Source organism: Mucilaginibacter pocheonensis (assembly GCF_031456535.1).
GTDB classification, from domain to species: domain Bacteria; phylum Bacteroidota; class Bacteroidia; order Sphingobacteriales; family Sphingobacteriaceae; genus Mucilaginibacter; species Mucilaginibacter pocheonensis.
In genome coordinates this window covers 1-57671 of sequence record NZ_JAVDUU010000005.1, presented here as the reverse complement: position 1 = coordinate 57671, position 57671 = coordinate 1, and the positions used below count along the sequence as shown (strand labels likewise).

Genomic DNA, 57671 nt, shown 5'->3' with positions numbered 1-57671 from the left:
ACTGGCTAAAAAATATGCTGTTGTCCGCATCCGGAGTGAAGGTTTTTTGAATGCCTGGTTCCTTTAGTTCAATATAGCTGGTATCGGCTACGCCAGCCAAATAATTGAGGATAGCATAGTCATTTTTATATTGCATGCGCGATTGTAGCAACTGTAATTGTTGTTGCTTTAAAGTCACAATAAATGTAAGATAATCGCTTTGGCGGTAAACGTTGGCACGGGTAAGTTTTTTAAGCAGGTCTTCTTCCCCGCTAAGTAGGGTAACAACTTCCTGGTTAAATTTTAACTGTAACAAGCTACCATAAGCGGTAATATATTGTGCGGTAACAGCTTTTTTAAGGTCCTGCTCAGATATCCTGGCGGTGTTACCCACTGATTGCGACAGCAGGGAAATGGCATCAACCTGTGCTGCTATGTTCTTTTTACTATCTAAAGATTGATTTATGCCAAGCAAAGCGTTTAACGTGTGTTCATTAGTAATGGCTACGGAGTAGCCATAGCCATTTTTAACAGGAGCGTAAAGACCGGCGCTGGTAGCATTTACCTGTGGTTTGTAACCTGCCCTGATGCGTAAACTATCCAGTTGATTGGAAGCTATTTGATTTTTAAGATCCTTAAGCAGCGGACTGTTACTTTTGGCAAGTTCAAGGTAATGATCAAGCGTATAAGTTTGGGCCCTTACAACGGCGTTAGTAAGCGTAAATAGTATAAGGCAGAAAAACCACTTCATTAATTGACATTTAAAAGAAAAGCTATTAAACATAACTAAACTATAGCATAAATCTGGATAAATTTAGTACGTGTGTTAAGCAGTTAAAAAGTTACAATAAATGTATGATAAGGGGAATTGAACTGATAACTGAGTGAAAAGTTAAAATTATCACAGATCTGTTTGCTGATGGTAAGCCCGAGGCCACTGCCATCGGACCCGGACGATTTATGAAAGCGGGTGAAAATTTGTTCTTCTGGCAGGGGGGTGCTGCCACCGGTGTTTTTGATGATCAGGTTGTCGGCAGTTAAATCTATAACAATTTGCCCGCCTGCGTAGTTATGTCTTACCGCGTTAATGATCAGGTTGTTCAATAATATTTCAATCAAATAGTTATTGGCAACTATCTCTTTATTATTAAGCTGAGCAGTTATGGTAATTTGTTTATCCAGGAAAATATCTTCCAGATGGGCCAGCATTTCCTCTATCAACAGGTGTAAATTGATATTTTGCTGATCGGTAAGCAATCTGTTCTCAATTTTAACCAAAAGCAATAGTGATTGGTTGAGCTTGCTTAATTTTGATACGGCAGTATACAGGTCGGTGAGCAGTTTACTTTGCTTTTCGCTAAAATTTTCGGTTTGAATTAGTGAGTCAAGTTTGGAGTTAATTACAGCGATGGGCGTCAGCAATTCGTGCGACGCGTTTTCGGTAAAGGTTTTAAGATCTTTGTAATCATGCTTGGCACGGGACGTCATGATCGTTGCCGCCTGGTTAAGCTCACTAAACTCTTCAATATTAGTAGCTATTTGTGGAATTTCCTGGTTGTCGGTAATATTAAACAGCTTTAGCTCTTTCAAAATAACATAAAAAGGCTGCCATAAGCGGTTTAAAATTAAACGATTGGCAATAAGCAGTACCAGTAATAAAAACAAAATAACGCCAATGGTAATACTAAAAATAATCTGGATCAGATCTTCCGTTTCTACTTTTGATTCAACGATGAGTATTTTATAGTATTTGCCGTTAACGGTAACCGAACTAACCAATCCGCGGCCAGGCTCGTAATCATTTTTATCCTTCCGGTACCGGGTGTTGATAAACCCGCGTTTTACCGAATTAGCAGGCGCCTCTGTAAAACTGATCTGCTGGTCTTTTGAGTCGAATACCTGGGGCAGCTGATGGTTCAATTTTACATAATCAAATATCTCATCCTCCTCTACCTTCAGCGCCTTGTCATTCTGGCCGTTCAGTATCCAACTAATGGCAACATAATACAAAATGCCTGTTATCAACATTACAATGATGGTAGTAATGACATTTACTCGATTGTACAGGGCCAGCAGTTTCATTTATCGGTAAATTTATAACCCATACCATAGGCTGCCTGTATGTAGTCGTTCCCGCCGGCTTCCATTAGTTTTTTACGGATATTTTTGATGTGCGAATAAATAAAATCGAAGTTATCGGCCATATCAATGCCATCGCCCCACAAATGCTCGGCAATGGCGTTTTTCGAAATTACCTTACCCTTGTTGGCAATAAAATAAATGAGCAAGGCAAATTCCTTTCGGGTAAATTTAACAGGTTTATCAAATATCACCACTGTTTTTGCCTGCAGGTCAATATTGATCTCATTAAAAAGCAGCAGGTTGCTGCCGTTATACATTTTACGCCTGATAATTGCCGATACCCTGGCTTTAAGTTCTGACAGGTGAAAAGGCTTTACCAGATAATCATCAGCTCCAAGGTCAAGGCCTTCAAGCCTGTCGTCAAGCGAGTTCCTGGCAGATATGATGAGCACACCGTCGGTGTAATTATTTTCTTTCAACTTTTTAAGTATGCTGATGCCATTGCCGCCAGGCAGGGTAATATCCAGCAGGATACAATCATAACGGTATAGTTCAATCTTTGCTATGGCAGCCTGGTAGGTGGCAGCAGTTTCGCAAATATTACCGGCTTCGGTAAAGTACTCTTCAATACTTTCACGCAGGCCTTCTTCGTCTTCAATGATCAGTAGCTTCATTTTGGGCTGAACGTTTTACGTTTTAAGATACGCTGAGGCAGGTTAGTGCAATTTCATATACTACTCAAAGCTAAAAAATCAATTTGTACAGATTCTGTATTTCTAAGTTATAAGTAGTGCGTTTTAAACGATGGCCTAATATTTAATATAAAACAGAATTTATACAGACTGGTGATTGTATTTTAGTAAAATAATAGGTTCTTGGTGCCTTAAAGGTACACCCAGAACTTATTAATTACAACTCAAAACAAAGCTATGTGGTGGATATACGCTTTACTTTCGGCACTATTTGCCGCGCTTACCGCAATTTTTGCCAAAATAGGCATAAAAGGGGTAGATACCGACCTGGCAACTGCCGTACGTACTGTGGTTATATTGATGCTGGCTTGGGCTATTGTATTATTTAAAGGGAGTAGTCAGGGAATAAGCAGCCTAACCAAAGTGAACTGGATATTCCTCGTATTTTCGGGCTGTGCTACCGGGCTTTCCTGGATCTGCTATTTTAAGGCCCTGCAATTAGGCAGGGTATCTCAAGTAGCGCCTGTAGATAAATTAAGCGTAGCTTTAGCCATTATTTTGTCGGTAATATTTTTAGGCGAACCGCTAACCTGGAAAACGGCATCAGGCGCTTTACTAATCATAGCGGGAACTTTAGTACTTATATTTTAGGCTTTGTAACAAGTATATATACACAGTTAACGTTATTGTAACAAAGACACAACATTCAGTTTTAATCCAATCTTTCTTATCAAATTCGTGGCTTAATCATCTGTTTATTGTAATGAGGGCCCTTTTTATACCGTTTTTGTTTATTGTTTTTTTTGCTAACGCACAAGCTCAGGTCAGCTCAGTTGTTAAAGGTAAAATAAGTGGTAAAGTTACCGATGCCACTAATAAACAACCGGTTGACTATGCAACCATATCTGTTTATAAACAGGGTGTGGCATCGCCCTTTAATGGCATAAGTACCGATCCCAAAGGCAATTTTACGGTTGATCATATTCCCCCCGGCGAATACAAAATTACCGCCGATTTTTTGGGTTACCAGCGGGCCACCATTGAACATGTGATTGTTAAAGATGGCGATAATGTGTCAGTAGGCGAAATTAAACTGGCTCCTGTGCCACATCAGTTGCAGGGCGTAACCATAACTGCCAAAACTCCTACTGTTGAAAGCAAAATAGATAAGCTGGTTTATAATCCGCAAAATGACCTGAGCGCCCAGGGTGGTGTGGCTATTGATATTTTAAAGAAAGTGCCGCAAATTACGGTTGATATTGATGGCAATGTTGAACTGCAGGGAAATGCTAATATCCGTTTTTTGATAAACGGAAAGCCATCGAGTATTTTTGGCGCCAGCCTTACAGATGCACTGGCAAGTATCCCGGCCAGCCAGATAAAAAGCATTGAAGTGATAACCAGCCCCGGTGCAAAATATGATGCCGCCGGAACAGGTGGTATAGTAAACATCATTTTGAAAGATAGCAGGGTAGAGGGGATCAACGGCAGCGTAAATCTTTCGGCTGGTACCCGCCGTGAAAACGGATCATTTAACCTTAATATGCGCAAAGGTAACTTTGGTGTAAATGCTTTTTTTAGCGGTAACAAACAATTGAACAGTAACTCGCCAAATATGCGCACCAATACTTCGGTTGATAAGTTTAGCAATACAACAACGTTATTTCAGGAAGGTAGCAATAACTTTACGCGCAATGGGTACCAGTCGGGTTTAAACCTTACCTGGAACATCAGTAAACATGATGACCTTACCGGATCAATAGGGTTTAATCATTTTGGCAATCACAGTAAAGGCATCAGCAACCAGCGTCAAAGTAAGATCGATTCACTTGGCAACCTCATTACTGATTTTGAAAGCATCCGTAACTCAAGCAGTAAATTTAATGGCACCTCAACGGATGTTAGTTTAAATTATAAAAAAACGTTTGAAAAAGAAGGCCAGGAATTGGAAGTGTTGTATACCGAGAGCTTCGGTAACAATACATTCAGCTCGTTTCAGCAGCAGGATTATTTAAACGCCTTAATACCATCATCAGGCATATCAAACAATAATCCTGGTAAAGACAGGGAAACCAATATTTCTGTTGATTACGCACACCCGATAAGTAAAAACTTTACCCTTGAAACCGGGGCCAAGCTTGATTTTAACCATATCAACAATAACATTATTACCGATACCTTACAAGGCGGTGTGTTTGTACCCAATCCGAACCAAACTTACGGCTTTATTTATGACCGTAAGATATATGCCTATTACCTGTCAGCTTCGGCATCAATATTCCATAATTTTTTGGATGTAAAAGCAGGGTTGCGCGATGAGTACACAACCACTAAAGCCGATTTTGAGGGGACCAACATTCCAAATTATAATATATTGGTACCATCATTGGTATTATCGCATAAGCTCGGTGGCGGTCAGTCTGTTAAAATCAGTTATACCCGGCGTGTTCAGCGTCCGGACTATGGCGACCTGAACCCGTTTTTAAACATCAGCGATCCGCACAATATCAGCACTGGTAACCCCGCCCTGAAACCCGAGCGCGGAGATAATTTTGAACTGGGTTATAATAAATCATTTGATAAAGGCGCAAATATCAATATAGCAGCATTTTATCGCCGTAACACAAATGATATACAGCAGTTTACCACCTTTTACTCTGAGCTCGAAATAAATGGCATTACTTATAACGATGTATCATTAAGTCAGCAATATAATTTAGGCTCGCAAATACGAAAAGGGATAAACATATATGCTTCGGTGCCTGTTACAGATAAATTTAGCCTTCGCTCCAATATGCTGTTCTCTCAACGCACCAGCAATAACCCCGGCAGCGCCAGTGTAACGGGCTTTGCCTATCGTATCAATATGAATGCACAATATAGCTTTGGGCATGACCTCAGCGCTGAATTCTTTGCTAATTACCGGTCTTCACAAAAGGATATCCAGGGAACTAATCCCAAATTTGTGTTCTATAATTTTGCCGTACGCAAAATGATCCTGAACAAAAAGTTCAGTTTCGGGCTTACTGCTTCAAATCCGTTTGCCAATTTTGTAGGTCAGCGTTCAACAACTTTTGGCAGCAACTTTAGCCAGGTAAACATAAGGCAGGTGCCTGTACGCTCGTTTGGCATAAGCTTGAGCTATAAATTTGGCAAGCTTGACTTTAAGAAAGAAAACAAGGAAAAGGAAAAAGATGATGATATGGTAACACCTGATGCCACCCCGGCCGAAAAGGATAAAGGCAAATAACCCTTATCCGTTTTTTATCAGGATGCTTTCAATAACAAGTGTTGCATCTTCGCAGCTATCGGTTGCGGTTTCCATCGCCATAAATACATCAGTATATTTGATGAGCTGTATAGCGTCAGTTTCATTGGCCAGCAAATCGGCAAAAGCTTCGTTATAAACGGTATCTGCCTGGTATTCCATCTTTTTGATACTTGCGCAAAGGGCAAATATTTGTTCCGAATTGCCCAGGTTGCTCATGGCATTAATGGCCTTTTCTAATTCGGTACTTGTTTTAAATATTAAGGATGCCAGGCTGATGATGGGAGGTGTTAGTTTGGGCACATCATACAAATGTATCCTGCGCGATGCCATAGCAATACTGTCAGCCACATCGTCAACGGCCGCGGCCAGATCACACATGTCTTTGCGCTGAAATGGCGATACCAACTGTTTGCCTGATTCTGAAAATATCTGATGGGTAAGCTCGTAGCTTTTTATTTTTAACTTATCAATGTGGGTAAAATTAAACTTCTGCTCATAAATGTCCGCAGAGTTTACAGCTGTGTTAAGTAAGGTCGCCATTTCAGCAACATTGGCAGCGAGTTTATTAAACAAACCATAAAATATCTGATTTGAACTTGGAAAAATTGCCATAGAGTTAAACTTTATGATGTTGTTTAAATAGTAGTAAAAATCAAATGTCTGTACGTTAGTTAATTAACCAATTAAAGTTGTAAATAATAACGCTGCTAAATGTAGAGATTAATTTGTTCCCCAAGGTCACATTATTGTTAATGTAATGTTAATTTAATGTTACACACGCTTCGCTTTGTAACATTTGCTGCCGGGTAAAACAATATGCCCGCACTATTTATTATATTTACATAAGCTCCATCGCCATGAAACCTGCTGATAAACACTACAAATTTATAAACAGCCGCACTGGTAATGTGATCTATTATCATTCCATAAGCGGCAACCGCTCTGTTGAAGAGATTAAGGCCGAGCTGCAGGAAGTAAAAAACAGGGTGGCTATTCAGAATAATATCTATTGCGAAACAGTTTATTGGGAAGAGATGAAGGAAGATATTGATGTATAACAACATATATCAAAAAAAGCCCCTGCCTTGCGGCAAGAGCTAAAAAAAACCACAACAATTGTTTAACCTTATGGCTATGAAACCCTAAGGTCAATTCCTAACTGCAGTGTGGCTTTCCTTAAAATGGAACAATGCTGTATACCTTTTGGTTTTAGTTATTTGTATATTTATCATATGAAATAATTTGACTTATTTTATTTACAAAAGAATAATCAAACAAATTTCATCCTATATTTATACCAATTAAAATATGAAAAATATGAGAAGAGTATTTAAACTTAAAGCAGTGTTACTGTTTGCGGTCACGCTGTTTGTAACCAGCATGGCATTTGCCCAGAAAAAGCCTGCAAGTCCGCATGATAGTACAACAGCAGTAGTAGCTGGTTCAACCATTAAAATTAAGTACGGCAGCCCTTATGTAAAAGGCCGTAAAATATTAGGCGGTTTAGTGCCTTATGATAAGGTATGGCGTGCCGGTGCTGATTCGGCTACCAGCATTACTACCAGCAAAGCTATAAAGGTTGAAGGCAAAACGCTTCCGGCCGGCAGATATGCTTTTTTTGTGATTCCATCAGAAAAAGGTACCTGGACCGTCATTTTTGATAAAAATCCAAAACAATGGGGCGCGTACACCTATAAAGAAAGTAACGATCAGTTACGGGTAACCGTTAAAGGAAAAACCATTCCTAAACAAGAAAGCCTTACTTATAAAATTGATAAAGGCGGTTTTAGCCTTAAATGGGATACATTTGAAGTCCCCGTTTCTGTTAAATAAATTTTTTTCTACAACCTTATCACATTAAAGCCCCGCTAAGGGGCTTTTTTTTTACGCAAAGGTTTATTATACAGCGCCAACCTGTAAAATATTGTTAAAACAAATTACTATTAGCGCTATATTTACAAACCTAATGCGTTATAATCCCAATAATAAACCATTATTTAAAAGAATAGCCGCCATATTATTATTGGCCCTGGTTATTTTTTTGTTAATGACGCTGGCTGCTTATCCAGCGTTGGTCGAGCGTTATTATTCCCAGGGCTTTTATATTTTTATTTGCCGCGTATTTCATCCCGTTTTAAACTTATTGCCTTTTAGCATGGGCGATATACTATACATAGCTGTTATTGGGTATTTAATTTATAAAACAATACAACTGTTTAAGCTGCTCTTTAAAAAGCAATTTAAACAGGTAAGTATGCAATTGCTGGGATTGGTTATAGGCGTACAAGTGGGCATACTCGCTTTTTATCTTTTTTGGGGGATGAATTATTTCAGGCCATCGGCAGCAGCGCGTCTTGGCCTGCAGGATACTTCTTTTACAACCGCTGATCTGCAGGCTGTAACCAAATTACTGATTGACAGTGCCAACATCTCCCGGGCACGGGTTACTACTTCTGATATGAGGCAAACAAACAGTTCCATTTATAAAACCGCGGTAACCGCTATAAACTCATTCTCTGCCAGCTCAGCAAATTTCCGCTCTTACCATCCAGGTATTAAGCCGTCATTATTAACACCGTTGCTTAATTTTATCGGTACGTCAGGATATTATAATCCTTTTACGTCAGAGGCACAGATCAATTATCAGATGCCTGTTTTTAACCGGCCTTTTGTAGCATGCCATGAAATGTCGCACCAAATGGGCTATGGCGCCGAAGATGAGGCTGATTTTGCCGGATTTGTAGTGGCTGTAAACTCCCATGACCGGCTTTTACGTTATTCGGCCTATCACCTGGCTGTGAGCGAATTTATGTATTCGTTGGGTCAGCGCGATACAGTAGCTTATAAATCTTTAAAAGCAAGGTTATCAAAAGCGGTACATCAGGATTATGTAATTGAAAGAAACTATTGGCTATCATACGAAAACAAGCTAAATGCCATTAGCAGCTTTATTTATGATAATTTTTTAAAAGCTAATAACCAACCCCGGGGCCTTGAAACATATAACCGAATGGTGTTGCTGGTAATGGCCAGTGAGCGCAGCCATTGGGTTCATTAAAAAATGCGTTCCGTATCTCACCCCGGAACGCACTGCAATATCATTTCAAACGATATTGTATCAACTAAATCTCAGATATCATGCTTAATGATTACCCAAGCTCTTTATATTTACCAGTGCAAACAGTCAGGTAAACAAAATTTTATTCTTTGTAATGATGCTGTTAGCGCAATGATTTGATCAGTTAAATATTCAATTATGGATAATTGAATGAAAACGCCCGTATATTATAATATATTGCACGTTTGAGCGCCAAATTTACGGTTATTAACTACATCATTTAAATTTTATTGTTAAAAGGTCATTTTGACAGGTAAAAATATTGTTACTATGAAACTTTATATAATCTTTACTTTAACATTTTTACCTGTAATAGCTTTTGCCCAAACATTTACCCGGCCCGAAATTGAACGTGCCGAAGCGATGGCAAAAACAGTGACCATTATACGTGATAAATGGGGGGTACCTCACATTTATGCAAAAACAGACGCTGCGGTGGTTTTTGGATTGATGTATTCGCAATGTGAGGATAACTTTAAGGGTATTGAACGCAATTACCTGGATCAACTGGGTAGGCAAGCCGAGGTTGATGGCGAAAATAGTTTATATACTGATGTACAGCTGCAACTGATAGCTGATAGCACTGATGCCATTAAGGATTATAAAGCCAGTGATCCAGGGTTTAAAAAGCTCATGGATGCATTTGCGGACGGTATTAATTATTACCTGTATAAACATCCTCAGGTAAAACCCCTGGTGTTTAAACGGTTTGAACCCTGGTACGCTTTAATGTTTACCGATGGAAGCGTAGCCGCAACGGAAACGGGCGGCATAAACCTCGCCGAGACAAAAGATTTTTACGCAGGTGAAGGCGAAAAACTGGGAACCATAATAAACAAACCTGCTAACCTCTATGACGCGGTAAATGAACGCGAAACCGGATCGAACGGTTTTGCCATCTCGCCGTCGAGGTCAGCTTCGGGGCATGCCTTATTGTATATTAATCCGCATGTTCCATTTTATTTCCGTAGCGAGGTTGAACTGGTAAGCAACGAGGGGCTTCATGCCTACGGAGCAGTTACATGGGGTCAGTTTTTTATATATCAGGGCTTTAATGAACATTGCGGCTGGATGCATACCAGCAGCTACGCTGATGTAGGCGATCTGTACGCCGAAAAGATGGTTAAAAAAGAGGGTAAATGGTATTATGAGTACGATGGCTCGCTTAAACCGGTAACAGCCCGCAAACTTATGCTGCATGTTAAAAAAGATAACCGGCTTGAACAAAAGAACATCATTGGTTATTATACCCATCATGGTCCTGTGCTGGGCAGCCGCAACGGCAACTGGCTTTCGTTAAGAGCCAATAATCGTTCATATAATGCACTGCTTGAGTCATGGTTGATCACTAAAGCCAATACGCTGGCCGACTATAAAAAGGCGATGGAACTGGTATCAAACACCTCAAATAGCACGGTATATGCTGATGATAAGGGAAATATTATATTTTGGTATGGCAATTATATCCCAAAACGTAATCCCTCTTTTGACTGGAGCTTACCTGTTGATGGCAGCACTTCGGCAACGGAGTGGTTGGGCGTACATCAGCTTAAAGATATCATCACGGATATGAACCCTGCAACCGGCTGGATACAAAACTGCAACTCAACACCCTACACGGCATCAGGGGTAAGCAGCCCGGATAAAAAGAAATACCCGGTTTATATGGCTCCTGACGGAGAAAACTACCGGGCACTCACCGCTATTAAATTATTAAAGAATGCAAATCATATAACGCTCGATGACCTGATAGCAAAGGGGTACGACCATTATCTGGCTGTTTTTGATGATTTGCTGCCTCCGTTGTTTAAGGCTTATAACAACGCTCCCGACTCTGTGAAACAATCTCTTGCCGAACCTGTGGAGTTGTTGCGGCAATGGGACAGGCGCAGCGCGGCAAACTCTGTGGCTACTACCCTGGCCATTGAGTGGGGAACCCTGATGATGAGAATCATGCCGCCGCCACAAACAAGTGAGCAAAGCACTTTTATTACCCAACGTGTGAAAAAACTTTCACAAACTGATGGGCGGCAGCAGCTTGATTTTTTAGCTGAGGTTTTAAAAAGCCTGCAAAGCCGCTTTGGTTCATGGAAAATTGAGTGGGGTACTATTAACCGGTACCAGCGCCCTGCTGATGGCACTACGTTTGATGATAAGTTGCCAAGTATTCCTGTAGGTGCAACCGGATCGGGCTTTGGGCAGTTACCATCGTTTCAGAGCCGCACGGCAAATACACAAAAGCGCTATGGTTATTCGGGGAATAGTTTTGTAGCCGCCGTTGAGTTTGGACCTCGCATAAAGGCTAAAAGCATTATTACAGGTGGGCAATCTTTTGATCCGGCATCAAAAAACTTTACCGACCAGGCGCAGGGGTTTATTGATGGTAAGTTTAAAGATGTATTGTTCTATAAAAGTGATGTGCTTAAACATGTTCAAAAGATCTATCATCCGGGTGATTGATCTGCTTGCTAAAAGTTCATCCGGATTTTATAAAAAATGAAAAAATACCTGTTGATTGTCTTGCTGGCGTGTTGCTGCATTAATGTGTTTGGTCAAAGTATCACACTTAATGATCTTATTAACATTTCAAACCTTCCCAATAGTGAAGCCCATAATTATTTGGTACTGAATAAAGGTTTTAAAAATGAATACCTGCAGGAGGTAAATGGTAACACCATGGAGCATTTACATAAAGTTGCGGCCAATAAAAAACAGGAAACTGTAATTATAGGCGAATATACTAAGTTAGGGAATGGCTCCTTATTACGTACTGTTGTTTATAACTCACAAACCACACAGCATTTGTTCAATTTAATTACCCAGGCAAAAAGCGCTGGTTTAAAAATGAACATACAAGGAGCCGATGCGATGAATAACATCTATTTGTTTGATAATAATTTTTACCACATTTCAATATTCATTAACCGGAATAATGCATTCGGTTCTATTGTATTGAAACAAAAGGAGTTTTTGGGGTTTGATTAAGTTATACTCCAGATAAACTCATTCTCTCTTCCGAATTCATGGAGCAACAGAAAACTTATGTAATAAAGTGAGTTTCTTTTACGCCGGGGCTTTGCTATATTGCATAACCAATTACAGTTCCTATGAAATCCATAAGCCGGAAAAGGTTTATAACTGCCGCCGCACTGGCCACCGCTGGTATCCCTTTTGGTTTAAATGCATTTGCGAAAACCGCATTTACCCCGTTAGCCTTAAATGATAGTGAAATTGGCGGTAGCTCTTCTGCCGAAAAGATAAGGGTAAGTATATTTTCAAAGCATCTGCACTGGCTAAATTACACCGATATGGCGAACCTGGCTGCGCAGATGGGCTTTGATGGCGTTGACCTAACTGTTAGGCCCGATGGTCATGTACTGCCCGAAAATGTTGCTATTGATTTGCCCAGGGCGGTTGCAGCTGTTGAAAAAGCAGGTTTAAAGGTTTACTCCATTGTCACCAACATTGAGCAGCCCGATGAGAAATTTGCACAGGATATTTTAAAAACGGCGTCGGAATTGGGTATTAAATATTACCGTACAGCCTGGTTCAATTATAACAAAGCTATCAGCATTCCTGAAAACTTACAGGTAATTACCCGGCAACTGGCCGGCCTCGCTGAGTTAAACAAACAATACCATATGCATGGGGCCTATCAAAATCACTCGGGCGATTTGTTTGGCGCATCCGTTTGGGATCTTTGGCTCGCCCTTAAAGACCTTGATCCGGCCTGGATAGGTTGTCAATACGATATAAGACATGCTACTACTGAAGGGGCCGATACCTGGGCTACATCTATACAGCCACTGGTGCCTCATATTAAAACTACTAACATCAAGGATTTTTACTGGGAGAAAAAAGACGGTCGCTGGCAGGTGAAAAGTGTTCCGCTGGGTGATGGCATGGTGGATTTTAAAAAGTATTTTGAAGTAGTTAAGCAATATGGCTTAAATGGTCCGCTTTGTTTACATTGTGAGTATGAACTTGGTGGCGCGCAGGACGGCGCGAAACAACTAACCATAAGTAAAAAGGATTTCACCGCCGCTGTGCAAAAAGATTTGGCCATGTTGAGGACATGGTTAAAGGAGAATGATATGTAATGATTTGTTACAAGCCACACCGCGGATTATTCCGGGATTGCCTGCTATAATTATTTGCTGTAGTGTTGTAATAAAACAATTTGCATTTATAACAAGTTTGTTACTATATTTAGTAAAGTAATACATACCGTTTTAACTCCATAGAACCGTTGTTTACTATAACCAATTTGACCATAAAAAAACAGGAGGCTGCCATGAACTTGGTTCATAAAATTGAAAACTGGGGCGATACTCATCATCCTAAAATTCTTGATCTGGTACGTATTGCATTGGGTATATTTTTACTTTTAAAAGGTATAGCATTCATGGAAAATACTGCTTACCTGAAAAGCTTAATTGACAGTCAGGATGTGATTGACCTATCGCCGACCGTTTTAATGATACTGGTTTATTATGTAACTTTTGCTCATATGGTTGGCGGGGTGCTGATAGCCTTAGGCATATTAACCAGGTTGGCATCCATTATTCAGATACCGATAGTTGTAGGTGCGGTATTTTTAACAGGCATTTTTCAGGAACCTATAAATGCAATGATGTGGCCGTCTGTTACGGCCCTGATATTACTGGTATTGTTCACTATTATAGGCTCAGGGCCTATATCATTAGATAAATATCTTTCAGAATAGGTCGAATTTTAATATCTAATATCCAATAACCAGTTCATCAGCATAACACCATAACCAGCGTTCGCCCGGTTCGGCTGATATGACCACCGGATGAGCAGTTGCCTCAAAATGCTTGGTCATATGCGTATTTGGTGAACTATCACAGCATAAGGTAACACCACAGGTTTGGCAGGTACGCAGGTGCATCCACGAGGAATGTGTTTTTACACACTCCTCGCAAACATACTCCTTTGGTTGTTTTATATCGGTAATAGCAGCCAGGTGCTGGCATACTTCCTCTTTTTCCATTCTTAAATCTCCGCTAAATATTTATGTACAAAGCTAATAGCCATGGAGCCTTCGCCAACGGCCGATGCCACACGATTCATCGCTCCGGCACGTACATCGCCTGCTGCAAATATGCCCGAACAGCTGGTTTCCAGCAAAAACGGATCACGTTTAAGCTTCCATATTTTACCAAAGCCTTCATAACTGCGCAGCTCGCGACCGGTTTCAATAAAATCTTTGGTATTTTTTATAATGTCAAGCTTTATCCAGTCAGTATAAGGTTTGGCACCAATAAAAATGTATAAGGCATTGGCTACCCTTTTTACCGTTTCCTGGGTTTTACAGTTTAACAGGGTAAGTTCTTCAAGGCAATTGGTGCCATTTGCTTCAACTATTTCTGTGTAAGGTATAACCTCAATATTAGGCGTATCTGCAATCTGATGGATCAAATAGGCCGACATGGTAGCTGAGAGGTCTTCCCTGCGGATAATGATGTATACATTTTTAGCAAATTTGGACAGGTGCATAGCCGCCTGGCCTGCAGAGTTACCTCCGCCAATTACATATACTTCTTTGCCGGTACAAGCAGTTGCTTCGGTAGTAGCGGCGCCATAATAAATGCCTGCCCCGGTATAATTTTCAACCCCTTTAACCTCCAGCTTGCGATAGTCAACACCGGTGGTAATAACTACCGTACGGCTAATAATTTCGGGGCCATCATCAAGTATTATGGTTTTATAACCATCTTTTTGCCTGATGTCGCTTACTGATTGGGGCGATAAGAACTCCGCACCTAAACGCATAGCCTGACTTATAGCACGCCTGGTAAGATCGGCCCCGCTTAAACCGGCTGGAAAACCCAGATAGTTTTCAATGCGCGAGCTGGTACCGGCCTGCCCGCCGGGCGCTTTCCGTTCTATTAATAAGGTTTTGAGGCCTTCTGATGCGCCATAAACAGCCGCTGCCAGGCCTGCCGGTCCGGCTCCTATGATCACCACATCATAAACATCCGTAAGCGTTTGCGGGCTTTTTTCCAGCTTTTCGGCTATGGCCCTTATAGTTGGCTTGGCAATGCAGCTGCCGTCTTCAAAAATAATAAGCGGAAGGTCATCCGTAGTTAAATTATTTAGTGACAAAAGGTTGCCTGCATCTACATTCTTTTCCACATCAAACCAGCGGTAGGGGATCAGGTTGCCAGCCAAAAAATCCTTCACCTGGTGCGATTGAGGCGAAAACTGGTAACCTAATAATTTAATGCCCACAAACTCGGGTACGTAGTTATTTTGCCAGTCTTCAAGCAGATCATTTATTACCGGAAAAAGTTTTTCCTCTGGCGGATCCCAGGGTTTCATGAGGTAATAATCAAGCTGCACGTCATTAATAGCTTTTATAGCAGCTTCGGTATCAGAATAAGCGGTGAGTAACACGCGCTTAGCATCGGGAAATATTTTTTTGGCTTTTTCAAGGAATTTAACCCCTTCCATTTCGGGCATGCGTTGGTCGCATAAAAATAAAGCCACCACATCCGAGCTGTTTTTAAGCTCGGTAAGGCTTTCAAAGGCTTCGTTTGCCGATGTTGTACTCAATATTTTGTACTCTTTACCATACTGCGACCTGAGGTCGCGGCTTATGGACCGCAGTACCTGCGGGTCATCATCAATGGAAAATATTATAGGACGGCTCATAGGGGTGTTCTTCTAAACGTAAAATTATTAATATTTTATTAAGTATCCGAGTAGCTGGTATCAAGTATCAGGATTTTTGAAGGTTAAATTAAAAACGCAGATTGTCTTGATATTTGATACTAACTACCTGATACCAGCACGCTATCCGTCAATTAAAAAACAAACGCTGAATACTGTGTGGCCGGGTTCCGACTTTACTTTGATTGAGCCGCGGTGCTGTTTAACAATTCGTTGTACAACCTCAAGCCCCATACCGGTACCTTTGCCCATTTCTTTAGTGGTAAAGAACGGATCAAATATCATTGTTTGAATTTCGGCCGGAACGCCCGGTCCGTCGTCGACAATAAAAACCTCCACAAACTCACGGTCACGGCGGGTCTTAATAGTTAAAGTACCCTTTCCGGCGGGTTCCATCGCGTCAATGGCATTATCTATCAGGTTGGTCCATACCTGGTTAAGTTCGCCTATAAGGGCTTTTACTTCGGGTAATGTTTCATCAAAATCTTCAACAACGGTAATGTTGCCTTTTCTGATCTTGTACCCCAGCATGGTTAGCGTATTGCGGATGCCTATATGTATATCGGCATATTGCTTGTCCTTTGCACGGTCCATGTGCGTAAAGGTTTTAACAGAGCTTACAAGCTCAGCTATACGCCTTGCCGATTCCTGAATATCACGAACCATTTTTTCAGTTATCAGCATATCGCTTATCCAGGTCAATACATGGGGTAAGCTATTGTCCGAAACATTTTTTTTAAAAGTTTCCAGGGTTTCAATGCTGCAATTAAAATCAACAAAGCTTTCGGCCATGTCATATCCGTTTTCAACCCCGTGTTCCTCAAACCATTCAATTATTTCATCTTCCCGATGGGTGCGTTGTTTAAGGCTTAACCGGGTTGTGTTTTTATCGTCAAGAAGATTGAACAGGGTTTCGCTGATGGCATCAACCTGCGCAGGTTCCATTTTAATGGAGAATATCATTTTAACATTTTCCGGCTCCTGTTCCAGGTGCTTTTTTAATGTCAGGGAATCGCGCACGATGGCTGATGCCGGGTTGTTTAATTCATGTGCAAGTCCGGCTGATAATTTACCGAGCGCCATCATTTTTTCATTTTGCTGCTGCAGGGCAGTAAAATCACGTACACGGGTGGTCATGATATTTACCAGGGCCTGTGTAAGTTCGTAATGATTTTTTATCATCTCGGGTATCAGCTCAGTATTGAAGCTGCGCAATTGCAGCTTGCCAACGGCCTGCGCATATCCTTTGGATATTTTACCTCTTGAAAATGGAAGGTAGCCGCTAATATTACCGGGGCCCACAACCGTAAATTCGCGCCGGAAACCACTTTGCATCATGAAAAAACGCAGGCTGCCTTCAACCGTGATATGAGGGCCGCTCATGGGTTCGCCGGGTTCCATAAAAAGCTCACCATCTTCAAAAATATTGTCAACACTATTATCCAACAGCCATTGCAGTTGGTCTTCGGGTACGTTATTTAATGCTTCGAGCGATTTTAGCCAGGATACAGTTACTGTTTGCATGTATTAAAATTAGCTATTATTATTTAACGGTTTTGTGGGCACATATAAAAATAGCGCACATATTAAACCCAGCAAAATTGCTTTTGCTAAAATACGGATGATTTTTAAATTGGATAGTCAAACAGGTTAAAGTTACAATAGCCTGTAAATTATATCCACTTGCTCAGGAACTGGCCAAAAGTTTCTTTATACTGATCGCCAACGTTAATATTTACTTTGCCAATTTGCAGGGCGTTGCGAGTGATGGAGTTTATTTTATCAAGTGATACAATGAAAGAGCGGTGTACACGCATAAAACGTTTGGCGGGTAGTTTTTCTTCCAGCGCTTTTAAGCTTGTGAGCGACAGTAAGGGTTTTTCAGTATCCTGCAAATATACTTTTACATAATCTTTAAGGCCCTCTATATATAATATGTCTTTAAGGGCAACGCGCACCAATTGATACTCTATCTTCAAGAACAAATATTCATCCTCCGGATGCTGTCCGCTTTCTAAAGGTGCAACTGTATTGGAGCGTTGCAGCAGTTCAACATAGGTTAGTGCCTTATTAGCGGCATGTAAAAACTCTTCATAATTAAAAGGTTTAAGCAGGTAATCAAGTGCATCAACCTTGTAGCCTTCCAGGGCAAACTGGTTATAAGCGGTGGTGAAAATAACACGCGGCTTATTAGGGCTCCGGCTATCCAGCACACGTGCCAGTTCAATACCGTTTAAATTTGGCATTTGTATGTCCAGAAAAACAAGGTCAATCTTATTGTCCTGCAGGCCCACCAATGCTTCGACCGCGCTTAAATAACGACCTGTAAGTTTTAAGAACGGGGTTTGTTCAATAAAACTGCAGACCAGGCCAAGCGCCAAAGGTTCGTCATCAACCGCTATGCAATTTAACATCATGACAGATTGAGGGTTAGGTGAACAGAATAAGTGTTAGTAGCAGTATCTTCATTAATAAGCAAATCGTACCTGTCGGCATAAAGCAGGTCGAGCCTGCGAATTGTATTGGTAAGACCTATGCCTTTGTTTTCTTCCAGGCTGGTGTTTTCTTTAAATATACTGTTCTTCACTATAAGTTCCAGCTTGCCGGCATGTTGCTCAATACTAATAAAGATACTGCTGGGCAGGGTGGCGCTTATACCATGTTTAAAAGCATTCTCTACAAAAGGTAGAAATATCATAGGTGCAACGGCAGTGTCATTTATTTGAACAGGTAAATTAAATATTACGGAAACCTTATCGGTAAGGCGCAGTTCCATGAGGCTGATGTAATCTTTTATAAATGCTATTTCCTGGTTAAGTTGTGCCGTACCATGCTGCGTGTCGTACAGTACATAACGCATCATACGCGACAGCTGGTGCAGGGCCTTGCGTGACGTATCGGCATTAACCAATGTTAGCGCATAAATGTTATTGAGGGTATTAAAAAAGAAATGCGGGTTAATTTGTGCCTTCAGGAATGAAAGTTCTGAACTTATTTTGTCCTGTTCTAAAACCGCCCGCAGCCGTATATCGCTTTGCCATTTTTGTATTGCGGTAATACTGGTGCTTATACCAAGTACCAATGCAATGATAGCGATCATGGCAATATCAAAATCATGGCCGCGTCGCTGTTTTGGCGGGCCATGCTTATGAAATGCCGTCTCCATTAACTGATGCATATTCAGCCATCTGTCGGTAAAGTTATTTAATAAATAAATGACAGTTATCAATACTACTACAAACAGGAAATATGCTCCGGTGCGTTGCTTTAATAAAAAATTAGGCACCAATATGATGGAGTTAATGTAAAATGCTACTATCAGCGTGCTTAATACAAGCACCTGTTTTATCCAGAATTGATAAGGTAACTGGATATTCCATGATAGCGGCTGGTACAGGAACAATACAACACCCAGCACAATCCACGTAAGTACATGGATAAGTATAGTTATAAAGTTACTTTTTGATTTTAAGCTCATTGGCCGTAATTAAACGTTGTATTGGATGTTAAATTTAAAGTATAATTCCTCAATATTACTAATAGATAGAGGTTCCTGTCAATCATAATAGCTCAACAGGCAAAATTTACCGATGGACGGTTGATGCCACTCTTTTAAACTGAAATTTATATAGGCCCGCCCGAACCAGGTGCTTTTATAGGGTAAAATCGCGCCTTTATCTATGTTTTTGTCTTGTAGGTCTATTCTGTTTTTTATAATAATACAGGCGGTGTTTTTTTGTGGCGTTAATCATACCACACCATGAAACTTTTATACTTATTTATACCCTTGGCATTTTTACTTAGCCTTAATACCTATGCCCAGGACGGCCGGGAGATTAGCGGAACCGTGCAGGATTCAACAGGGGCCACATTACCTGGCACAACTGTGCAACTGCTAACAGGTGCTGATAGTACCACCGTCATTACCAATGCTAAAGGTGGTTTTGTTTTTAATCCTGTAAAGGTTAACCAATTTAGTTTGGTTGTACGATCAATAGGTTACCAGGCCATAAAACGAAGATTTATTTTAAATGCGGATAATAAGGCGGTAACGCTGGCTCCTATTGTACTGAAAACGGAAACATATATGTTAAATACGGTTACCATTGCCGATGTAAATCCGGTAAAGTTAAAGGAAGATACCGTGGAGTTTAATGCCGATGCCTATAAGGTGCGCGATAATGCCCCTGTTGAAGATGTACTGAAAAAGTTGCCTGGTGTTGATGTGGATAAGGATGGGAACGTAACTGCACAGGGTAAAAATGTAACTAAAGTAAGGGTGAATGGTAAAGATTTTTTTGGCGGCGACCTGAAAACAGCTACAAAGAATTTGCCTGCGGATATTGTACAAAACATACAGATCATTGATGATTACGGCGATCAGGCTAATTTAACCGGTGTAAAAACCGGCGAACCTGATAAGGTGTTAAACATTACCATAAAACAAAGTAAAAACTACGGTTACTTTGGCCAGGCCAGTGTGGGCGGGGGTAAAGATGCTATACCCGGTATTGCCAGCGACAAAGAGGGAAACCGTTTTGTAGCCCAGGCAAATGTGTTTAGTTTTAATGGCGACAGGCAGCTGGCTTTTTTGGGTAATTTAAATAACACTAATACCAACCTGTTTAGTTTTGGTGGGGGAGGCCCGCGTGGCGGCGGGCCGGGAGGGCCTCCCGGCGGAAGGAATAGCTCCTCAGCCAACGGAATAACCACGGCCCGCTCATTTGGGTTCAATTATCGCGACAGCTGGGGTAAAAAAATAACGGCTTATGGTAGTTACAGCTTTGCAGATAATTCGGTTTTTACATCAAACAATACTATCCAAAACAACCTATCGCCAGCCAACCCAAGTACCAGTACGCAAAACAGTTCGCAAAATGATGAAAATCTGAACCATCGTTTCAATTTTAATATTGAATACAAGCCCGATACCGTTAATTACATTAAAATAACCCCAACTTTTGCGTATGCTAAAGTAAATAGTACACAAAATGGCAATAGCAGCCTGGTTAATAATGCCGAAACTATTTCCAACTATGATTTTAATACGCTCAGCAATTCGTCTGAACCAAATTATGGCGCCAACATATTATTTAATCACCGATTTAACGGCCATGGGCGTAATTTTAGCGCGAATGTAGGAGCAGGCAGTTACAGCATCAACAAATACCAAAACCCGGTTTATACCTATATTGAAGGAGCTGCAAATGCACCTCTTAACCAGTTTATTAATACCAATAGCCGTACGGATAGTATTGGTACTACGTTATCGTTTTTACAGCCCATCAGCAAAAGAGGATATCTTGAACTGCATTATGCTTATCACTATGCCCATACTACTGCTGATAAACTGACCGATACACTGGCCGATAACGGTAACCGCGAACAGTATGATCTGTTGAGCAATAATTATACTTCCAGCTTTATTACCAATCGTTTTGGCCTTAATTACCGCTTTATCGAAAAAAAATATAACTATACATTGGGTGTGGTTGCGCAACCTTCGGTTTTAAGAGGACAGTCGTCAATGGCTGGTACCTCAACCAATATCAGTATGTTTAACTTTGCGCCCAATGCCAGATTTATTTATAATTTTTCGCGCAATCAGTCGCTAAGTCTCAATTATAATGGCAGTAGCAGTCAGCCTACCTATACAGAGTTGCAGCCTGTTACCGATTTTTCAAATGCATCGTACCCGGTACAAGGCAACCCCGATCTGAAACCAGAGTTTAATAATAATCTATCTATCAGGTATAACAAGTTTAATTTTGAAAGCGGGAACGTGTTTTTTAGTAATTTTTCGTTCACCAAAACCGATAATAAAATTGTAGCCAATACTATTAATTATCCTAAGGTTTATGCGCCGGATAGCAAGCTGGCCGGTAGCATATTAACCCAGTACTTAAACGCCGATGGTTATTATTCGGCCTCGGGTTTTTATGTGTTTGCCAAGCCCTGGGAAAAAAGAAAATATAATTTATTTTTTATTGGTAACGTTTCGTACAATAACAACGTCTCATATATATCTAACGTAGCTGCTGATACCTATCAAATGACCACAGAGAAAAATATCGCCAAAAACCTGGTGCTCTCGCAAGGGGTACGCTTTCGCGTAAGTATTGCCGATGTTATTGATGCAGAGGCCAGCACCAGCTATAGCATAAATAAATCAAACAACTCCATAAGCCAGGCTAATATTAACAACAATTTCCGGATGCTTAACCTGGGGCTTAATGGCAAAAACTATGTGTGGAAAAACTGGACCCTGAGTTATGATTACTCTAAGGTATTATACTACGGATATACCGGGGCTACTAACCCCAACATACTGAATACCTATATAGAACGCAGGTTTTTAAAGCAAAATATAGGTACGCTTCGTTTATCGGCAATGGATGTATTCAATCAAAATACGGGTTATACCAGCACACAAAGCGGAAGCTACGTAACACAAACCAACTCGAACCGTTTAGGCAGATATTACCTGCTTACTTTTACACTTAAACTACAGAAATTTGCCGGGAAACGGCCAGCTATGGGAGGTCCCGGCGGACCACCTCCGGGTGGCGGCCCCGGTGGGCCGCCACCATTTTAAGAGATAAAGTCTTAAATGGTATTTAAAGACCTTACCATCCTTGAGAAAGATGGTGAGAAGAAGATCAAGCATGAGATTGATCTGGATTTAGTTGATGTTATTGATTTAATCAATAACTGGTGCGTTCCGGAGGTGAGATACCGGGACGCATTTTTATTTAGTTGATATACGTAGAATGCTTCATTTAGGTTCTACAATTTTCGGTTTATATTAACCAATACGTTGTCTGTCGCTTTATAGCATAGGCTTTCCTTCACAAAATTTCAGTGTTACTGCATTTTACAGTTATTGAAATTTAATGCAGTAAAAATTACAGTAGTGAATTTTGCAATAAACCTGTGATCTGGTTATTTAAGCTTAAAATACCAAGGCAACAGTTAAATTAGGTTAAGTGTGTATTGAACACTAACAAATATAAATTATTGCTTTTAAATAACTCAATCGATTGAATAAAAAAATAATTTTTCTGTTCACAATAAACCAGGCCTCCCACAAAAAAATACGACAACATTGCCTTAATATTGATCAGAAGAATGGAAATTTTACGTGTTCTGAGCCGTTTTCTATTAAAATAAATAATTGAAGCTTGCCTGTATGGTAGTTACCGTTACGTAATAAGCTAAACTCTTGGAAAAAGCTGCCGACGGAATATAAGTTATTGACACATCAAACTTTTTATTAATAACCGCTCCTGCTTTAAGCGGGAACGATGTCCAACCTTTTGACAGGTCTAAAACATCCTTTGTTTCACTTATTTTATTGTTAGCATTTTGAATGCTGTTATTACCCTTATAACGGGATATGTTTAATGATGCACCGGCATCACCGTAAAGTTTAAAACTTTCTGCGTTATAAAAGTGATACAACAGTTGTGGTATAATTGACAAAGTGTACTGATTAAAGCTATAAGTATTGATGCCACCTGTATAGGTTTCTGTACCTTTGTATTTGTTATCAGTAAAAGCCACTTCAGCCCTAAAACCAAGCCTGCCAACATTAGGGTCAGCCAATACAGTAAAGCCTGCGGATACCTTTGGTAAATAAGATGTGGGTGTTGAACTGGTAAAACTTGCAAACGCGTTATCTGATTTTATGGTACTTACGTTTAGTCCTATGCCTACAAAAAATGTTGTGCCTTTATTTTTACCAGTAGTTTTTTCGTTATCCTTTTTAGGGTCGTTATTAATTTCCCGGGCTATGTCTTCCAGGTCCGATGTCTTATAATCAGACCTTTCGATCTTTAGTTTTAGGGCATCATTATTTGCGTTATATTTTAGGGCTAATGCAAACAGCTGGCGCATATATTCATTTTCTGTTACCGTTTTGCCATCATTCTTATATATTCTGTAAACAAGTTCAACCGGTATGCCGTTTTGGTTGTCAGCAATAAAAAAATGGCTCTTCAGGTCATCCACATATGTGTATAGTGTTACATTACTGCCCTTTTGTACTGTTTTTAAAAATACAGAATCGGTTATAATGGCGGTATCCCGAGCCGTTGCAAGTGAAGAAATGTTGGTATGATCTACGTTCAGCGGCCCAATGTATCTGCGAAACGATTCCATGTTAATAACCTCAAAATAGGTAATATCCTTAGTGGCCAGATTTCGGCTCGCTTTATCGCTAACCGAAGTTTTAAAATTAATAATTCGCGGATTGTTTTCCCATTCTTTCAGGTTAATAAAGCCGTGTAGAGTATCGCCTTTAACTGTTATAGCGTAACCCGGTTTATAATTGCTTTGTGCGTAAGAAAAAAAAGGTAATAATAGCGCAGGCAGTAATAACTTGTAAAAATATTTCATTTGGATAAGTATAGGTTTAATCGGCAACAAGTTATTAAATAATTAATATACCTTGACGGCTAAAATTAAAAATGAGCTATTTTTACATTTTTTATCTACATTTACCTCATCAGTTGTAAATTAAGTTGAATGAAACCTCTTTTGCTAAAAGTTTCTTCGGGCCCGGCACATTCCTTTAGTGTAAGGCGCGATGTATTGCCGGATATAAATAACAGATGGCATTGTCATCCTGAACTTGAGCTCATCTATTTTAAAAAAGGCAGCGGAACCCAATTTATTGGCGATAGTATTAAGCAATTTAAGGCAGGCGATATGGTGTTGGTTGGATCAAACCTGCCACATTACTGGCGCTTTGACGATGCTTATTTTCATCTGGATGAAAATGTAAAGGTTGAAATAATTGTAGTGCATTTTTGCGAAAACTTTTGGGGCGACCAATTTTTATTACTGCCTGAAAATAAGTTGATAAAAGTTTTGCTCGAGCGGTCAAAAAGGGGCTTGCAGATAAGCGGTAACATTAAGGATAAAGTTGCCGAATTACTTGCCGCCATGCTTGATACCGATGGTGCAGAAAGGATCATTATGCTGCTTAAGGCCCTCAATACAGTTGCTGCCAGTAACCCGGTAAATTACCTAACATCTATTGGTTTTAAGTATGATCATAATGAATCTGAAAACGACAGGTTGAATAATATTTATGAGTACTCGGTACGCAATTTCAGGAAAAAGATATATCTGGATGAAATTGCAGGAATTGCCGGTGTCAGTTCAAATTCTTTTTGCCGTTATTTTAAAACTAAAACCCGCAAAACCTACTCGCAATTTATTATTGAAATAAAGGTTGGTTATGCCTGTAAGTTACTTATTGAAAATAAACTGAACATTAAACAATTGTGTTATGACAGCGGGTTTAATAATTTCTCAACGTTTCATAAGCATTTTAAACAGGTAACAGGCAAAAGCCCCCTGATGTATCAGAAGGAGTTTACTAAAAACCCTTAAAGATGGTGGGGTAGATGCTACTTTGACGAATGATTTTACGATAAGAACAGATGTACTATAGCTTTAATCCTCTCAAAAAATCTTTAATATCCATGCGTTTTTTGCCCTCCAGTTGTACATCAGTGAGGTTTATAAAGCCATCTGCGGCGGCGAATTTCAGGTAAGTTTTATTGTCTGTAAGAAAACCACCCGGTTGTATTGCCGGCTCATCTGGCTGTATTTCAGATGCAAATATTTTTAAGATCTTTCCATTCAGATCGGTATAGGCAGTAGGTATTGGACTAAGACCACGTATTTTATTGTATATCTGTTGTGCCGGTTGGGTCCAGTCAATAACGCAGTTCTCTTTGAAAATTTTAGGCGCATGTTTCAACTCAGCGCCATTTTCCAGCTGATTTTGCGCGTGTTCATGGTAACGGCCGCTTTCTACGGCCTTTACGGTTTTCACCAGTAGTCCTGCGCCTTTATTCATGAGCCTGTCATGCAGTGAGCCGGCGGTTTCATGGCCATTTAAAGTTACTTTTTCGGTGAACAAAACATCTCCCGTATCAATTTCCTGTTTCAGGAAAAAGGTGGTTACGCCAGTTTCCGTTTCACCATTAATAAGCACCCAGTTAATGGGGGCGGCGCCACGATATTGCGGCAACAATGAAGCATGCAAATTAATAGTGCCTTTAGCAGGCATGGCCCAAACAACTTCTGGCAGCATACGAAAGGCTACCACTACCTGTAAATCGGCATTTAATGCTTTCAGTTCGGCCAAAAATTCCGGATTTTTTAGCTTTTCTGGCTGAAGCACTTTCAATCCGTTAGCCACCGCATACTGTTTCACTGCAGATTCGCTTACCTTTTGACCGCGGCCGGCGGGCTTATCTGGAGCGGTAACTACACCTACAATATCACTGCCGGCTTTAATTAATGCGTCTAGTGATGCAACGGCAAATTGAGGGGTACCCATAAATACAATTCTCATGCTATTATATGTTTGTTTGGCTTCTTTTGTTTTTATTGGTATAATAAATATTTACTGCGCGTGGTTTTAAACTTGTTTAAGCCTTTTTCCCAACTACGGCGTATTTCTGTTTCACTTTTGCCGGCTTCAATTTGTTTCCTCAATTCAGGAGTACCGGCCAGCTTGGTGAAATAATCATTAAAAAAGTGTGCTTTGTCCGGAAAAGCCTTATAAAGCTCTAATAGCCATGATAGGTTAATACAGCCTTTGTCCCTGATCATATCAATACTATACCCCTTTAGGTTGATACCATAACATAGCTGATTTTTTTGCGGAGGATTTTCACTCATACCCTGTATGCTTACGGGGGTAAATGAAAAGGTGTATTTGTTTTTTAAAGCCGGGTGACCTATTTCTAAAAACGGGAAAAGTGTACCGCGGCCAAGGCTTAAAGTAGTGCCCTCAAATAAACAGATGCTTGGATATAACAAAATAGACTGATCTGTATTTAAGTTAGGTGACGGGTTTACCGGCAATTTATAAAGCAGGGAGTGGTTGTAATTGGCCGTCTTAACGATATGAAGTTTACATTTTATACCATTTTTAAGCCAGCCTTCGCCGTTTATCATTTGTGCATATTCGGCAATGGTCATGCCGTGGCAAATTGGAATAGGATGCATGGCTACAAACGCGCGGGGTACTTTTGCGGTATCAAGTACAGGGCCGTCAACCAGGTAACCGTTGGGGTTAGGCCGGTCAAGTATCATAAGCTCCATGTTGTTTTCAGCACATGCCTCCATCACATAGTGCAGGGTTGATATATAAGTATAAAACCTGGTACCAACATCCTGGATGTCAAATATTACCAAATCAAGACCTTCCAAATCAGCAGGCGTTGGTTTGTAGTGTTTATTACCATACAGGGAGATAACCGGCAGACCGGTTTTGGCATCGATAGCATCATCAACGCTGGCTCCATTGCTGGCCGTTCCCCTGAAGCCATGTTCTGGCCCAAATATTTTTTTTACGGTAATTCCTGCTTTTAATAAACTGTCAACACTGGGCGTTAGGGTTTTACCAATAACAGAAGTTTGATTTACAACCATCCCAATATTTTTTCCTTTAAGATAATTAATATATAGCGGAACCTGGTCTGCACCGGTAATTATTTCGGGAATTATTTTTTCAGTGGTTTTAGTTGCTGCTGTATCACATGTGGTACAAGTAGCAGGACTACCACAGGCAGTATTGACTGATAAAACTGTCATTAATGCACATTGTAAAAAAATATGTGTTTTTATCATAAAATATTATGGTTAAACAATTTTAAAAGTAGCAGGTTTAGTAGCAAAACCGCATATTTGCGAAGGTACAAAAAACAGTCTGCATTGAGTTTCGCCTCTTTTATATCAGCTCGCATAACATTTAAGTCAAAACGCACCTTTTCAAAGTTAATAGTGCGTATTGCTATCATTGGCATTATGCTGGGTTTGGGTGTTATGATACTTTCACTGGCTATTGTTAAAGGATTTAAACACGAGATACGCGAAAAAGTTCGCGGTTTTGGCGGCGATATCCGTATAGTGAAATTTGATTTGAACAGTTCTTATGAAAGCTCACCTTTTGCTGCCGATAGCAATTTTGTTAAACGTGCGCTAAAAAGTCCTCTAATAACTCATGTAATGCCTTTTGCTACCAAACCGGGTATTATTAAAGCTAATAACGAAATTGAAGGGGTAGTTTTAAAAGGTGTTGATAGAAGTTACGACTGGACCTATTTAAAAAAAATGATGGTAGCCGGCGATGTAATTAATTTCGCTGATTCGGTAGAGGCGCAAAAAGAGATCATGCTGTCGCAAACAACCGCCAACCGTTTAAAATTAAAAGTGGGCGATAAGTTATTGATGTATTTTGTGCAGGAGCCGCTACGCAAACGTCAGTTTAAAATAAAAGGCATTTTTGATATTGGTGTTGAAGAAGTTGACAAAACCTTTGTAATCGGTTCTTTATCATTAATTAATCGCCTAAATAACTGGAAACCGGGAGATATAGGGGAGTATGAACTTAGGGTAGCTGATTTTGATCAGGTAAACTATGCGGCTAATAAGCTGAATGATATATTGCCCGTAAAACTAAGGTCATATACTGTGGCCGAAGATTACCCGGCCATATTTGAATGGCTTAACCTGCTGGATGTGAACTCTGTAGTGATGCTGGTGCTCATGGTTATTGTAGCAGTTATAAATATGATATCGGCCTTGCTTATCATGATCCTGGAGCGTACCGCAATGATTGGCATGTTTAAAGCCATGGGTGCAACCAATTGGAATATTCAGAAGGTGTTTTTATTTAATGCCACTTATCTGATAGGTTTGGGTCTGCTGTTGGGTAATATGCTTGGCCTGGGTTTAGGCTTTTTTCAAAACGAAACTCATTTTTTTAAACTCGACCGGGCATCATATTATATGAACTTTGTACCTGTGGAGTTTAATGTTGCTGACATACTAATGCTAAATGCAGGTACCATGATCATTTGTTTGCTGGTACTAATCATCCCATCTACGCTGGTAAGTAAAATATCACCGGTAAAAGCCATCAGGTTTAAATAGAATAACTCCATTCAAACAACACTCTTATCATATACTTTGAATATGATATATTGGTTAATGCTGTTAAACCTTAAATACAGTTTTATTTTTTGAATGATGTAAAATTAAGCTTCAGGTTTAAGCCCGCTGCTCCAAACTGGATCTGCTGTGAACCCATTCCGTCAAGCGGGTATTTTAAAAATGGTTCAATAATAAGCCGGTTATTTTTACCCACCGGATAGCCAACCCCGAATGATACGTTAAGCGTTTTGGCAAAATAAAAGCCGGAAAAGTTTTTACGGGTTACCTCGTCTGTGGTTTGTTTGGAAGCGCCCGCTGCTATGGCCGACTGGGTGTAACCATAAACCGATGTATAAGCCTCGTTTATAAATGTGCCCGAACTTAAACCTGCCGAAACATATGCATCGCTCTTTTGCGGATTAAATTCATATTTAATGTTCATCGGAATATCCAATCCAATTAAGCTGGCATTATAATTTCTAAGAACGGGGAAAGCGGCATTCATCGCAAATAAATTTTGCTGATCATAATGCGCTAACGACTGCGGAGCTTTTGCTAATGCGTCAACATTGGAAGCCGGAGGCGGCCCACCGCTATAACTCAGCGTATTTTGGGCCAAAGCTAAACCTGTTGAAAGCTTTATATTTTTACTAAGCTTAATATCAGATGTAAAGCCAGCCCCTGCATTAACCTGGTTATTACTGCCTTTTGCATAATTGAAAAAGGTAGTTGCATATACGCCAAAGCGTACTTTTTTATCCTCTGTATATTTTTCCTTGTTTTTTTGAGGCTGGGCTTTTTCCATGGCAAATAATCTTTCCATTGAATTGGCCGGTGCTTGTTTTGGCGATTTAAAGGGTTGCTGGGTCACAGTAGTTGAGCCGGCAGCAACTACTGTGACATTCTTTGGCGTGGTTGTTTTAGCAATAATAGTTTTAAGGCTATCTGGTTTAGCTTTTACCGCCGCTGAAGCATTATTTGAACTCGCGGTGGGGACAACGGCAGCATACTGTACTAAATTTGGTTTAATTACAGCGGTTTTTGTGCTGTCTGTTTTACTTTTTATACCAGTAGCCGGCGTATTACTTGAAGGTAACTGAGCAGCCGCAAATTTTGCACTGGTACTTGCAGGTGTTTTATGGGTTGTAACTTCAGAGGTAGGGGTAGCAGCCAGTTTACTTCCTTGTGTTTTTGAAGTATTTGTGATTTTATTTGTATCCGTTACCGGTGCGGCAGCTACGCTTGTCTGGTGGTCATTTTTAATAACCGGCGGCTTTGTGGCCAATAACTGATTGGTATCAGCCGGCGAGGTTTGTTGTTTTAAAGGTTTTACAGCTGTTATATCAGACTGCGGCCCTTTTTCTGTTATCCATAAACCAATAACTAAAAATAAAAGCACAGCTGCAGCCATACTTGCCCACCATAGCCAAACTACAGGGCGTTTCTTTTCCTCTTCAGGAAATTTTTCCCTGAGCTTCATCCAGCCTTCATCAGCAGAGGGGTATGATGAATCTTCAAAATTATCAAACACCTCCCTGATGCGGTTGCTTAAGTCGTTATCCAACTGCTCATCCATGGCTTTGTGTTTCTTTCCTTAACATTTTTCTTAATCGTTCTTTTGCCCTGCTCAGGTAAACCCGTGATGAGCTTACCGGAATAGTCAGCATGTTTGCAATTTCGTCGTGATTATATCCGTCTATTTCGTATAAATTAAAAATGGTGAGCTGTATTGCAGGCAGCTCACTCATCAATTTTAAAATATCCTGCACATTTAAATTATCAACCGCACCCATGTTACTGGTTATGGGTGCAGCGTTATCCAAATCAACATTCAGCTGAAATTTGAGGTCTTTACGCCTGCGGTCAATAGCGGTATTAACCACAATGGTGCGTAGCCATGCTTTAAATGGCTTATCAACGTTATAGTTGTGTATAGCATTGAAAACTTTTATAAAAGCATCATTTACAGCTTCTAACGCATCGTCTCTATTTAAACTATAGCGCAAACTTATACCCATAGCATAGCCATAGAATAGCTTATACAGCATTTCCTGGTACCTCAAGCTGCCTGTTTTGCATTGGCTGATGATCTCTTCTTCAGTAATGCGAGGGGGTGGATGCATTAAATGTTTTTAGTTCCGCTTAATATTAATGTTGATTTATAATCCTTTACGTGGCAAAGGATACAATTGATACAAATAAAAATAACATTTTTTGAATGATGAATTTTACCCGCATCAATTTTTTATTGTTCTCAATAGCTGCAATGTGAAAATTAACTGTTACGATGCTTCTGAAGTAAAAATCAGCAGCCATTAGTGGCGCTGATTTTAATTTACACAAAAAGAGTACAAAAAAGCCGCCGCCAAAAAAGGCAACGGCTGTAAATTAAAACAATAATTAATCGGATATTTTAGCAAAGCCATACCCAATAATAGAGTCCTGAGCGGCATTACTGCGTTGTAATAACAATACCTTGCCATTATATTGATACAGATAAGTACCTACCAGGTGAACTTTAGCTTGTACTCCCGCTTTGTAAGTGCTATCATGAAAAGCAATGTAAGTACCATCATATTGAAATAAACCCTTACTGCCGGCATGCACCGTAGCGGTATCGCCGGTTACAGCAAATTTATTAGGTGTAGACAACTTTATAATAAGCGAGGTGTCTCTCTTTACAGTATCGTAACCACCTGTGCTTTTTCTTACAAATAAGTAAAATTTACCTTTAAAAGTACCTAACGGAGTAGGAACAGGTACAGGATCAGATTTTTGGGAGCAGGCCTCAAGTAATATCAATAACAGTGGTAATAAGTAAAATAAACGTTTCATAAATTTTTATAATTTTTAACCATTACGTAATAATTTTTTTAAACGCTACACCCTGCCTGAAAATTTTATAATTTTTTTGCTTCATCCCAAAATATGTCCATTTCGGCAAGGGTCATATCATGCAGCTGTTTGCCATTTTCCTTTGCCTTACGCTCCAGATACTGAAAACGTTTAATGAATTTTTTATTTGTTTTTTCGAGCGCGTTCTCGGGGTTTATATTTATAAAGCGGGCATAATTAATCAGAGAGAATAACAGGTCGCCAAACTCACCTTCGGCTTTTTCATGGTCAATAGTACTTTCGTCCTCAGCGTTAAATTCATTTCTAAATTCCTGCATTTCTTCCTCAACTTTTGCCCACACCTGGCTTTTTTCTTCCCAGTCAAAACCAACGCCTCTGGCCTTTTCCTGTATGCGCGATGCTTTAACCAATGCCGGTAACGAAGCAGGTACACCACCCAGTACAGATTTATTGCCTTCTTTTAATTTGATCTGTTCCCAGTTGCGTTTTACGTCCTCTTCATTTTGCACTTCAACATCACCATAAATATGAGGGTGCCGGTTTATCAGTTTTTCGCATACACTGTTCAGCACATCGGTTATGTTAAAGCTGCCGGTTTCTGAAGCTATTTTCGCATAAAAAACAAGGTGGAGCATAATATCACCCAACTCTTTTTTTATTTCAGGCATATCGGCGCTTAAAATAGCGTCGCTAAGTTCATAGGTTTCTTCAATGGTGAGGTGCCGCAGGCTTTCAATGGTTTGCTTTTTATCCCAGGGACAATTTGCTCTCAAATCATCCATAATAGTAAGCAGACGTTCAAATCCGGTGGCGGGTGTAGCGGCGGTACCAGGTGCTTTTAAAGGCATATGTTTTGTTTTAATATTACAAAGATAACAGAAGTTGTGAGTAGCGGTTGATGCGGGGAACGTAGCGCGTAGGGAGTAGTAAGTAGTGAATTGTGAATAATTGGAAAATTATGGCATCTGCAAAACGCTGTTTCTTTAACAAACTATTCGCTACTTACTATTCACAATTCCTTAACCGCCCGCAGCATTTCGCGTTTGCCGGCCGCACCGGGTACCTTTTCTATTTTAAAGCCTAAGCCCTTAAGCATTCTTTTTAAGTTGCCTGTTATAGCATAAGTAACAAATACGCCTCCCGGCATTAAAAAGCTGGTTATGTGGCTTATGGCAGGCAGTTCCCACATTTCGGGTTGATGGGCAGAGGCAAATGCGTCAAAATAAATAATGTCATACAACTCATCGGTATCAAAGTCCATGAGCTTGTTGTGAGCTATCTGCAGGCTGCAAAAAGTATCCAGGCTAACTTTATTTATTAACGCCCCGGGGTAGAGACGTAAATATGTTTCCCATAAGGGGGCGGAAATATATTGTTCATATCCGGTTTGAGCCATCATTTCATTACTAAGCGGATAGGCTTCGATGCCGGTATAATGAAGCGCTATTTGGTTGTTGGTACAATGATCGGCACTTAGTAAAAAGTTTAAACCGGTACCAAAGCCAACTTCCAGTATGCTTACTTCGTTAACATTGCTTTGGCCTAAATAATAATTAAGCCCGGAATGAACAAACACATGTAAGCTCTCCTGCAAAGCCCCATGCCGTGAATGGTAATGTTCGCCAACGCCGGCATTATAAATGGTCTTTGAACCATCGGCTGTGATTACTATGGTCAGTTGAGGGGCCGATTCGTAATTCATTCGAACTATTGTCTGTTATTCATGAATGCCTTCAACAAAATCAGTCACCACTTCGCCAAGGTCATACACGGGTACCTGCTTTATTTTAGCATTAACAATACTCGCCGCGGCGGCCGAGCGATAACCGGCAGCACAATGTATAATAATGGGTTTGTCTGTTGGGATTTCCTGAATACGTTCCCGCAGTTCGGGCAGCGGAATACTGATTGCGGTTTTAAAAACCTGTCCTTCAATTACCTCGCCGTGGTTGCGCACATCAACAATGTTATAGTTGCCCGGATTGGCCTTAAAGTTGTCGAGGTTAAGGTGGGCTGATGTTTCATTAGCATTGGCCGGTGTTAACAACGCGGCTTCGATATTTTTCTCATAGCCTATTTTGGCCGCTTTTTTTAAAGCAATGTTTAAACTTTCTTCATTTTCTGCTACCAGGTAAAAGGGTTCGTCGGGTTTTATAATTGAACCCAGCCAGGTTTCAAATTTCTCACCATCCTGCAAATTAATGGACCCTTTGAGATGCCCGCTCCTGAACTGTTGTTTCGGGCGGGTATCCACAACAATAATGTCCTTTTGCAACAGGTCATCAGAATTTAGCCTTTTAATGGCATTAATACTTTCCTGAAACGAGGGTGCGCCCGTTTTATTCAGATCAACATCATAGCCAAAATATTTAGGCATAAAAGGCTGATCAGTAGTTAGTGTTTTAATAAAGGTGAACTCGTCCATTAACTGCAAAGCATAGTTCTCGCGCAATTCCCGACCTATGGTACTTTCAAGGTCGGGACTCATGCTTTTACCGCATAATGAGCCCGGGCCGTGCGCCGGATAAACCACAACACTTTTTGGCAGGGTCATAAGTTTGTGACGGGTGCTTAGGTACATTTGTTTGGCCAGCTCTTCTTTTTTAGCGGTGATATTACCAACGTTCTCGCGCAGATCTGGCCTGCCTACATCGCCAACAAATAAAGTATCGCCTGTAAAAATGGCCGTATCCTTGCCCTGTTCGTCCTCCAGTAAAATACAAATGGAATCGGGCGAGTGGCCAGGGGTGTTGATGGCTTTTAATTTTATATCATTCAACTGTATGATGTCACCATCATCAAAAGTTTCATGCGGGTAGAGGGCGCCGGTTAATTTGCTGCAATAAATCACAGCATTGGTAGCCTGGTGAATTTCCAGGTGCGAACTAATAAAATCGGCGTGTGGGTGGGTTTCAATAACGCCCACAATATCGGCATCATGTTGTGATGCAAAATCATAATAAGGCTGCGGGTTGCGTGCCGGGTCAATAACAATCATTTTGCCCGTGCGTATCACGGCATATGACGCGTGCGCCAAACCTTTATCGTAAAACTGGTGGATAATCATAATAGTGCAGCAAAGATAATGGTTTAGCTGAAATTGGCTAACACATTGGCATTGTGCTTGGTTATAGGAAAGTAAAATAAATGGGAAAGCTAAACACTGATTATAATTTATACCCCATGTTTATGATAAAAGCCACCAAATCTTTATTCCAATTTTTTTGGTGGCGGGGTAAATTATGCGAGCCGGCGACGGTTGTTTAGCGATTAAACCAGTTGATAAAAAAAGTAAGCTTTGACCTTTTTAGTACATCAAGCCAAAAGCGGTGTAAGTGAATTGATTTCATAGCTATTGTGATTGATTGAATATTAAAACGCCATGATTGTAAAAATATTGTGGAAATTGATTGCCGGAGCAGATAGCGGGTGTGTGGTTAAAAAGTTTTTAAGATGGATAAGTCGGGCTTTAACAATTGCCTAAACCAATTCTGTGGGCCTCAGCAACACGAACCAAAAAAGCCCTGCAACTATTCGTACATTTGCTTATTTTTGCGCGTTATGAGTATTGCTAAAACATATTTACCCCAAGAAACCGAAAAGAAGTGGTACAGTTACTGGTTAAAACACGAGTTTTTTAAATCAGTTCCTGATGAGCGCGAACCTTATACCATAGTTATTCCGCCGCCAAATGTAACCGGGGTTTTGCACATGGGGCATATGTTGAACAATACTATACAGGATGTACTGGTTAGGCGCGCCCGCATGAAGGGCAAAAATGCCTGTTGGGTTCCCGGAACCGACCACGCCAGTATTGCTACCGAAGCAAAGGTAGTTGCCATGCTTAAAGAACGCGGCATCAGCAAAAAAGATCTTACCCGGCCCGAGTTTTTGGCTTATGCCTGGGAGTGGAAAGAGAAATACGGCGGTATTATATTGGAGCAGCTTAAAAAATTAGGCGCGTCATGCGATTGGGACCGTACCCGCTTTACCATGGATGAAAGTTTGTCTGAAGCCGTAATAGATACTTTTATTCACCTTTATAAAAAAGGCCTTATATACCGTGGAATACGGATGGTGAACTGGGATCCGCAAGGTAAAACGGCGGTGTCAGACGAAGAGGTTATCCGTAAAGAAGTTAACCAGAAGCTTTATTATATAAGGTATGAAGTTGTAGTAGACGAATTATCAGCTATGAGCGAAGCGAGGGCTACTCACCACTCACCATTATCGACTCATTACGTAACCATAGCTACTACCCGCCCGGAAACCATCATGGCCGACGCGGCGATCTGTATCAACCCCAATGATGAGCGGTATTTGCACCTGCATGGTAAAAAAGTGTTTATCCCCCTTATTAACCGCGAAATACCGGTTATACTGGATGAATACGTGACCATGGATTTTGGTACCGGCTGTTTAAAAGTTACTCCGGCGCATGATTTGAACGACTATGAACTTGGTCAAAAACATCATTTGCCGGTTATTGATATTTTAAATGATGATGGTACGCTGAACAAAGAAGCGCAGATATTAGTTGGCGAAGACAGGTTTGCAGCACGTAAAAAAATTGCTGTATTGCTTGAAGAGGCGGGAGCTTTGGTAAAGGTTGAAGATTATAAATCGCAAATAGGGTTTTCGGAGCGTACGGATGCTGTTATTGAGCCTAAGCTGTCCATGCAATGGTTTTGCAAAATGGGAGAGATGGCTAAGCCTGCTTTGGATTATGTATTAAATGGCGAAATAAAACTGATCCCTGATAAATTTATAAATACCTATCGACATTGGATGGAAAACGTTAGGGACTGGAACATTAGCCGCCAATTATGGTGGGGGCAGCAAATACCAGCCTGGTACCTTCCCGACGGGCAATTTGTGATTGCAAAAAGCAGGGAAGAAGCCTTTGAAGAGGCTAAAGCTCTGAAATCTCAAATCTCAAACCTGAAACCTGAAGACCTGACCCAGGATCCGGATGTGGTTGACACCTGGTTCTCATCGTGGTTATGGCCCATATCAGTATTTGACGGATTTAAAGATCCGAACAATGCTGATATAAACTACTACTATCCAACCAATGACCTGGTAACAGCTCCCGAAATATTATTTTTCTGGGTTGCAAGGATGATCATGGCCGGGCACGAGTTTAGGGGTGAAGTTCCGTTCAGAAATGTTTATCTGACTGGTATTGTACGTGATAAACTGGGCCGTAAAATGTCAAAGTCATTGGGTAACTCACCTGACCCGCTTGACCTGATAGAAAAGTATAGCGCTGATGGCGTAAGGGTAGGGATGCTGTTTTGTTCGCCCGCCGGTAACGATCTGATGTTTGATGAAAGTTACTGTGAACAGGGCCGGAACTTTGCAAACAAAATATGGAACGCCTTTAAACTCATCAAAGGATGGGAAATTGATGATAACCTGGCAAATTCAAACACAATTGCCATTGAATGGTTTGGCAGCCGCTTTAACGAGGCCCTTGGCGACATTGAAGCTGACTTTGCGCAATACAGGCTATCAGAAGCACTTATGGCTACATACAAGCTTGTATGGGACGATTTTTGTGCCTGGTACCTGGAAATGATAAAGCCAGCCTATCAGCAACCGGTTGACAGGGCTACTTATACTGCTACGGTTCAATTTTTTGAGAATATTTTAAAAATATTACATCCTTTTATGCCGTTCCTTACCGAGGAGTTATGGCATGATGAACTGTTTGGCGAACGTGCCGAAAAGGATTGTTGCATTGTTGCGCAATTGCCAAATATTGGGGAAATAAATTCACGGATACTGAATGACTTAGAGATCATAAAAGCGGTTATTACCCAGGTCAGAAATATTCGTAACACCAAGCAAATTTCACCCAAGGAAGCACTGGAGCTTTCGGTAAAAATAAACTCAGGCTTACAGTATCAGCAGTATGAACCAATTATTGTAAAGCTGGGTAACATTAGCCGGTTCACTCCCGTTGCCGACAAAGTGAACGGAGCTATAAATTTTATCGCATTAACTGATGAATTCTATATTCCGCTAAGCGAAAACGTTGATCCGGTTGCAGAACGAGCGCGCCTTGAAAAAGAGAAAGAATATCTTTCAGGCTTTTTAAAATCGGTAAATGCAAAGCTGAACAATGAGCGCTTCATGGCTAATGCAAAGCCCGAAATTATCGAGATCGAGTTAAAAAAGAAGACCGACGCAGAGGCCAAATTAACCATACTTGAAGAAAATCTTACGGCTTTGGCTGATTAATTGCAATAACTATTCGCTACAAACAGCAGTAAACTTACAGGCGCTACAGTATTAGATTATATGCCTGTTAAGTTTACTGCATTACTAAAATGTTTGTTGTTTGAATATGCGCGAAGAATTAGGTTTTTTTAACTTTTCCATTAATAAAGTTCTTTCTAAGGAGCAATCTTTTCTCGACCAGGCACGCATTCGCTTATTATACTACGGTCTTTTTCTGGTATTTGTAACTTCAGGTACTTTACTGGCCAGTGTTTATTTTCAAGGCCAGCTGTTACTGGCCTATACATCAGGCTTTTTGATGTTTAGCGTTGCGGTATTGTTTAAAATGTTAACATACAGACCAAACTGGCGGGTTGTGTCGCATGTATTGCTTATTATAGGCACATTAATAAATGTGAGTATTGTTTACATCTCACTGCAAAATGTAAATATAGTAACTATACAGGTGGTCATTATTGTTATTGTATTCGGCTACTACATGCTGGGACAAAAATGGGGGCTCATATACTCCCTGCTTAACACGGTGCCCATACTTCTTTTTTTGGTAATGGAATATTATAGTAACTATGTGATCTGTATAAAGCCCAATAAAATTGACCAGGCCACTATGGTGATCAGCCTTTTTGCCAATTTTATACTGCTCATTTTTATTCACAGCCACTTTTATAACGCGTTTATTAAGAATTTTAGACAGCTTAAAACGAGCATAAAAGAACAGGCAGCACTTAACCTGAAGCTTGAAAAAGCTATTGATAAGGCCGAAAAATCAACCCATGCCAAATCTGAGTTCCTTTCAACCATGTCGCATGAAATTCGCACCCCGCTTAACGCGGTTATTGGCATGAGCAATTTGCTGATGATGGGAAGTCCAAAACCCGAGCAAAAAGAAAATCTGGAGATACTGAAATTTTCGGCAAACAACCTGCTGGCTATTGTAAATGACGTGCTTGATTTTGATAAGATCGAATCGGGCAAGCTTGTGTTTGAGAATGTACGGTTCAACCTGGTTGAACTGATGAATAATATTTGCGGCGGGCACATACTCAAGGCTCATGAAAAGGGCTTGCAGTTTGAATTGACAATTGATGACAGCCTCAAAAATAAAGTGTTTTTTGGCGATCCAACCCGCATAACGCAGGTTGTTTTTAACTTGGTTAGCAATGCTGTTAAATTTACGTCCCAGGGCAGCGTATGGGTTAAGGTTACCTGTTTGGAGGATCGGCATAATAAGGTTACGGTTAAATTTTTAATAAAGGATACGGGTATAGGTATAAAAGAGGCCAATATGAGCAGCATATTTGAGCCTTTCACCCAGGAATCACTGGCAACCACACGTGAATATGAGGGTACCGGCCTGGGCCTGGCTATTGTGAAACGACTGCTTGAACTGCAGGGATTGTGTATAAAGGTAACAAGCACAATTGCCGAAGGTTCGGAGTTTTCTTTTAATATGGAACTGCCGGTTTCTACCGCGGTAATTACCGAAAATATTACCAAACAGGTTGAAGAAACTCAGGAAAATTACCTGACAAGTTTAAAGGTGCTTGTTGCCGAGGATAATATGGTTAATGTGATGCTGATGAAAAAGTTGCTATCCAAATGGAAAATAATACCAACCATTGCAGAAAATGGCGAGCGGGCGGTTGAATTTATGCAATATGGCAATTTTGATATTATTCTGATGGATTTACAAATGCCCGTAATGAATGGCTTTGATGCCGCTAATGAGATCAGGAAAATGGCCGACCCTAAAAAGGCTAATGTGCCCATCATTGCACTTACAGCATCGGCTATGATTGATATAAAGGATAAGATACATGAGGCCGGAATGAACGGTTACGTATCAAAGCCGTTTAGGCCTAATGAACTGTTTGAAAGAATACGAAGCCTTATAGCCCTTACTTAAGCCGTTTTGATGTAAGCCGGCATATCTTCAATAAACTGATATTGACGTTTGTGATGATCAATATTGCAATAATAATGTTGTAAACCATTACTTACAGCCAATAATGATACCTGGTGTACCATATTGTAGCGCGCTATCTGATCAAATGTTTTTTGATCAATGGTAACTGATGGGGCTTTGCATTCAACTATTAATATCCTTTTTCCATCGGTATTAAATACAACAATGTCTGTCCGTTTTTGCAGGCTGTTGAGTTTCATGCCACCTTCAAGTTTAATGAGTGCCCGCGGATAGTTTTTGTATTTAATAAGGTATTGTACAAAATGCTGGCGCACCCATTCTTCGGGTGTAATAATTATATTTTTTTTCCTGATTTCGTCAAACAAAGTTAACTGCCCGTTTTGATCGCTTATTTTAAAAGGGAAAGGGGGCAGGTTAAGCGGTTGCAGCAGATCCATTTTTAATTTCAAAAAGTAAAAGTAAAAATACCCGATGGCATTTAAACGCTTTATCTTACTAATTTGAATTTTACTTTAAAATTTAACGGCATACCAGTTTTGAATCTTTATTTTTGATTTTTGAATTAAGCAATGGCCGCTCCTGATATAATAAAAGACCTAAAAAATAAAAAACTTAAACCCTTGTACTTACTGCATGGCGAAGAGCCTTATTTTATTGATCTGATAAGCAATTATATTGAGCATAATTTATTATCAGAGGCCGAGAAGGGTTTTAATCAAACTGTTGTTTACGGTAAGGACACGGAAATGATGGCTGTACTTAATGCGGCCAAACGTTATCCTATGATGGCCGATTACCAGGTAGTGCTGGTTAAGGAAGCTCAGGACATGAAATGGGGTAAGGATGACGATGGTAAAAAAGGTATCGATCCGTTATTGAGCTACCTGGAAAACCCGCTGTCCAGCACGATATTGGTTTTTTGCTATAAGTACGGCAAGTTTGATAAGCGGAAAAAAACATACAAGGCGATAGAAAAGAATGGGCTGGTTTTTGAATCGGCCCCCTTATACGATAGTAAAATACCAGCCTGGATAGAGGGCTTTATAAGCGATAAAGGTTATAAAATTAACCCGCAGGCATCGGCCATGCTTTCTGAATATTTGGGCAACGATCTTTCGAAAATAGCCAATGAACTGGAAAAGCTGATGCTCAATATATCGGCAGGACAGGAAATTACACTTAAGCTTATCCAGGACAATATCGGCATTAGCAAAGAATATAATGTATTTGAACTGCAAACAGCTCTGAGTAAAAAAGATGCCTTTAAGGTTAACCAGATCATTAATTATTTTGAAGCCAATCCTAAAGCCAATCCCATTGTGCTGGTATTGGGTAACCTGAATAATTATTTTAGTAAAGTGCTGGCCTATCATTATGTAAAAGATAAATCACAGCAAAACCTGGCTCGCGAGCTGGGCGTAAATCCATATTTTGTGAAAGACTATGAGCAGGCCGGTCGTAGTTATAGTTACCAAAAAACAATGCAAATTGTAAGCTACCTGCGCGAGTATGATCTGAAGAGCAAAGGTGTTGAATCAAATGCACCACATGGTGAGTTGATGAAGGAGTTAATGTTTAAAATACTCCATTAAACACTTGTCTCACCGGTAAAGAATAATGACTTTTCATTGTAACATTTTTGTTACATGTAGCGATGTGAAGGTTTTGTCCGTAAAGCTCAAAATTAAATCAAAAACCCCCTCCAATAGCCTTTTTTGGGCAATTTATGCCCCAAAAATTATCTTTAACGAAATTATTGTGACTATTTGTAAAAGATAATTTACAATCAAGCATAAGAATGTTAGATAAGTAATTGTATAAGTTCACGTTAAACGTTAAGGAAAGTGCCCTGCAAAACTTTCGCTAAATAATATTTACGAATTAACTATTAGGCATGATACTTTTATTTTGCGGCCTGTCGGGAGCAGGAAAAACAACATTGGCAAAAGCCGTAGCTACCGAACTAACAGCGCTCGGAATAAAGATCGAAATAATTGATGGCGACGAGTATCGCCTGGAAATTTGTAAAGATCTGGGTTATTCCAGGAATGACAGGTGCGAGAACATCAGGCGGCTGGGTTTTATTGCCAGCAGGTTCTCGGCTCAGGGCATTGTAACTATTATTAGCGCTATAAACCCTTACGACGATGTAAGGCGCGAACTTGTGGAAAAATATGATCATGTGAATATTGTGCATATAGACTGCCCAGTTAGCAGTCTTATTGAGCGTGATACTAAGGGATTATATAAAAGAGCGCTTTTACCGCAAGGGCATCCTGATAAACTTTTAAACTTAACCGGCATTAATGACCGGTTTGATGTGCCTTACGACGCTGATCTTTATATTAATACCAGCCAAAACACTATACAGCAAAGCTCATCTTTATTGCTTTATTATATACTTAACAACCTTCATCCTGTTGAAAAAGCTTCCAATAAAATGATTGATAATTTTTAAGCTGCCAACTTATATATTTTAAACCGATCGCTTTATAAACATGCAAAAAAGAACACTTATCATAGCCGGAATGCACCGCTCCGGCACATCCCTTATTTCGCACTGGCTTACAAAGTGCGGGTTACAGCTGGGCGAAAAACTTGCCGCCCCCAATCATGGCAATATTGAGGGCCATTTTGAAGACGTGGAGTTTTTAAAGATGCATGAGGAAATATTAGCCAATAATGACCTTCCTATTTCTGGCTTAACTGATTCACAAGTTGCCGGATTCTCTATTTATGAAAAAGAGAAAGTAAAAAGCATAATCAGAATTAAACAACGGTTGTATGACCAGTGGGGGTGGAAGGATCCGCGAACCTGCCTCTTTTTGGATGTTTACCAGGAATTGTTGCCCGACGCCTGCTATCTTATCATCATGCGCGATTACCAATCAGTAGTAAGCTCATTGCTAAGGCGCGAGTTTAAGTATGTTGATAAAAAATACATGGCCCGTAAATACCTGTCAAGGCTGGTATGGCAAAAATTCCGCAGATCCAACAGGCTGCATGAATTTTATCATAATCACGCTACTGAATTTTTAAAGATCTGGATAGTCTATAACCAGGATATTTTAAAATGTATAAAACAGTTAAACCGCGATTCATTTGTGGTAATTAATTACTCCATGTTAAATAAAGAAGATACGAAGGTTTTCTCGTTCCTGAAGAATAACTGGAACCTTAACCTGAAATATTTTAGGTTTAAGGATGTTTTTAAAGAGGGCTTGATAGGTGAAGATGTGGACATAGCCCCATATATAGCCGATAAAACACTTATTGAAAGTGCAGAACAATTACAGGATGAACTTAAAAAGTACATGCAGTTTGTTTGTTAAATTACAGTTCTTGTGTTTTAGTTTGGTCAAACAGGAGCTTAAAAAAGAAGGTGGAACCTTCGCCCGGTTTGCTCTTTATCCAAAAGCTGCCGTTATGCCTTTTTAAAATTTCGGCAGAAATAAATAATCCCAGTCCCAGCCCATCAAAGCGCATAGCCGTATTGTCAACACGGTAATAACGTTCAAATAGTCTGTTAATATTCTTTTCTTCAATGCCAATGCCAAAATCCTGAACAGATACTGTAAAACTGTTAGTTCCGTTTTGCGTACAATTAACCAATATGTTGTTTGCTTCGGGTGAGTATTTGATAGCATTGGTGAGCAAATTGTTTATCACCTGCTCAAGTCTGAAACGGTCTCCGGTGTAAATTATATCCTGCGGACATGTAAGACTGATTCGATGCGATGGAGCAGTGTACTGAACGCCGTCAATACTGTCAGCCAGCATTTCACAGAAGTTAAAAGTTTCCATGTTATACTCCATTTTACCTGCATTAATCCTTGACACATCCAGCAAATCGCTGATCAGTTTTTCAAGCCGTAGTACATGGGTTGCTGATTTTTTTATAAAACTGGTCAGCTTCTGTGGGTCGTTGATGCGCAGCATCAGTTGGTTGAATGCCTTGATGCTAGTAAGCGGGGTTTTTAGTTCATGACTGGCTATTGATAAAAACTCATCTTTTTTCTGCTCATTGGTTTTCTGTATATCAATATTGGTATTTGTTCCTAACCATAGCGTTACCCGGCCGTTTTCAATTAACGGTACGGCCCTGGCCAAATGCCAGCGATATTGTTCGTCATGAAATTTTAAGCGGAACTCTGCCAGATACTCCTTACCGGTTTTTAATGCGGTTAACCATTTTTTTATGCAGGTTTGCTTGTCATTAGGATGAATAAATGCCTGCCAGCCTTTTCTCAAAATCTCTTCGGCACTTATACCAAAGTCGTCACAAACCACTTCATTTACATAATCCAATGTCCCGTTGTGCCGGGCAGTCCACACCTGCTGTGGTATGGCATTCAGTAAAAAGCGGAAGCGTTCTTCATTTTCCTTCTCTTTTTGTCTAACAAGCACTTCGTCTGTAACCTCAAAAATAAAAACGAGTATCCCATCAACTTTATCGGCTGCATCATACCTGGCCTGGTATATAAAGGTAAAATACCGGTCCTCTACAGGGCCGTTTACAGCACGTGCCAGCGGCACCAGTAACTCTTTTCCCTCAAATGTGTTACCGGTTTCGTAAACATTTTTCAGAATATCGCATATCAGCAGATCTTCGAGCTCAGGCAATGCTTCCAGCAATGGTTTACCTGTAAGTGCACGTCCCGCAAAAAGTTGCTGATAAGCAGGATTAACCAGTTCAAATACAAAATTGGGTCCATCAAGCACGCAAACACCAGCAGGCGCCTGCATAAAAAATCTCTTCAACCTTTCGGCCTGGTTTGTGGCCTCTGCCTGTGCCTTTAATAATTCAAGCGTACGTAATTCAACCCTTTCTTCCAGCTCGTCATTTAATTTAAGCAGGTTTTGCCTGGCGCTGAACAATTCTTCATTGGCAGAACTTAGTTCCTCGTTTGAAGTTTGCAGCTCTTCATTAGTGGCTTGTATCTCTTCGTTGGCACGAACCAGCCCCGCATTCAATGTGCGTAACTCCTCCTTTTTTTGCTCCAGGTTTTTGCGGGCTGCAACCAGTTCTGTTATTTCATATTTAAAGCTTAAAACACCAGTGATCTTGCCTTTATCGTCCCTGATAGCCTGATATACTACATCAAAATAATGATTTTCAAGCTTGCCCGTAATCCCATTGGCTAATTGAATGCATATTTCCCTGCCGGTAAAGCTTTGCCCTGTTTTATAAACGTTTTGCAGAATGTCCCATATGGGTTTGCCGGTAACCTCGGGCATAACCGATAACAGCGGCCGGCCGAGCGCTTTTCGGTCAGGAAAAAATTCGTTTTGGTATTGTGGGTTTATAAATTCATAAACCAGGTCTGGCCCTTTTACAATAGCAATTTGCGCGGGTACCTCCTTATATAGCTCCCGCATTTGCCTGCTAAGCTGCGAGGCTTGGGCTGCGGCCATAACTTCTTTTTCCAAACTGGCTTTTAAGTTCTTTTCCGTAAGCACCTGTGTGGTTACGTCATAGGTTTGGTGAATAATATAGCTGATATTACCCCTGGTGTCCAATACAGGTGTATGTGTGGTGTCCCAGTATCGTTCCTGTAATTCGGCTCCTTTGACAGGGGCCGGAATGTCAAAACGTGTTATCGGTAATTTGTGAGGCTTGCGGGTTTTAAGTACCTGCTCTAAAGAAAAAGCGATGCCTCCTTCTTCTGTGGCCCAATCGGGTACTTTCGGAAAAACATCAAAAAGGTGTTTTTCGAGTAAATCTGCCTTGGTTTTGCCGGTTAATTGTAAATAAGCATTACTGGCCGTAAGTATGTACAGTTGCTTTGAAAGAATAAGGTAAGGATGAGGTAATGTTTCAAAAACTCTCAGTACTTCGGGAGACAGAACAGAACCGCGTTTTACAGGCATGGGCAGTATAATAGATAAACAAGATTACTAAACCTAAAGCAATATTTATTAAATAATTATTATTAAAAAAGTATAATTATAAATCCACTTATCATTTGACGTTTTATTCAATCATTTTGTTTTGCCTGTTTTAATTTTGCCAGCTGCGGTTGTTATAAACAGCAAATATTAAACAGCACGGTAATTGACAGGCTCAAAAAAATCTTATCTTTATTTATATGACAGCCGATTACTTGGAAAGCGTTAAAAAGCAGTTTGCCTACTATAAAATGCTGGGCGAGCAAACATTTGCACAGCTTAATGATGAGCAGCTGATGTGGCAATATAACCCGGAATCAAATAGTATCGCAATGATCATCAATCACTTGTCGGGCAATATGATTTCGCGTTGGACGGATATTTTTAATTCAGACGGGGAGAAATCCTGGCGTAACCGCGAAGCAGAATTTGAAGCCATTATCTTAAACCGCGAAGAGCTATTGAAAAAATGGGAAAAGGGCTGGAAATGCCTTTTTGATACGCTTAGTGATTTGTCAAATGATGATCTTAACCGGATAATTTATATCCGCAATATGAGGCATACCGTTGCAGAAGCAATTAACCGTCAGTTAGGTCATTACCCTTACCACGTAGGACAAATTGTTTTTATCGGGAAAATGCTTTGTAATGAACAGTGGCACTCGCTTTCTATCCCCAAAGGAAAGTCAGAGGCGTATAATGCTGATAAGTTTTCAAAAGATAAGCACAGGGAACATTTTACAGATGAATTTAAAAAGGATAAATAACACACCTGTGCCCGGGTAGTATATTTGATCAGCCTAAAAGTACCGGAAAATGCCCGTTTATATACCCGCACACACATGATAAAAATAATGTACAGAACCCTAACCATCTTAATTGCTGTATTGCCAGCCATAGTTCAGGCACAAAAAGTTAAAATTGTAATTAACCAGGTGGGTTATGAAGATATCAGGGCTAAAAAGGCCATAGTGGTTGCTGATAAACCATACCCCATCAGCTCATTTCAACTGGTTGATGCAGATGGTAACGCGGTATTTACCGGTAAAGCAATTTATAGCGGCAAAGTGCCGGGTTGGAAAAACCGGGAATTTTATACTCTTGATTTCAGCAATTTTACCACCGGCGGCAACTACAAAGTGCAGGTAAGTTTACCCGGAGAGAAATTAAGCTCATATCCGTTTAAGATAGGAAAGAATGTACTGGAGCAGGCTACATTGTCAGATGTGGTATATTACTTTAAAGGGCAGCGCAGCGCGGGTGAGAATGATAAAGCCGATCATCATTTGCTGCTATCTGGCAAAACCACTGATACAGTTGACGCGCACGGGGGATGGTATGATGCTACGGGCGATTATGGCAAGCATTTTTCGCATTTGTCCTTCTCTAATTATTTTAATCCGCAGCAAATACCTTTGGTAGTATGGAGCCTTTTGAAAACAAAGGAGATCCTGGATAAAAAAACAGTTAACGATTTTAGGCAAATCAATCGCCGTGTTTTGGATGAGGCTGTTTATGGTGCCGATTACCTGGCACGCATGCAGGTTAAAAACGGCTCGTTTTACCGGTCGGTTTCAGCGCCGGGCCCGGGTAAGCTTGCTAAAGACCACGTTATACAGCCCGATGAAGGATCATATCGCATAAAGAAAACTAAGGATTCGCCTTTTACAGACAGGCGCGAAAATATCAGCTGGCGCCGCTATCAAAGCAGCTACCGCTCTGGCGGCGGTATGGCCATTGCCGCGCTTGCCATGGCATCAATGTTAAAGGTAAACGGCGATTTTACCAGCGAACAATATTTGCAAGCCGCCGAAAATGCCTTTAATTTTCTTGAAGCCAATAATAAATTAATGGATTTTGACGGTCATGAAAATATACTGGATGATTATTGTGCTTTAAGCGCTGCAACTGAACTGTATAAAGCAACAAAAAAACAAGTGTACCTAACCACGGCGAACAAACGGGCTAACAGCTTGATCAGCCGCTTGTCTGCATGGAAAAACTATCAGAATTACTGGCAGGCCGATAGCCTTGGCAGGCCTTTCTTTCACCCGTCGGATGCCGGGTTGCCCGTGGTGAGTCTCATTTATTATTATCCTTATGCCGGCGAAGCGATGCAGGCGTCCATTAAAAAAGCCATCAGATCATCGTTTGATTTTGAGTTAAAGGTTACGCATGAAGTTAACAATCCGTTTGGTTACAGCCGTCAGTTAGTGCAGGATACACTGGGTAACAGGCGCACATCATTCTTCTTTCCGCAGGGTAGCGACGCTTCGCCGTGGTGGCAGGGTGAAAACGCGCGGTTATCGTCTATGGCAGCAGCAGCGCGGCTGGCCGCCGGGCTCTTTGCAGATGACAAGACCTATCATGACCAGCTTGAAACCTTTGCGGTTGATCAGCTTAACTGGGTACTTGGCCTTAATCCGTTTGATGCCAGTATGCTGCAAGGTACCGGGCATAATAACCCTGCTTATGGTTTCTTTGGTACTTTTGAGTACACCAATGCTCCCGGTGGTATTGTTAATGGCGTAACCGGCGGCCTTAATGACGAAAAGGATATTGATTTCAATTTGTCGTACGCCCAGATCCATAAAGATTATGACTGGCGTTGGGCTGAACAGTGGTTGCCGCACACAGCCTGGTACCTGCTGGCTGTTGCCATACATGAATAATAAGCTGGAAAAATATAATGCGGAAGTTTAGCTTTATATATATGAAAAAACTTGGGTTACTGATCTGCATCAGCATATTTTGTTGTTTGGGTATGCAAGCGCAAACCGCGCATTTTAAGGTGCTGGCGCTTTATGAAAACGGTGGCCACCATATTGAGTTTTCAAAGCGCGCCAAAGTATGGCTCGATAAGCTTGCCGCTGATAAAGGTTTCACCATTGATTATATACAGAACACCGATAAAATTGACGACGCCTTTTTAAGTAAGTACCAGTTATTCCTGCAATTGGATTATGTGCCTTACGCCTGGACAGATAAGGCCATGGCAGCTTTTCAAAAATACATTGATGAGGGTAAAGGCGGCTGGGTAGGTTTTCATCATGCTACCCTTTTAGGTGAATTTGACGGCTACCATGAGTGGCAATGGTTCTCGACCTTTATGGGGGGCATAACCTATAAAAATTACATAGCAACGTTTGCCAAAGGAAGGGTAAATATAGAAGATAAAAAGCACCCGGTAATGAAAGGTGTCCCGGCATCATTCCTGGTGCAGCAGGAGGAGTGGTATACTTATGATAAAAGCCCGCGCCCCAACGTACATGTGCTGGCCAGTGTTGATGAATTAACTTACGACCCGCAGGGCAACATCAAAATGGGCGACCATCCCGTTATCTGGACAAACGAGCATAAAAAAGCCCGCAATGTGTATATTTTTATGGGGCATTCGCCAAATCTGCTTGACAACCAGGCCTGGGTTAAAATGGTAACCAACGCCATTTTTTGGGCCGCAGGCAAATAATACCGCATTAAACTTTCAGCCTGATCCGTTTTTTTTCCATAATCCCAACCAGTGCTATCAGTATAAACGCGGTAGCCATGGAGCGCGCCAATCCCAAAATTCCTGAATTAAACACAGCGGGATAACTGATATGGAACAGCATAAGCAGGAAAACCTGGAAGTAAGGCATCAAATAACAGGTAAGCGTACTGGTACCCGCAGGCCATATCATGCTGAACCAGTTTTTTTTACCTTTAACATCAACCAGGTAAATCATAAGCTCAAACACCAGTATGGTTATGCCGCTGCAAATAAATATCCAGGCCGGCGTTGAGCGGATCTTGGAGATCCCATCGGCATATGGCCTGATCAGCAATCCGCCAATAATGAGCAAGGCCCCGGTGAGGCCAAATATCAGCCACATGCGCTGTGTTTTACCTGATGAAACCAGCATGGCGTATAATTCAGAGATCACAATGCCGCCCATAGTTAAGCATATAGCCGATGCGTCGCCTATTAAGAATATCCCCTTAGGGATAATGCCTGTATGCCTGGCTATATTTATGGCTACAAACAATATCAATACCGGTGCAAGAACTTTAAGTTTTCCTTTTGCCAGCAGGTAAACTACGGCACATATCAGGTAAGCCCAGCCAATGATACCCAATATTCCCCACCACTGCGGGCGCATCCAGGTTACTTCGCCATCATCCCTTCCTTTGTATATCGCGGCCATTGCTATCAGTATAGCTATTCCCAGTCCCGATAAAATATATTTTTTGGCTTTGCTTATGGTTTCGGGATAATCCAGCCAGATCAGGAAAAACGCGATAGTGATCAGTATGGCCCAAAGTGCCTTGGGTATTACAGCGGTTGTACTGTCATAGCTTTCCAGGTTAACATGAAAAAAGCCCATAATAATAAGCGCTGCACTGCGGATGAGTATATAAAACAAAATAGCGGTAAATGGATCGCCCTTGTTTATCCTGTTTTTTATGGCAAATGGCAACGACAAGCCTACAATGAAAAGGAAAGCCGGGAATATAGTATCTGCAAAACCCATGGCATCGGCTTTGCCCGGAGCATGGTCAATCCATTCGGGAATGTTTTTTACACCACTCGCATCATTAACAAATATCATCAGCAACATGGTAATTGCACGTAATACATCAATTGATAAAAGGCGCCTGGGTAACTGTTGCATTTTAAAATATTAAAAATTGTGTTATACTAATATAAACACGCTTGTATTTTAATTTGCAGGAATATAAGGGTTTAAGTTTAATAATTATATTTTAATGCTATTAAACAAACAAAATCAGTAAATCGTCCGGATTAAAGTTTGAGCAAAAAAAAGCAAGACCTAAAAGATCTTGCTTTTTGAATAGCATATTTCAATAATTCACTAAATAATTATTTACTATGGCTTTTATGCTTTGCTTGCTGCCGGTTTTTTAACAGCGGCCGTTTTAGTTGCGGGTTTAGCTGCAGGCTTTGTTGTTTTTGCGGGAGCGGGCGTTGCTGCTGGTTTTTTCGCTGCTGCTGTTTTTACTTCAGGGGCAACGGTAACCTTAGCGTCGGAAACTGGTTTTTTATCTTTTGCAACCTTTGCAGCAGGTTTGGCGCTATCAGCACTAATTTTCGCGGCAAGCGTTTTAGCCAAATTTTTTGAAGCTTTTTCAACAGCTTTACTTACTTTTTTAAAATCGGACTCAAATTCGCTTACTACAGTTTTTAATTGTGCAAAAAGTTTATCATTTAATTGTTTTTTAAGGGCTTTGCGGGCTTCCTTAGCTACGGTTTTGGCTTTATCGTTCTTCATATTATCGAATAGGGGACTGTTGAGGTGCTTTGAATTATTTTCGATGCAAAGTTAGGTTAATGAAATGTGATTTTAATATTATATTTATGTTAACAAAGTTGCTTGATGTTAAGTAATTATTAATAAAAATAAACGGTTATCTTGCTCATTTTTAGTCTTCTAATATCAGCAATTTAATATAAATGCGGTATCGTATTTGTGATACTTTAGTAAATTTATGAAAAGATATTGTTTATTAATAGTCGCGCTTGCCGCATTGCTTTTTCTGTCGTGTAATCAAAACCGGCAGGCAAAAAGTAATAAGGGCAGCAAAAGGTATACGCAGCCCCCATACATACATGCCCGGCCCGCCGCTATCGATACCGGTTATAATAAAAGGCAATTTGCGTATATTAAAAACCTGCAGCAAAAAAATGGGAAATGGATATGTACTGCTGATTATATTGAGTTTTATATGGGTGATAAAGCAGTGCAGGTGGCCAAAAAGCGTGGAGACGCCGCGGCGGACACGGGAGCAAACGGCAAGATCACCTATTTTGTTTATAACGATTATTACATTGTTAATGATAGTAAACAACTGCAAAGCCTGGCCGTTTCGCCTGCGGTAGTTATAAAGCTGGTTGATTTTAGCGGGGGGCAATTAAAAATGCGGAACAGTAGTTTTGATGAATTGCTAAACCTGAAACACAGGGATTCATATCCATTTATTTTGGGTATTTCGGCCGGGGTTATAAAAAGCATAATTCAGCAGTACGTTCCTTAAATCAGCAGTATTTTTGTGATAATGTCAATGATTTTTGAAAGGGTTTGGGTTAATTTATAACTTAGCAACGCTTATATACATGCCTTAAAATATCATGATCAAAGATTTAAATTCCTTAAACCAGGTAGCCGAATTTCACAGCACCTTTAAACACCCTATTATAGCCGCTCCGGTTATTCCTTCAAAGGAGCGTTGCAATTTGCGTATTGCCTTGTTGGCCGAAGAGCTGAAGGAATTGCAGCAGGCAGTTGACGACAACAATTTGGTTGAAATAGCCGACGCCCTTTGCGATCTGCAATATGTACTATCAGGCGCGGTATTGGAGTTTGGCCTGGCCACAAAGTTTAAAGAATTGTTTGACGAGGTGCACCGCTCCAATATGAGCAAGGCCTGCAAAACCATTGAAGAAGCTAATCAAACCATTGAGTATTATCGCAATGCGGATGGTACGGAATCGCATTATAAAGAGATAGACGGCTTGTTCCTGGTTTACCGCACCGCTGATAATAAAACCCTGAAATCAATAAACTATTCACCTGCCAATTTGAGCAGCATTGTAGGATAAATCTATTTAAATAAAATAAAAATTTGCCAGAACCAGCTTCAAACCAACCAGCGCCTAAAGAAACCATGCACCCGCGTAACCGGCACCGTATGGGATATGATTTTAAGGCGCTGATAAAAGCCATCCCGCAGTTGCGGCCCTTTGTTACAGTAAACCAATACGATAACTCAACCATCAATTTTGCCAATCCCGATGCCGTTAAAATGCTGAACCGGGCGTTGTTAAAGCTTCATTATGGAATTGACAGCTGGGATATACCCGACGGTTATCTATGTCCGCCAATACCCGGTCGTGCCGATTATATCCATTATGTGGCCGATCTGCTGGCTGCATCTAATGAAGGTGTCATACGTAAAGGTAAAAGAGTAAGGGTTTTGGACATTGGCGTAGGGGCCAACTGTGTTTATCCAATTATTGGGCAGCAGGAGTATGGCTGGAGCTTTGTTGGGACTGATATTGACGAAGCAGCTATTGAATCGGCACAAAATATCATCAGCAATAACCCGCAGTTGAAAAACACGATAGAACTGCGCCTGCAAAAACACCGTGCAGATATTTTTGTGTTTGCGATAAAGCCAGGGGAGTTTTTTGATCTTACTATTTGCAACCCTCCGTTTCACGCTTCTATTAAAGAAGCTGCCGAAGGTTCGCGTCGTAAATGGAATAATCTGGGTATTAAAACCGGAAAAGAAAAAGAGCCCGTACTGAACTTTGGCGGCCAGAACGCCGAGTTATGGTACCCGGGCGGCGAAGCTGCTTTTTTGAAAACTATGGCTACGCAAAGTACAAGATTTGCCAAACAATGCCTGTGGTTTACTACGCTGGTATCAAAAAAAGAAAACCTGCGCATTTTGTATAATGCCCTGCAAAAGGCCGGCGCAACGGAGGTACAAACCATCAATATGTCGCAGGGGCAAAAGGTAAGCCGTATTATGGCGTGGACGTTCTTTTCACCTGAAGAACGGGGGCAATGGATTAACCGTTGATTTTTTAGGATATTATTGATCTCGCTGATTTTTCAGGATTTAGAAAAACCAGCGGGATCTATGTAATTATTCCCTTCAGCGGTTACACCCGTAAAAATGTCTTTTTCTGGTATAAATAATACAGGAATAACCATTTAACCATGATGAAACAAACAGCCAAAGCTACAATATTGTAAGGATCGCCAATCAATTGGCCAAGCCAGCCAAAAAGGCTATTGGTGGTATATTGCCATTTGATGAAATGACCTGATATATAGATCAGTATGGAATTCATGCCGATAACCTTGAAGAAAAAAGCCCACTTTTTATAACCCAGCACATCAATGATGTAATAAAAAAGCGCCATGAGCAGCAAGCTGATGCCGCCAACGTGCATTACAAATGAGCTTGACCACAGGTTTTTATTGATAGGAAAATCCAGGTTCCATATTTGCGCTATGATCAGGAAAATGACACCGGTAACCGCCATAATGGTCACCTTGCGCAATTGTGGCAGCCCGGTCCTTTTTAGCAATGAACCTGTAAGTATCCCCAATAAACCGGTGCTGATAGCCGGAATGGTAGAAAATAACCCTTCGGGATCATGAATGCCTAAATATAGTTTACCCGGCAGCAGGGTGCGATCCATATAAGAGGCAAAGTTGCCTTGCATGGTAAGGTCACCGTGTGGAAAACCCGGTGCTGAGGTGAACTTTAACAACAGCCAGTAGCCAATGATAAAAATCCAGAACCACACCATTTGCATGCGTTCCTTACTGTACAGGAAAATAATATTGGCAAACATATAAGCTATACCAATGCGGCCAAGCACACTGGCAAACCGTATTTGGGCTATGGGCATTATGGTGAGGCCATTATTTACCACCAGGCCGAGCAGTACCAGTATAATAGCTCTTTTAATAACCCTGATGGTCAACTGCCCGCGACTTTTACCTTTCTCCAGCTCGCGGCCAACCGAAAATGGGGTTGATACACCGGCCATGAACAAAAACAAGGGGAATATCAGATCGTATAAATGAAAGCCATTCCAGTCGGGGTGGGTAAACTGTAAGGCAATGGTTTCCCAAAACGGAGATTTAGTGGCTTTTGCCAGGGTATGAAATATCTCCTCGCCGCCCATTATCCAAAACATATCAAAGCCGCGCAGGGCATCTAAAGAAAATAAGCGCGTGGGCGCGGTGTTAATATCATCGGGCGTGTTATTGCCTGTGGCAGTGGTACTTGTTGCGGCGGTCATTGTTCAAAAAGATTTAGTGATTTACTAAAGGTATAAAAAGCAAACTATTTAAAATATTTTTTTTAGTTAACTATACTTTATAAAATGGAATTGTTACATAGCGTTGTAACTTCGCACTTTCGGAAAAGACACTGCATGTTAGAGATAATTTACCGCGATGAGTACCTTATCGCCATTAATAAGCCCCACGGCCTGCTGGTACACCGGTCGCCCATTGCGGCCGACGCGTCTGAGTTTGCCTTGCAGTTACTGCGCGACCAGATTGGCCAAAAGGTAAATCCGGCACACCGCATTGACCGCAAAACAGGGGGCATATTGTTATTTGCGCTTGACAAACAAGCTGAGGTAGCCATGCAGCAGCAGTTTATGGAAAACAAGGTACATAAAAAATACCTGGCGATAGTACGCGGCCACACACCCGACCGTGAGGATATTGATTATCCCCTGCGTAAGGAAAATGGCACATTACAGGACGCGTTTACAAAGTATACCACTTTAAAACGTGCCGAGCTGGATATAGCTTTGGGTAAACATGCTACCTCCAGGTATTCGCTGGTAGAGGCAGAGCCGGCAACCGGCCGTATGCACCAGTTACGTAAACATTTCAGTCATATTTTTCACCCCATTATTGGCGATCGCACCCACGGCTGCAACAAGCAGAATAAGCTGTTTAAAGAAATGTGGGAAATGGAAACTATGCTGCTGCATGCCTCGCAACTGCAATTTATACATCCGGTGACTGGCAAAAATGTGCAGATAAGCGCCGGTTTGCAGCCTGAATTTTTGCGGGTAATGCAAATTATGGGTTGGTAACGGCTTTATATTTAACATAATAAAATAAACAAAAGCACTTTTCAATTGTATTTTATGCAAATACATAAAGAAAATGATCAAATCAGCAGATTATAATTTATATACTCCTGATGGTGAGCGTTTTATTACCATAAAGCCGGTAAATCATGCTGTGCCTGGTGTTAAGTTAAATGTAACAGGTGTGTTTAAATTAAGTGAAGGGAAAGTGAGTTTGGGCGAAATTGTTTTTGACGATAATATGCGTGCATGGGAATATACTGGTTTTGGCGATCTGACACATAAACAAGCCGCCGAAATTGCCCAATATATACAGGATAGAACCCACCGGGAACTGGAAGGCAGCAGATAAATAGTTTGTAATCCTTCGCTTTGCTTCCCATGACGTGTTTGCTTCATAGAAATAAGAGGACAAGTTCGGCACGCCATCATTTTGCCATGGATTAACGGGCCATCGCAAACCATCAGGAGGCAATGATTTTATTTACCTTATCTTTGCGTACTCCAACACTGATAATGATAAAGCAAGCACTCCAGAATCTTAAAATAAATGCCCTTAACCCAATGCAGGAGGCCGCTATCAGCGCAGCCAAAAAAAGCGATGTGATACTGCTGTCGCCCACAGGCTCGGGTAAAACGCTTGGGTTTTTATTGCCTTTGTTAGGTTTGCTGGATGCGGATATCCCTACCGTGCAGGCGCTTATTATGGTGCCATCAAGGGAACTTGCCTTACAGATAGAACAGGTTTTTAAAACTATGAGTACCGGTTTTAAAGTGAATTGCTGTTATGGCGGGCACCCGGTAAAAATTGAACGGAATAATTTGTCGCAGCCGCCGGCTGTTTTAATAGGCACACCGGGCCGTATTGCCCATCACCTGCGGAGGGAAAGTTTTAGTACCCATACTATCCGCACCCTGATATTGGACGAGTTTGATAAAGCCCTTGAGTTTGGTTTCCAGGAAGATATGGCATATATCATTAACCAGATGCCGGCAATCAATAAACGTATACTTACCTCGGCCACCAAAATGGAGGAGATCCCGGCTTTTACCGGCATGGTAAAGCCAATTGAGCTCGATTACCTCACCCACGGAGCATCAACGCCTGACATTAAGCAAAAGGCGGTAATTGCCGAAGCCGCCGATAAACTGGATGCCCTGTTTGCGCTGATCTGCAAAATTGGCGATGAGGCCACGCTTGTATTCTGTAATCACCGCGAAGCGGTAGAGCGCATCAGCGATTTGCTGTTTGACCGTGGCCTGCCGCATGATATATTTCATGGGGGTATGGAGCAGGACGACCGTGAACGCGCGTTATTAAAATTCAGGAATGGCAGTCACCGCTTACTGATCACCACTGACCTCGCGTCCCGCGGGTTGGATATACCTGAAATTGAACATATAGTACATTACCAGCTGCCGCACAATGAAGAAGCCTATTTACATCGTAATGGCCGCACAGCAAGGATGCACGCCAAAGGCACATCGTACCTGATGTTGTCGCCCGATGAAAAGCCTGCTTATTTAAAGGAAATACCCGAAATTGAAGAATTGCCCGAAAACCCGGTTATGCCTCCGCTATCGCCATGGGCCACATTATATGTTGCTGCGGGTAAAAAAGATAAGGTGAACAAGATTGACGTGGTTGGTTTGCTGCTAAAAAAAGGCGGTCTGGATAAGGAAGATGTTGGTTTGATAGAAGTGCATGACTTCGCTTCATACGCGGCTGTAAAACGCAACCGTATTGAAAAAGCGGTTCAACTTATTAAAGGTGAAAAGATCAAAAACAAAAAAGTTAAAATAGATATTTCAAGATAATTAGCAAAGAATAACATGAGCAATAATGATATCATGAAAAAGCTACGGGTAGCTATGAAATTTACCGATGATGATATTATAAAGGTATTGGAGCTGGCCAACTTCAGGATTACCAAAACTGAACTGGGCGCCATATTCCGCGCTGATGACCACCCCAACTTTAAACCCTGTGGCGACCAGATCCTGCGTAATTTTCTCAACGGCCTCATCATTTACAAACGGGGCCCCATGCCGGATAAGCGGGCTCCAAAAGCGGAAGGAAAATAGATAGAGGAAAGAGAGGCGCCACGCAGAATTTATTAGCAGTTTTGGCATACGGGTTACTTGTCCGGTGGGATGCTGAAACAAGTTCAGCATGACAATATGATAAAACAAAAAGCGGGATGGTAAAACCATCCCGCTTTTTGTTTTATCTCACATCTCACATCTCACATCTCACATCTCACATCTCACATCTCACATCTCACATCTCACATCTCACATCTCACATCTCACATCTCACATCT

Annotated in this window: 50 protein-coding genes (1 of these 50 running past the window's edge); 27 read left to right on the top strand and 23 right to left on the bottom strand. The window is 40.8% G+C overall.

The window, feature by feature from the left end; genetic code table 11:
* The 3 genes from J2W55_RS23315 to J2W55_RS23305 form a co-directional block, all read right to left on the bottom strand.
* A protein-coding gene (locus J2W55_RS23315; protein WP_310102008.1) for a TolC family protein crosses the window boundary here: on the bottom strand, positions 1 to 730 show its 5' portion. It extends 506 nt beyond the left edge of the window; the window shows 730 of its 1236 coding nt (coding positions 1-730); the start codon lies at positions 728 to 730; its stop codon lies off the left edge, out of view.
* Between the two features lie 83 nt (positions 731 to 813).
* The gene (locus J2W55_RS23310; RefSeq protein WP_310102004.1) at positions 814 to 2061 is read right to left on the bottom strand and encodes a sensor histidine kinase; all 1248 of its coding nucleotides are present in this window, start codon (positions 2059 to 2061) and stop codon (positions 814 to 816) included.
* Positions 2058 to 2735, bottom strand: a complete 678-nt coding sequence (locus J2W55_RS23305) for a response regulator transcription factor (RefSeq protein WP_310102000.1) — start codon at positions 2733 to 2735, stop codon at positions 2058 to 2060. Before J2W55_RS23305 ends, J2W55_RS23310 begins: the two co-directional genes overlap by 4 nt.
* Before the next feature lie 255 nt (positions 2736 to 2990).
* Between J2W55_RS23305 and J2W55_RS23300 the strand changes: the two genes are divergently transcribed.
* Both J2W55_RS23300 and J2W55_RS23295 read left to right on the top strand, forming a co-directional pair.
* Positions 2991 to 3404, top strand: a complete 414-nt coding sequence (locus tag J2W55_RS23300; RefSeq protein WP_310101997.1) for an EamA family transporter — start codon at positions 2991 to 2993, stop codon at positions 3402 to 3404.
* 112 nt (positions 3405 to 3516) lie between these two features.
* A complete protein-coding gene (locus J2W55_RS23295; protein WP_310101995.1) occupies positions 3517 to 6003 on the top strand; it encodes a TonB-dependent receptor domain-containing protein in 2487 nt (828 codons plus the stop codon).
* Positions 6004 to 6006: 3 nt separating this feature from the next.
* On the opposite strand, the gene J2W55_RS23290 is transcribed toward J2W55_RS23295, so the two are convergent.
* Positions 6007 to 6636, bottom strand: coding sequence for a DUF47 domain-containing protein (locus tag J2W55_RS23290; protein WP_310101992.1), 630 nt, complete (start codon positions 6634 to 6636; stop codon positions 6007 to 6009).
* Between the two features lie 245 nt (positions 6637 to 6881).
* On the opposite strand from J2W55_RS23290, the gene J2W55_RS23285 reads away from it, so the two are divergent.
* The 7 genes from J2W55_RS23285 (at position 6882) to J2W55_RS23255 (ending at position 13868) form a co-directional block, all read left to right on the top strand.
* The gene (locus J2W55_RS23285; protein ID WP_310101989.1) at positions 6882 to 7082 is read left to right on the top strand and encodes a hypothetical protein; all 201 of its coding nucleotides are present in this window, start codon (positions 6882 to 6884) and stop codon (positions 7080 to 7082) included.
* A 259-nt stretch (positions 7083 to 7341) separates the two neighbouring features.
* Positions 7342 to 7857, top strand: coding sequence for a DUF2911 domain-containing protein (locus J2W55_RS23280; RefSeq protein WP_310101986.1), 516 nt, complete (start codon positions 7342 to 7344; stop codon positions 7855 to 7857).
* A 133-nt stretch (positions 7858 to 7990) separates the two neighbouring features.
* The gene (locus J2W55_RS23275; protein ID WP_310101983.1) at positions 7991 to 9082 is read left to right on the top strand and encodes a DUF3810 domain-containing protein; all 1092 of its coding nucleotides are present in this window, start codon (positions 7991 to 7993) and stop codon (positions 9080 to 9082) included.
* A gap of 330 nt (positions 9083 to 9412) precedes the next feature.
* Entirely contained in the window at positions 9413 to 11602 is a 2190-nt protein-coding gene (locus tag J2W55_RS23270; RefSeq protein WP_310101980.1) for a penicillin acylase family protein, read from the top strand.
* Between the two features lie 36 nt (positions 11603 to 11638).
* Positions 11639 to 12127: a hypothetical protein gene (locus tag J2W55_RS23265; RefSeq protein WP_310101978.1), complete on the top strand. Its 489-nt coding sequence runs from the start codon at positions 11639 to 11641 to the stop codon at positions 12125 to 12127.
* Between the two features lie 122 nt (positions 12128 to 12249).
* Positions 12250 to 13242, top strand: coding sequence for a sugar phosphate isomerase/epimerase family protein (locus J2W55_RS23260; RefSeq protein ID WP_310101975.1), 993 nt, complete (start codon positions 12250 to 12252; stop codon positions 13240 to 13242).
* A 194-nt stretch (positions 13243 to 13436) separates the two neighbouring features.
* Entirely contained in the window at positions 13437 to 13868 is a 432-nt protein-coding gene (locus tag J2W55_RS23255; RefSeq protein WP_310101973.1) for a DoxX family protein, read from the top strand.
* Positions 13869 to 13883: 15 nt separating this feature from the next.
* Here J2W55_RS23255 and J2W55_RS23250 read toward each other — a convergent pair whose 3' ends face one another.
* The 5 genes from J2W55_RS23250 to J2W55_RS23230 form a co-directional block, all read right to left on the bottom strand.
* Positions 13884 to 14156 (bottom strand): UBP-type zinc finger domain-containing protein, encoded by a 273-nt coding sequence (locus J2W55_RS23250; protein ID WP_310101971.1) that lies wholly within the window; start codon positions 14154 to 14156, stop codon positions 13884 to 13886.
* Positions 14157 to 14158: 2 nt separating this feature from the next.
* Complete coding sequence (locus J2W55_RS23245; RefSeq protein WP_310101968.1) at positions 14159 to 15820, bottom strand: FAD-dependent oxidoreductase; 1662 nt, start codon at positions 15818 to 15820, stop codon at positions 14159 to 14161.
* Positions 15821 to 15961: 141 nt separating this feature from the next.
* Positions 15962 to 17362 (bottom strand): ATP-binding protein, encoded by a 1401-nt coding sequence (locus J2W55_RS23240; protein WP_310101965.1) that lies wholly within the window; start codon positions 17360 to 17362, stop codon positions 15962 to 15964.
* A gap of 149 nt (positions 17363 to 17511) precedes the next feature.
* Complete coding sequence (locus J2W55_RS23235) at positions 17512 to 18255, bottom strand: LytR/AlgR family response regulator transcription factor (protein WP_310101962.1); 744 nt, start codon at positions 18253 to 18255, stop codon at positions 17512 to 17514.
* A complete protein-coding gene (locus J2W55_RS23230) occupies positions 18252 to 19316 on the bottom strand; it encodes a sensor histidine kinase (protein WP_310101959.1) in 1065 nt (354 codons plus the stop codon). Before J2W55_RS23230 ends, J2W55_RS23235 begins: the two co-directional genes overlap by 4 nt.
* Before the next feature lie 282 nt (positions 19317 to 19598).
* Between J2W55_RS23230 and J2W55_RS23225 the strand changes: the two genes are divergently transcribed.
* A complete protein-coding gene (locus J2W55_RS23225) occupies positions 19599 to 22433 on the top strand; it encodes a TonB-dependent receptor (protein ID WP_310101956.1) in 2835 nt (944 codons plus the stop codon).
* A 566-nt stretch (positions 22434 to 22999) separates the two neighbouring features.
* Here J2W55_RS23225 and J2W55_RS23220 read toward each other — a convergent pair.
* Positions 23000 to 24235 carry a putative outer membrane beta-barrel protein gene (locus tag J2W55_RS23220; RefSeq protein ID WP_310101951.1) on the bottom strand — a complete coding sequence of 412 codons (1236 nt, stop codon included), beginning with the start codon at positions 24233 to 24235 and terminating at the stop codon, positions 23000 to 23002.
* A 129-nt stretch (positions 24236 to 24364) separates the two neighbouring features.
* Between J2W55_RS23220 and J2W55_RS23215 the strand changes: the two genes are divergently transcribed.
* The gene (locus J2W55_RS23215) at positions 24365 to 25237 is read left to right on the top strand and encodes an AraC family transcriptional regulator (RefSeq protein WP_310101948.1); all 873 of its coding nucleotides are present in this window, start codon (positions 24365 to 24367) and stop codon (positions 25235 to 25237) included.
* Between the two features lie 55 nt (positions 25238 to 25292).
* Here J2W55_RS23215 and fmt read toward each other — a convergent pair whose 3' ends face one another.
* Together fmt and J2W55_RS23205 are read right to left on the bottom strand one after the other, a co-directional pair.
* Positions 25293 to 26210 carry a methionyl-tRNA formyltransferase gene (gene fmt / locus J2W55_RS23210; RefSeq protein ID WP_310101945.1) on the bottom strand — a complete coding sequence of 306 codons (918 nt, stop codon included), beginning with the start codon at positions 26208 to 26210 and terminating at the stop codon, positions 25293 to 25295.
* 32 nt (positions 26211 to 26242) lie between these two features.
* Positions 26243 to 27457 (bottom strand): exo-beta-N-acetylmuramidase NamZ family protein, encoded by a 1215-nt coding sequence (locus tag J2W55_RS23205; RefSeq protein ID WP_310101943.1) that lies wholly within the window; start codon positions 27455 to 27457, stop codon positions 26243 to 26245.
* A gap of 189 nt (positions 27458 to 27646) precedes the next feature.
* Here J2W55_RS23205 and J2W55_RS23200 point away from each other — a divergent pair, with 189 nt between their 5' ends.
* Positions 27647 to 28798, top strand: coding sequence for an ABC transporter permease (locus J2W55_RS23200; protein WP_310101940.1), 1152 nt, complete (start codon positions 27647 to 27649; stop codon positions 28796 to 28798).
* An 82-nt stretch (positions 28799 to 28880) separates the two neighbouring features.
* Here J2W55_RS23200 and J2W55_RS23195 read toward each other — a convergent pair whose 3' ends face one another.
* The 6 genes from J2W55_RS23195 to J2W55_RS23170 form a co-directional block, all read right to left on the bottom strand.
* The gene (locus tag J2W55_RS23195) at positions 28881 to 30374 is read right to left on the bottom strand and encodes a hypothetical protein (RefSeq protein WP_310101937.1); all 1494 of its coding nucleotides are present in this window, start codon (positions 30372 to 30374) and stop codon (positions 28881 to 28883) included.
* Positions 30367 to 30921, bottom strand: coding sequence for an RNA polymerase sigma factor (locus J2W55_RS23190; RefSeq protein WP_310101934.1), 555 nt, complete (start codon positions 30919 to 30921; stop codon positions 30367 to 30369). The genes J2W55_RS23195 and J2W55_RS23190 overlap by 8 nt, the downstream gene beginning before the upstream one ends.
* Before the next feature lie 277 nt (positions 30922 to 31198).
* A complete protein-coding gene (locus tag J2W55_RS23185; protein ID WP_310101929.1) occupies positions 31199 to 31633 on the bottom strand; it encodes a hypothetical protein in 435 nt (144 codons plus the stop codon).
* Between the two features lie 65 nt (positions 31634 to 31698).
* A complete protein-coding gene (gene mazG / locus J2W55_RS23180) occupies positions 31699 to 32502 on the bottom strand; it encodes a nucleoside triphosphate pyrophosphohydrolase (protein WP_310101925.1) in 804 nt (267 codons plus the stop codon).
* A 161-nt stretch (positions 32503 to 32663) separates the two neighbouring features.
* A complete protein-coding gene (gene mnmC2 / locus J2W55_RS23175; protein WP_310101923.1) occupies positions 32664 to 33356 on the bottom strand; it encodes a tRNA (5-methylaminomethyl-2-thiouridine)(34)-methyltransferase MnmC2 in 693 nt (230 codons plus the stop codon).
* Between the two features lie 15 nt (positions 33357 to 33371).
* Positions 33372 to 34721, bottom strand: coding sequence for a rhodanese-like domain-containing protein (locus J2W55_RS23170; RefSeq protein WP_310101920.1), 1350 nt, complete (start codon positions 34719 to 34721; stop codon positions 33372 to 33374).
* A gap of 494 nt (positions 34722 to 35215) precedes the next feature.
* On the opposite strand from J2W55_RS23170, the gene J2W55_RS23165 reads away from it, so the two are divergent.
* Both J2W55_RS23165 and J2W55_RS23160 read left to right on the top strand, forming a co-directional pair.
* A complete protein-coding gene (locus tag J2W55_RS23165) occupies positions 35216 to 37900 on the top strand; it encodes a valine--tRNA ligase (RefSeq protein WP_310101917.1) in 2685 nt (894 codons plus the stop codon).
* A gap of 106 nt (positions 37901 to 38006) precedes the next feature.
* Positions 38007 to 39806, top strand: coding sequence for an ATP-binding protein (locus J2W55_RS23160; RefSeq protein ID WP_310101914.1), 1800 nt, complete (start codon positions 38007 to 38009; stop codon positions 39804 to 39806).
* On the opposite strand, the gene J2W55_RS23155 is transcribed toward J2W55_RS23160, so the two are convergent.
* A complete protein-coding gene (locus tag J2W55_RS23155; protein WP_310101911.1) occupies positions 39803 to 40264 on the bottom strand; it encodes a type I restriction enzyme HsdR N-terminal domain-containing protein in 462 nt (153 codons plus the stop codon). The two genes, J2W55_RS23160 and J2W55_RS23155, sit on opposite strands and share 4 nt — an antisense overlap.
* Before the next feature lie 132 nt (positions 40265 to 40396).
* Here J2W55_RS23155 and holA point away from each other — a divergent pair, with 132 nt between their 5' ends.
* From holA to J2W55_RS23140, 3 genes are all read left to right on the top strand, one after another.
* Positions 40397 to 41419: a DNA polymerase III subunit delta gene (holA, locus tag J2W55_RS23150; RefSeq protein WP_310101908.1), complete on the top strand. Its 1023-nt coding sequence runs from the start codon at positions 40397 to 40399 to the stop codon at positions 41417 to 41419.
* A 302-nt stretch (positions 41420 to 41721) separates the two neighbouring features.
* Positions 41722 to 42285, top strand: a complete 564-nt coding sequence (cysC, locus tag J2W55_RS23145; protein WP_310101905.1) for an adenylyl-sulfate kinase — start codon at positions 41722 to 41724, stop codon at positions 42283 to 42285.
* Positions 42286 to 42325: 40 nt separating this feature from the next.
* Positions 42326 to 43159, top strand: coding sequence for a sulfotransferase (locus J2W55_RS23140; protein ID WP_310101902.1), 834 nt, complete (start codon positions 42326 to 42328; stop codon positions 43157 to 43159).
* A gap of 1 nt (position 43160) precedes the next feature.
* Here J2W55_RS23140 and J2W55_RS23135 read toward each other — a convergent pair whose 3' ends face one another.
* Positions 43161 to 45698: a PAS domain-containing protein gene (locus J2W55_RS23135; RefSeq protein ID WP_310101899.1), complete on the bottom strand. Its 2538-nt coding sequence runs from the start codon at positions 45696 to 45698 to the stop codon at positions 43161 to 43163.
* Between the two features lie 218 nt (positions 45699 to 45916).
* Between J2W55_RS23135 and J2W55_RS23130 the strand changes: the two genes are divergently transcribed.
* From J2W55_RS23130 to J2W55_RS23120, 3 genes are all read left to right on the top strand, one after another.
* On the top strand, positions 45917 to 46483 hold the full coding sequence (locus J2W55_RS23130) for a DUF1572 family protein (RefSeq protein WP_310101896.1): 567 nt from the start codon (positions 45917 to 45919) through the stop codon (positions 46481 to 46483).
* Positions 46484 to 46570: 87 nt separating this feature from the next.
* A complete protein-coding gene (locus J2W55_RS23125; protein ID WP_310101893.1) occupies positions 46571 to 48388 on the top strand; it encodes a glycoside hydrolase family 9 protein in 1818 nt (605 codons plus the stop codon).
* Positions 48389 to 48429: 41 nt separating this feature from the next.
* Positions 48430 to 49185 carry a ThuA domain-containing protein gene (locus tag J2W55_RS23120; RefSeq protein WP_310101891.1) on the top strand — a complete coding sequence of 252 codons (756 nt, stop codon included), beginning with the start codon at positions 48430 to 48432 and terminating at the stop codon, positions 49183 to 49185.
* Positions 49186 to 49192: 7 nt separating this feature from the next.
* Here the strand turns inward: J2W55_RS23120 and J2W55_RS23115 are convergent, their stop codons facing one another.
* A complete protein-coding gene (locus J2W55_RS23115) occupies positions 49193 to 50368 on the bottom strand; it encodes a DUF5009 domain-containing protein (protein ID WP_310101888.1) in 1176 nt (391 codons plus the stop codon).
* A 225-nt stretch (positions 50369 to 50593) separates the two neighbouring features.
* Positions 50594 to 50986, bottom strand: a complete 393-nt coding sequence (locus tag J2W55_RS23110; protein WP_310101886.1) for a hypothetical protein — start codon at positions 50984 to 50986, stop codon at positions 50594 to 50596.
* Positions 50987 to 51203: 217 nt separating this feature from the next.
* Between J2W55_RS23110 and J2W55_RS23105 the strand changes: the two genes are divergently transcribed.
* The 3 genes from J2W55_RS23105 (at position 51204) to rlmF (ending at position 53300) form a co-directional block, all read left to right on the top strand.
* The gene (locus J2W55_RS23105) at positions 51204 to 51749 is read left to right on the top strand and encodes a hypothetical protein (protein ID WP_310101884.1); all 546 of its coding nucleotides are present in this window, start codon (positions 51204 to 51206) and stop codon (positions 51747 to 51749) included.
* Between the two features lie 94 nt (positions 51750 to 51843).
* Complete coding sequence (locus J2W55_RS23100) at positions 51844 to 52314, top strand: pyrophosphohydrolase domain-containing protein (RefSeq protein WP_310101882.1); 471 nt, start codon at positions 51844 to 51846, stop codon at positions 52312 to 52314.
* Positions 52315 to 52337: 23 nt separating this feature from the next.
* Positions 52338 to 53300: a 23S rRNA (adenine(1618)-N(6))-methyltransferase RlmF gene (gene rlmF, locus J2W55_RS23095; protein ID WP_310101879.1), complete on the top strand. Its 963-nt coding sequence runs from the start codon at positions 52338 to 52340 to the stop codon at positions 53298 to 53300.
* Between the two features lie 82 nt (positions 53301 to 53382).
* On the opposite strand, the gene J2W55_RS23090 is transcribed toward rlmF, so the two are convergent.
* Positions 53383 to 54537 carry an acyltransferase family protein gene (locus J2W55_RS23090; protein ID WP_310101874.1) on the bottom strand — a complete coding sequence of 385 codons (1155 nt, stop codon included), beginning with the start codon at positions 54535 to 54537 and terminating at the stop codon, positions 53383 to 53385.
* Between the two features lie 135 nt (positions 54538 to 54672).
* Between J2W55_RS23090 and J2W55_RS23085 the strand changes: the two genes are divergently transcribed.
* From J2W55_RS23085 to J2W55_RS23070, 4 genes are all read left to right on the top strand, one after another.
* A complete protein-coding gene (locus J2W55_RS23085; RefSeq protein WP_310101871.1) occupies positions 54673 to 55350 on the top strand; it encodes a pseudouridine synthase in 678 nt (225 codons plus the stop codon).
* A 73-nt stretch (positions 55351 to 55423) separates the two neighbouring features.
* The gene (locus J2W55_RS23080; protein WP_310101868.1) at positions 55424 to 55699 is read left to right on the top strand and encodes a hypothetical protein; all 276 of its coding nucleotides are present in this window, start codon (positions 55424 to 55426) and stop codon (positions 55697 to 55699) included.
* A 164-nt stretch (positions 55700 to 55863) separates the two neighbouring features.
* The gene (locus J2W55_RS23075; protein ID WP_310101865.1) at positions 55864 to 57165 is read left to right on the top strand and encodes a DEAD/DEAH box helicase; all 1302 of its coding nucleotides are present in this window, start codon (positions 55864 to 55866) and stop codon (positions 57163 to 57165) included.
* Between the two features lie 15 nt (positions 57166 to 57180).
* Positions 57181 to 57432 (top strand): DUF1456 family protein, encoded by a 252-nt coding sequence (locus tag J2W55_RS23070; protein ID WP_310101862.1) that lies wholly within the window; start codon positions 57181 to 57183, stop codon positions 57430 to 57432.
* Positions 57433 to 57671 lie beyond the last annotated feature (239 nt).

Bases quoted from the DNA above. Each gene is read 5' to 3' on its own strand.
- J2W55_RS23235 (WP_310101962.1), bottom strand. From the start codon at position 18,255: ATGATGTTAAATTGCATAGCGGTTGATGACGAACCTTTGGCGCTTGGC.
- J2W55_RS23070 (WP_310101862.1), top strand. From the start codon at position 57,181: ATGAGCAATAATGATATCATGAAAAAGCTACGGGTAGCTATGAAATTT.
- J2W55_RS23215 (WP_310101948.1), top strand. From the start codon at position 24,365: ATGAAACCTCTTTTGCTAAAAGTTTCTTCGGGCCCGGCACATTCCTTT.
- J2W55_RS23250 (WP_310101971.1), bottom strand. From the start codon at position 14,156: ATGGAAAAAGAGGAAGTATGCCAGCACCTGGCTGCTATTACCGATATA.
- J2W55_RS23275 (WP_310101983.1), top strand. From the start codon at position 7,991: ATGCGTTATAATCCCAATAATAAACCATTATTTAAAAGAATAGCCGCC.
- J2W55_RS23080 (WP_310101868.1), top strand. From the start codon at position 55,424: ATGATCAAATCAGCAGATTATAATTTATATACTCCTGATGGTGAGCGT.
- J2W55_RS23300 (WP_310101997.1), top strand. From the start codon at position 2,991: ATGTGGTGGATATACGCTTTACTTTCGGCACTATTTGCCGCGCTTACC.
- J2W55_RS23190 (WP_310101934.1), bottom strand. From the start codon at position 30,921: ATGCATCCACCCCCTCGCATTACTGAAGAAGAGATCATCAGCCAATGC.
- J2W55_RS23310 (WP_310102004.1), bottom strand. From the start codon at position 2,061: ATGAAACTGCTGGCCCTGTACAATCGAGTAAATGTCATTACTACCATC.
- J2W55_RS23155 (WP_310101911.1), bottom strand. From the start codon at position 40,264: ATGGATCTGCTGCAACCGCTTAACCTGCCCCCTTTCCCTTTTAAAATA.
- J2W55_RS23225 (WP_310101956.1), top strand. From the start codon at position 19,599: ATGAAACTTTTATACTTATTTATACCCTTGGCATTTTTACTTAGCCTT.
- J2W55_RS23265 (WP_310101978.1), top strand. From the start codon at position 11,639: ATGAAAAAATACCTGTTGATTGTCTTGCTGGCGTGTTGCTGCATTAAT.
- mnmC2 (WP_310101923.1), bottom strand. From the start codon at position 33,356: ATGAATTACGAATCGGCCCCTCAACTGACCATAGTAATCACAGCCGAT.
- J2W55_RS23295 (WP_310101995.1), top strand. From the start codon at position 3,517: ATGAGGGCCCTTTTTATACCGTTTTTGTTTATTGTTTTTTTTGCTAAC.
- J2W55_RS23305 (WP_310102000.1), bottom strand. From the start codon at position 2,735: ATGAAGCTACTGATCATTGAAGACGAAGAAGGCCTGCGTGAAAGTATT.
- J2W55_RS23205 (WP_310101943.1), bottom strand. From the start codon at position 27,457: ATGACAGTTTTATCAGTCAATACTGCCTGTGGTAGTCCTGCTACTTGT.
- J2W55_RS23085 (WP_310101871.1), top strand. From the start codon at position 54,673: ATGTTAGAGATAATTTACCGCGATGAGTACCTTATCGCCATTAATAAG.
- J2W55_RS23160 (WP_310101914.1), top strand. From the start codon at position 38,007: ATGCGCGAAGAATTAGGTTTTTTTAACTTTTCCATTAATAAAGTTCTT.
- J2W55_RS23105 (WP_310101884.1), top strand. From the start codon at position 51,204: ATGAAAAGATATTGTTTATTAATAGTCGCGCTTGCCGCATTGCTTTTT.
- fmt (WP_310101945.1), bottom strand. From the start codon at position 26,210: ATGAGAATTGTATTTATGGGTACCCCTCAATTTGCCGTTGCATCACTA.
- J2W55_RS23110 (WP_310101886.1), bottom strand. From the start codon at position 50,986: ATGAAGAACGATAAAGCCAAAACCGTAGCTAAGGAAGCCCGCAAAGCC.
- J2W55_RS23100 (WP_310101882.1), top strand. From the start codon at position 51,844: ATGATCAAAGATTTAAATTCCTTAAACCAGGTAGCCGAATTTCACAGC.
- J2W55_RS23135 (WP_310101899.1), bottom strand. From the start codon at position 45,698: ATGCCTGTAAAACGCGGTTCTGTTCTGTCTCCCGAAGTACTGAGAGTT.
- J2W55_RS23125 (WP_310101893.1), top strand. From the start codon at position 46,571: ATGTACAGAACCCTAACCATCTTAATTGCTGTATTGCCAGCCATAGTT.
- J2W55_RS23140 (WP_310101902.1), top strand. From the start codon at position 42,326: ATGCAAAAAAGAACACTTATCATAGCCGGAATGCACCGCTCCGGCACA.
- J2W55_RS23115 (WP_310101888.1), bottom strand. From the start codon at position 50,368: ATGCAACAGTTACCCAGGCGCCTTTTATCAATTGATGTATTACGTGCA.
- J2W55_RS23255 (WP_310101973.1), top strand. From the start codon at position 13,437: ATGAACTTGGTTCATAAAATTGAAAACTGGGGCGATACTCATCATCCT.
- cysC (WP_310101905.1), top strand. From the start codon at position 41,722: ATGATACTTTTATTTTGCGGCCTGTCGGGAGCAGGAAAAACAACATTG.
- J2W55_RS23260 (WP_310101975.1), top strand. From the start codon at position 12,250: ATGAAATCCATAAGCCGGAAAAGGTTTATAACTGCCGCCGCACTGGCC.
- J2W55_RS23170 (WP_310101920.1), bottom strand. From the start codon at position 34,721: ATGATTATCCACCAGTTTTACGATAAAGGTTTGGCGCACGCGTCATAT.
- J2W55_RS23220 (WP_310101951.1), bottom strand. From the start codon at position 24,235: ATGAAATATTTTTACAAGTTATTACTGCCTGCGCTATTATTACCTTTT.
- J2W55_RS23285 (WP_310101989.1), top strand. From the start codon at position 6,882: ATGAAACCTGCTGATAAACACTACAAATTTATAAACAGCCGCACTGGT.
- J2W55_RS23290 (WP_310101992.1), bottom strand. From the start codon at position 6,636: ATGGCAATTTTTCCAAGTTCAAATCAGATATTTTATGGTTTGTTTAAT.
- J2W55_RS23120 (WP_310101891.1), top strand. From the start codon at position 48,430: ATGAAAAAACTTGGGTTACTGATCTGCATCAGCATATTTTGTTGTTTG.
- J2W55_RS23245 (WP_310101968.1), bottom strand. From the start codon at position 15,820: ATGAGCCGTCCTATAATATTTTCCATTGATGATGACCCGCAGGTACTG.
- mazG (WP_310101925.1), bottom strand. From the start codon at position 32,502: ATGCCTTTAAAAGCACCTGGTACCGCCGCTACACCCGCCACCGGATTT.
- J2W55_RS23270 (WP_310101980.1), top strand. From the start codon at position 9,413: ATGAAACTTTATATAATCTTTACTTTAACATTTTTACCTGTAATAGCT.
- J2W55_RS23090 (WP_310101874.1), bottom strand. From the start codon at position 54,537: ATGACCGCCGCAACAAGTACCACTGCCACAGGCAATAACACGCCCGAT.
- J2W55_RS23280 (WP_310101986.1), top strand. From the start codon at position 7,342: ATGAGAAGAGTATTTAAACTTAAAGCAGTGTTACTGTTTGCGGTCACG.
- J2W55_RS23130 (WP_310101896.1), top strand. From the start codon at position 45,917: ATGACAGCCGATTACTTGGAAAGCGTTAAAAAGCAGTTTGCCTACTAT.
- J2W55_RS23165 (WP_310101917.1), top strand. From the start codon at position 35,216: ATGAGTATTGCTAAAACATATTTACCCCAAGAAACCGAAAAGAAGTGG.
- J2W55_RS23195 (WP_310101937.1), bottom strand. From the start codon at position 30,374: ATGGATGAGCAGTTGGATAACGACTTAAGCAACCGCATCAGGGAGGTG.
- J2W55_RS23185 (WP_310101929.1), bottom strand. From the start codon at position 31,633: ATGAAACGTTTATTTTACTTATTACCACTGTTATTGATATTACTTGAG.
- J2W55_RS23075 (WP_310101865.1), top strand. From the start codon at position 55,864: ATGATAAAGCAAGCACTCCAGAATCTTAAAATAAATGCCCTTAACCCA.
- holA (WP_310101908.1), top strand. From the start codon at position 40,397: ATGGCCGCTCCTGATATAATAAAAGACCTAAAAAATAAAAAACTTAAA.
- J2W55_RS23230 (WP_310101959.1), bottom strand. From the start codon at position 19,316: ATGAGCTTAAAATCAAAAAGTAACTTTATAACTATACTTATCCATGTA.
- J2W55_RS23240 (WP_310101965.1), bottom strand. From the start codon at position 17,362: ATGCAAACAGTAACTGTATCCTGGCTAAAATCGCTCGAAGCATTAAAT.